Origin of the sequence: Rhizorhabdus antheiae (genome assembly GCF_049889055.1) — a bacterium.
Taxonomy (GTDB): domain Bacteria; phylum Pseudomonadota; class Alphaproteobacteria; order Sphingomonadales; family Sphingomonadaceae; genus Rhizorhabdus.
In genome coordinates this window covers 112,801-169,452 of sequence record NZ_JBLTWO010000008.1, presented here as the reverse complement: position 1 = coordinate 169,452, position 56,652 = coordinate 112,801, and the positions used below count along the sequence as shown (strand labels likewise).

The following is a 56,652-nucleotide window of genomic DNA, read 5'->3' as shown; positions in this document are numbered from 1 at the left end:
CCTGACCGTCAGGCCCGCGACACCCCTCGCCGAGATCGAGACGCTGCTCACCGATCATGGGCAGATGCTCGCTTTCGAGCCGTTCGACCCGTCACCGCTGTTCGGCGAGCCTGCCGGCTGTGGCACCATCGGCGGCGCGGTGCTTTCGGGAACGGCAGGCAGCGGCCGCCTCACCGCCGGCGCGCCGCGCGATCATCTGCTCGGCCTTACCGCCATTTCGGGGCGCAGCGAACGCTTCGTGGCGGGCGGGAAGGTGGTCAAGAATGTCACCGGCTATGACCTGCCCAAGCTGATCGCCGGCAGCTGGGGCCGGCTTGCCGCCGTCACCGAGATGACGCTGAAGGTCCTGCCCCGCCCGCGCATGGTCCGCACGCTCGCGATCGAAGGGCTTTCGCCGGCCGCCGCCCATCGGGCGATGGCCTGCGCGCTGGGCGGCCCGTGCGACGTATCGGCGGCGGCACATCTGCCCGTCGATGGCGACCGGCCCTCGCTGACGCTTCTGCGCGTGCAGGGCTTCGCTCCCTCGGTCGAAGCGCGGTGCCTCGCCTTGCCGGACCTGTTGCGCGACCACGGAAAGCCGCGCCCCCTGTCCGACGCTGAGCAGGCCGACTGCTGGAACGCCGTCCGCATCGCCGCACCGCTTAGCGATACGCCGATCCTCTGGCGGGTCAGCCTTCCCGCGCACCAGTCCCCCGCCCTCATCGAGCGGCTGGGCGCCGGCACAGGCCGCTGGCTGATGGACTGGGCCGGCGGCCTGCTCTGGCTGGCCAGCGACGCCCCCGCCGAGCATATCCGGTCCATGACGGCGGAGCTCGGCGGTCAGGCGACGCTGATCCGGGCGCCTGCCGAGCTGCGCACGCGCACTCCCTTCGAACATCCCCGCCCGTCCGGCGTCATGGCGCTCGAACGCCGCGTGCGCCGCGCCTTCGACCCCGCCGACATCTTCGAAAGCGGGCGCTTTCTGGATCACGACGATGAGGACTGACTTCACCCCCGAACAGCTCGCCGATCCCGCGACGGCGGTCGCCGAAGCCGTGATCCGCAAATGCGTCCATTGCGGCTTCTGCACCGCGACCTGCCCGACCTATGTGCTGCTCGGCGACGAACTCGATAGCCCGCGCGGCCGCATCTACCTGATCCAGAACATGCTGGAAACGGAGGCCGAGCCGACGCCGCAGGTGGTCAAGCATATCGACCGCTGCCTGTCCTGCCTGTCCTGCATGACGACCTGCCCCTCGGGCGTGAACTACATGCACCTGGTCGACCATGCGCGCGTCTATATCGAACGCCGCTATCGCCGCCCGCTGGCGGAGCGGGCGATCCGGGCGCTGCTCGCTGCGGTGCTGCCCTATCCGCGCCGATTCCGCCTCGCTCTGGGACTGGCACGCCTCGTCCGACCGCTGGCCCCCTTGTTCAGGCGAACGTCGCAAACCCGGCCGCTGGCCGCCATGCTCGAACTGGCGCCCCGCAACAGGCCGACACCGATGCAATCGGAAGCGGCTCCTGAAAATCCCATCGGCCGCGTCGCCCTGCTGCAAGGCTGCGCCGAGCCCGTTCTCCGTCCGCAAATCCGTGCCGCGACACTACGCCTGCTCGCGCGCCTCGGCTATCGGGTAGCGCCTGCGCCGGGCGAAGTCTGCTGCGGCGCGCTCGTCCACCATATGGGCAAGGAAGAGGCAGCACTGGAGGCCGCGCGGCGCAATGTCGACGCCTGGTCGCGCCTGATCGAGGCGGACGGGCTCGATGCCATCCTGATCACGGCGTCGGGCTGCGGCACGACGATCAAGGACTATGGCTTCATGCTGCGGGAGGATCCCGCCTACGCCGATCGGGCCGCGCGGGTTTCCGCCCTTGCCCGCGATATCAGTGAGTTTCTGGCTCCCCTCGACCTGCCCGCGCCTCAGCGGTCGGGCGTTACCGTCGCCTATCATGGCGCCTGCTCGCTCCAGCATGGCCAGAAGCTGCCCGACGTCCCCCGCAAGCTGCTCGCGGCTGCGGGCTATCGGGTGGTGATGCCGGCCGAGGCCCATCTCTGCTGCGGATCTGCGGGAACCTACAACATCCTCCAGCCCGACCTGGCCGGCCGCCTCGGCGACCGCAAGGTCGCCAATCTCGACCGGCTTGAGGCCGATCTGGTCGCGACCGGCAATATCGGCTGCGCGGTCCAGATCGGGATGCGCAGCGCCCGCCCGGTCGTCCATGCGGTTCAGCTGATCGACTGGGCGACGGGAGGACCGAAGCCGGACGAACTGGCCGATCTACCGGTCGGCGAGGGCTGAGACTTCGTTCAACGCGTCTCGACCGGCATGATCCGGTCGAGGAAGGCGATCAGCCCCGCGCTGAAACTGTCGTTGCGATCGCCCGCGATCATGTGGCCGGCCCCGGCCACGTCGTAGACCTCGGTCTGCGGCACCAGCCGCTGCATCTCGGCCACGCCCTCCTCATCGACGATGTCGCTCTTGCCGCCGCGCACGAGAAGAACCGGCAGGGTGACCTTTCCGGCCACAGAGCGCAGCGCCTCGGCGAAGCGCGGCGGTTCGGGGCGTGCGGTCGGCCTCAGCATCTTGGGATCCCAATGCCAGTAGAGGCGGCCATCCGGGCCCTCGCGCAGATTCTTGCGCAGTCCGCTGATATCCTTGGGGCGCGGCCGTTCGGGATAATAGGCCGACACCGCATCGGCGGCTTCCTCGACCGAGCCGAAACCATCGAGGTGCGCGTTCATGAAAGCCGCGATGCGCTGCGCGCCTTCCGCCGCAGGACGCAACGTGATGTCGACCATGACGAGCGCGTCGGCGATCGGCTCCGGGCTGCTGCCGACCGCGTAGAAGGCGGTCATCCCACCCATCGACGCGCCCACCAGGGCCACGGGCCGTCCCACCCCGCGCAGCACCGCCCGCAGATCGTTCGCCAGGTCGGTGACATGATAGGCGGCTTTCGGGGACCAACCACTGTCGCCATGGCCGCGCGCGTCATAGTTCACGACATGATAGCCACGCGCGATCAGCTGCTCCATCGTACCCGACCAGCTGTGCCGGGTCTGGCCCCCGCCGTGCAGCATGACGACCGTCGGCGCCCCCTCGGGTCCGCCGACCTCCCCCGCAAGGATGAGTCCGTCATCGCTTTTCACGCGCAGGGGCTTTGTCGTCTCGGTCATGATGCCGACCTTTCACGCAAGGCCCGCCAAATCAATGTGATAATCGAAGCCGCATCCCTCTTTGGCGATCGAGCTCGATAGTCAGGTCGGCGCGCCCGGGCATATCGGCCAGCATATGCTCGGTAATGCGCTGATAATATTGGACGAAGCGGTCGATCCCGGCATCGTCCATCGTCCCATCGGTAGAGTCGCCGGCCTCGGAAAGTCGGCGTCGCAGCGCCTCTTCCTGCTCCCGTCGCCACCCGGCCACCACGTCGAAGGACGGCGCAGCCAGAAATATCTGCCAGTCGATGCGCGCGAACAGGCCTGCATAGTCCTTGGCAAGCCGCTGGTTTACCCAGCGACGCCAGCGCCCGTCCGCATCCTGCTTGCGCTCGAATATGTTGACGGGCCGGTCGAGGGCAGCATCGTCCTGCGGCACGGCGCCCACGCACCAGCCTTCGAACAGCAGGATGTCGAGCTGCCCCTCGACCTGATTCCACTGCTCGGCCGGCAGCCGATCGTCCCTCTCCTTGGCGAAGCGCGGCAGGCTGACGCTTCCCGGCCGACCGCACGCATCGATCACCGCGTGGCCGAGCGCCACGTCATGCGTGCCGGGGACGCCGCGCACCGCGAGCAGCGGATGAACGTCTAGCGCCAGCCGCTCGCGCTCGACGCGCTGCAGGTAAAGATCGTCTATCGACAGCTTCGCGACGCGCAGCCCGCGCGACAGAAGTGCCGCCTCGATCTCGTGCGCCAGGGTGGATTTGCCGCTGCCCTGCGATCCGGCGATCCCGACCACGAAGGGCAGCCGCTTTCGCTCGTCCTTCGCCGCGCAGAGCGCATCGACGATATATCCGGTCCCGATCTCCGTCATCCGGTCGCCATAGCGCGCCAGGCTGTAGCCCGCCACGCGCTTGGCAAACCGGGCTCAGATATAAGGCAACGGGCCATAGGGGCCGTAATATTCGAAGATGCGCTGGTCATATTGGGTGACGCTGGCGCCCCCCAGATCGACCAGTTCCTCACGGCTGTAATTGGGCGCGCCTTCCAGCACCGACCGGTCGAGCGACACGACATAGCCGTCCTGCGCCGGATCATAGTCGAGCAGCGACCAGGGAATGGGATGGAATTTCTCGCCGATCCCCAGGAAACCGCCAAAGGACATGATCGCATAAGCGATGCGCCCGGTCTTTCGTTCGATCGACAGATCGTCGACATGGCCGATCCGCTCGCCGTCGCGATCGAACACCGGGGTGCCGTTGACGCGGCTGCCCAGGATCAGGCTGTGCCCGGCTTCGCCGTGAGGCTCGTCAAAGGTCTCGTTCATCGTCTCTCTCCCACCTGGGCAAAAGGGCCCGGACCCTTTTGGTCAACGGCATCCGGCTTGGATCGTTCCGCCCGCAGGAGAAGCTACTCCACCCGATAGCTGCGATAGGAAGAGTAGAAATCATTGTCCCAGCGGAACGCGGTGAACGACATGCCGATATGCGGGTCGAGACCCTCCACATGGTGCCACCAGCCGATCGGCAGGAACAGGGCATCGCCGGGCGCGAGTTCGCATTCGAGCACCGCCGGCTTGTCGCCTTCCGCCGGCCCAGGAGGCAGGTCCTCGGTACTCCACCGGCTGAAGCAGTGGACGTCGTTGCGCATCTTCGGTGTGTCATGGGGAGCGACGAGACGCACCCGCTTGCGACCCACCAGCGTGAGCAGCAGATTGTTGGTCAGGTCATGATGCCATGGGGTCACCGTCCCGCGCGGGCCGATCCAGACGAAGCCGGCACGCGCTCCGCCGGGCGCGAGCAGGTCAGGCATCTCGCCGACCTCGTCGAACAGCGGCGCGAAGGCGCTCCGGTTCTCATCGGCATTGTTGGCCGTCACATAGAAGTCGTTGCTCGGCTCGGGATCGCGCAGGCGCCTGTCGATCTCTTCATAGGGTCGGGTGGTCGCGTGCCGTTCGACATTGCGCTCATAATCCTGCGCTGACGAGCGATTCCACTGCACCCGCACCTGCCGCCCTGCCAGCCGCTTCGCGAGATGGTCGAGCGACCAGAGACGACGCGCCGGCCAGTGGTCGGTCAGACCGCGCAAAACCGCCGGGCGGTTCGCGACATAATGATCGCGATGGAATGCCTTGAGCGCATCGGCCGACAGAACCGGCAGCGTCAGCTGGTCGGGGTCGCCCGACCCCAACCGCGCCTGATTCTCCATGACCCAGCGCCACTTTCCGAGGCGCCAGCGCAACTGCCTGGCACCCCGAAAATAGGGGCTCTTCACGGCGCGCGAGACCTCGGCCTCGGCGATCGCGAGCGGATGGCCCAGAGACGAGATGCGGCGCGCCACCGCATCGGGCGCCATGCCGTCGAGCAGCAGGGCTGCGATCTCCTCGCGAAGCTCGTCGTTCATCGCCGGCCGCGCAGGCCCGCCCTTCTTCCCTGACGCCATAGTCCGCCGCGACCTTCCTTCCGAAGAACCCGGCCTTCGTCCGCTATTGTTACAGCAGCATTTCAGTTGCGCGCCATTTGCCCCGCAAGAGAATCGGACATATGGTTAAGACTGTTGTTCAGGGGGCGTAGTGTGATTGCGATGCTTATGTGCGGCGGGAGCATGCTCCTCGCCCTTGCTATAATGATATCTTCCTTTCATTTCGGACGACCGGGCCGGCCGATCGCGGCGATGTCGGCGCTGATCGCGCTGATCATCCTCGCGCTGGCATTCCGGATCATCGAATTCGTCGAAGCCAGCAACGCCGTTCGCGACGACAGCCGCCAACTTGCGGCAACCGCGCGCTCGGTCGAGACAGACCTTCGCCGTCTCGCGCTGGCAGAAGGCGTACCGGCGGCAGGCAATTCGCAGCAACTGCTCATCCAGCTTATCGCGCGCCGCGCGGAACGCGAACTGGCAGCCCAGAATGCCGTAGCGGGGTCCGAGGCGTCTCCCTCCGGCGATGTCCTTCGGCCGTCTCAGCTATCGAGGGCGGACGTGCTGGAGCGCCTCGGCCGCATCTATCTCGCCAAGTCGACCGGCACCGATATCGACGGTGCGGCAGCGCCCGCAGCCTGGGTGAACGAGCAGCTCGAAAGCTATGGCTTCGACTGGCGGGTCAAGGAGGGCGGCAGCGGCAAATATCAGGTGATCGCCGCGCCGGCGCCCGCCGAGACGCTGATCGCACCCAGCGGCCTTCAGTCCCGCGCCGGCCTCTGAAGGGGCTTGCGCTGGCCGTTCAGCAATGGCTAATTTCTGTCTGTCATCATGACGTTACCGGATGAGGAGACGGAACGAGGGTGAACGGCACGGCTGAATGGCCATTCCTATCGCGCCTGGGCGGGGCCTGTCTCGCCGCCCTGCCCCTCATGCTCGCATCCTGCAGCTCTGCAGCAGACGAGGACAAAGGCCGCAACGCCTCCCAGCTTCCCCGTCCGATATTGGCCGAACGCAGTGCCGCTACTCGCGCGGCAGGGCCCGTTTTCGTCAGCCTGACTCCCATTCCGCCGAGCGCGGCGAGCAGGCTCGACCGGACCATCGCCCGCCTCGGCCGAAGCTTCGCCGGTGATGTCGGCATAGCGGTCCGTGACGTCCAGACGGGCTGGACCTCGGATCATCGCGGGCTCGACCCGTTCCCGCAGCAGAGCGTGTCCAAGCTGTGGGTCGCGCTGACCGCCTTCGACCAGGTGGACCGCGGCACGCTGTCGCTCGATCGGGAGGTGAGCCTGACGAGAGCCGACCTCACCCTGTTCCACCAGCCCGTCCGCGCGCTCGCGCTCCGCCCTGGCGGCTATCGCACCTATGCGCGCGATCTGGTCGTCCGTGCGCTGACGCAGAGCGACAATAGCGCTAACGACCGGATGCTTCGCGAGGTGGGCGGGCCGGGAAGCATTAGGGCGACGCTCGCCGCCAAGGCAATCGCCGGTATCCGCTTCGGGCCTGGCGAGCGCGCGCTCCAGGCGAAGGTCGCGGGTCTCGACTGGAAAGCCGATTATGCGGTCGGCAACCGCTTCTACGAGGCCCGGGACGCGCTGCCCCGGCCGGCGCGCCGCGCGGCCTTCGACGCCTATACCGCCGATCCGATGGACGGCGCATCGCCGCTTGGCATCGTCGACGCGCTGGCGAGGCTGAAACAGGGGCGGCTGCTCTCACAGCGCTCGACCGACGAGATGCTCGATATCATGAGCCACACGCGCACCGGCGCCAACCGGCTCAAGGGCGGGCTGAAACCGGGCTGGACGCTGGCGCACAAGACCGGCACCGGGCAGATCCTGGAGGGCGAGCAGGCCGGCTATAACGATGTCGGCATCCTCACCTCGCCAGAGGGTCGCTCCTATGCCGTGGCGGTGATGATCGGTCGCACGGATCGGCCTCTCGTCCAGAGAATGGCGCTGATGCAGAAGGTAGTCACCGCGACGATCGACTATGACCGGGACCTCGCCCGCCAGCGGGAAGAGGCTCCGCCAACGCCCGCCACACCGCTGCCGACAGATGGTCCGGACTAGGGCGCGACGATCGGCGCCCAGCCGCCGGACCGATCCGGCGCCTTCGCGATGGCTAACCGGAAATTAACCTCTCGCTGCGACCTGTCCCCGTTCGAACCGCAACGACGGGAAGCAGGGGCCATGTGGAAAAAGTCGAAAGAAGATATCCAGCCTTCACTTGAGAACCGCACTGCCGAGGCGATGTTCCGCCATTCGCCCGATGCCATGCTGCTGCTCTCGCAAGGCCGCTTCATCGAATGCAATGCTGCAGCGGAGCGGGTCTATGACCGGCCGCGTTCGGCGATCATCGGTCGCGACCCCGGCGCCTTCTCCGCGCCGACGCAGGCCGATGGCCGCCCTGCCGCCGAACAGGTGAAGCTGCGCGTCGCGCAGGCGCTGCGCGAAGGTCATGCGCGGTTCGAATGGTGGAATCTCGACCGCAACGACAAGGTGATCCGGGTGATGGTCACTCTGATCCCGGCAGCGGTCGAGGCGTCGGACGATCTGCTCGTCATCGTCCAGAACCAGAATCACACCATGACCGTCGTCGACACGCTGCGCGACCGGCTGGCGACGCTCGCCAAGGGCGACCTGACCTGCCGGATCGACGGTGCCTTCGCGCCCGATTATGAGCCGCTGCGCCACAGCTTCAACGCGGCAATCGAAACGCTCGGCTCCTCCTTCGCCTCGGTCGCGACCGCCGCCGACCGGATGAGCATCGGCGTCGAAGAAATCAGCAAGGCCGCCGACGATCTCTCGCGCCGGACCGAACAGCAGGCCGCCTCGCTCGAGGAGACCGCCGCCGCGCTGCAGGAAATCACCAGTACGGTCCGCGAGACCGCCGCCGGGAGCGCCAAGGCCGCCGAAGTCGCCAGCGAGGCACGCGCCGACGCCGCCGACAGCAGCGACGTCGTCCGCCGCGCGATCGACGCGATGGGCGGAATCGAGCGCACCTCGAACGAGATTTCGGACATCATCGCCGTGATCGACGGCATCTCCTTCCAGACCAACCTTCTCGCGCTGAACGCCGGTGTGGAAGCCGCGCGCGCTGGCGATGCGGGCAAGGGCTTCGCGGTCGTCGCCAGCGAAGTCCGCGCGCTCGCGCAGCGCTCGGCGGATGCCGCCAAGGACATCAAGAACCGTATCGGTGCGTCGGCCGAGCAGGTCCGCTCGGGCGTCGAACATGTCAACGCGGCCGGCAGCGCGCTCGACCGGATCGCCCGTCAGGTCACCGAAATGGGCGAACTGATCGCCGACATCGCCGATGCCTCGCGCCAGCAGGCGTCGGGGCTGGGGCAGGTCAACTCCGCCATGTCGGAACTCGACATCGTCACCCAGCAGAACGCAGCCATGGTCGAAGAAGCGACCGCCGCCGCGCGCAGCCTGGCCGGCGAGGCCGCCGACATGACCGAGCAGGTCGGCCGCTTCCGCCATCAGGAGGGATCGGCTACGCCGCGCGCAGGCGCATCGCGCATGACGGGCTGGCGCGCTGCCTGATCGTCAGACCGCACGGCAACTCCGCCTCGCCGGTGATCCGACATCGTCCTGCGGATCACCCAGGATCAGCGTTCCCCTGCAGCCTGCAAGCTGCGGGGGTGCCAGCGCTCCCTGGCTTACTCAGCGGGATCGAGGCAGCGAAAGCGTGACGGAACATGCGATGCCGGTTGGCCTCGTGGCAAAAGGCCGACGCCAATTGCTCCTCACGCACGCCGGCTCTTACATGCCACCCGCGCCGGTAAAGCGAAAACCTTTCGATATCGCCCAGACGAGTAGCACTATCACCACCAGGCCGATTGCCGCGCGCACCGGTGACCAGCGCACGTCATCGACATCTTCGCCCGACTGACGATCGCGTCGTCCTGTGATCATCGGGAGGAGAAGGTCGCGCCCGACGAGCCCCTGGTAGAACATGATAGCGCTGATATGGAGGCCGATCAGCGCCAGAGCCGCCTTAAACGCGGTTTCGTGAATCTCGGCAGCTGCGCGCCCGCCGTCGAAGCTCAGATAATCGGCAAGCGGCCCGGACTCCAGCCCGTCCACGTCGACGGAAAAGAGCCCCGCCGTTACCAGCGTCAGCAGCACGAGCAGCAGCGCCGCCACGCTCCATCCGCCCAGTGGACTGTGCCCATCGGTCGGCTGCTCATCAGCCGCCTTGCGGGCATAGGCCAGCACCGTGCCGGGCCCCTTTATGAACTGAGCGAAACGCGCCGTTCGGGATCCGGCAAGCCCCCAGAAAAGTCGGAACAGCAGCAGTACGAGCACGGCAAGGCCCGACGTGCGGTGCCACTCCATCTCGTGATTCTCACCGCTCCACCACGAAAAGGCGAACAGCCCGATCAGTGTCCAGTGAAACAGCCGTACAGGCGGATCCCAGACGCGGACTTTCTCCGTCACCATGACGCTCCCGGCCCGCTCAGTCGTCGGCGCGGAACTGCTTGTGGCAGGCGCCACATGTGCTGCCGACGGCCTTGAACTGTGCAGCGATTGCTGCGGCATTGCCGGCACCGGTTACTGCCACCAGCTTGTCCGCCTCGACGATCAGCTTCTTTGCATGGCCATCGAACGTGGCACGGTCGGTCCAGATCGCAGGCAGGGCGTCGGTCTTCACGCCCGCGCCGGGGCCGGTCCCCTTGGGGAACATCGGCACTTGCGCGCGGGCCACCGCAGCGATCGTCTTTGCTGCGCCTGCCATCTTTGCCGTATCCGCGCCGCCTGCCAGCTCGTCCTTGATCACCTTCATCGCGCCGCCCATCTTCTTGAAGTTGGCCTGACGCGCGGCAATGGTATCGGCGGGAGATGCCGCAACAGCGACGGTTCCGACACCTGCGGCAACAAGTGCAAGGGCAATAGCGATCGTCCTTGAACGGGGATAGATCATGGCAGGCTCCTGTGAGACATGGGATCAGAGCGGCGAACGCACCAGCGCAGGGGGCGGCTTTCGGTGGCACATCTCCAGATAAGTCCAGCCCCCTGGTAGTGAGGCTATTTTCAACATGCCTGCCGCAGTTTGTCCATGCTTGTCGACGATATCGCTGCACAAGCCACTACGGCCAACAGGCCGATCCCCATCAGCGCCAATGGCACAGGATCGAGCACAGCCATTACGGCGGATTCGGGCCTCTCGCTGACAAATGCGCTGTCCGCCGGCGCGCGAACTGTCCGGCGGGCAGCTCCAGCACTCATTCAACGAGCGCCGGAAAGCGGATCGATGCCGTTCGGATCCCGTGATCCGTCCAGCCCAAAGGCAGCCGATCCCCCCTGCCCGCCAGACGACCTACCGGGACAAGGGAAGAAAAGCGGCGCCGCCCAGTGCGAGAACGAACGCAAGCCCGGCGATCAGGCGCCCGGGCGCTCCTGCGACGCTGGGCTCGGGCTCGGTCGGGTCGCCGGTTTCCAGTAATCTGCTTGCGACTCTGTCCTCAGAAAAGCTGTTCGCGCATGCGGCCGCTGACATCGACGAACCGTCGCAGCAGATCGGCACCGGAACGCTCACCGCAGTCGGCGCCTATCGCAAGGCCAGCGTCGACTTCCGCATCAAGCCCGAACCGACGGCATCGGCCGGTGCCCGCTACAGCAAGGACGACAAGCGCATGCATGTGCAGCCATTGATCAACAGCCCCGGCCAGAATTACGACTCCTGCGTACTCGACTTCATCAGCGGCAAGAAGTCGTGGGACGATGTGTCGCCGCGCTTTGCATTCCACTACAAGGTCCAGCCCAACATCATGCTCAGTGCGAGCTACCTGCGGGGCTATGGCGCGGCCAAGGCGACCATCCAGGGGCATGCCCAGCTATCATGGCGTGGAGTTCGGCGCCCGCTTCTGATCCCACACCCCTGCCCGCGCGCCGGGCAGGGATCTCCCCGGCGAACGCAGACCATGGGGCGCTCCATCCGGGGCGCCTTTTTTTGAATGGCGTAATCCGCATCGCTCTGCGGGCCTCTCGATGTCTCGAGCATGATGATGCCAAAACGGATGTAGATCTCACTTTTCCCAGAGCTGCGACGGGCTATCGTGGTCATGTCTCGGGGCAGCCTCGCGCCCATCCCGCGACCGATTCACAGGGGTATCATGCATAAGACGAAGGGGATTGCCCTGTTTCTGGCCCTGGCGCTGGAACAGGTCGGGTCAGCACAATATATGATGCCCGTGGGTGTGGGCACGGATGCGAAGCCCGTTGCCCAAAATCCCACTCCGGATCCGGACGATACGCCGGAAAGCATTGCCAAGGATGCCGAACGGGACGTCAACCCGAACCGCTATTACAATAAGCCCGGTGCGACGCGCACGGACTTCGACAAGGCGTGGCAGGATTGCCGACTGATCGCGCGGGGGTCGCGTACCCCATCGGGCACGATTTTCTACAATTATGATCCTGCCGTCACCTCGCCCATGGCGGCGGGTGTCGGCGGCGCGCTGGGCGGCCTGATCGCCGGCATGATTGTGCAGGGAGAGCAGCGGCGGATCAATCGCCGCTCCTGCCTTCTGATCCGGGGTTGGAGAATGGTCGAGCCATCGGCCGAACAGTCCGCCAAGCTGGTCGCCATGCGCGAGCCGGACCGTCGGGCGTGGTTCGACAAGATGATCGGCGCCGACACGGTAGAAGGCAAGATCACCGAACGGACGAAGTTCACGCAGATCAGTGATCCCGCGATGAACCTCGATGCGGCGGTCACAGGGGCAAGCGCTCTCTATTTCGGCAAGAAGATCCCGCCGGAAACACCGTTCGAACTGCAGCCGGACGAGGGGGCAGTGGTACTCGCCTTTCGCCGGTCGGACCCTACGTCGGTCGGTCGCCCCGGCGGGCTTTTCCTGTCCCGGTACGATATCGAGAAACGGGAGCTGATCTATCAGCCGAAGGATTGGAAGAAGAAGGGTGACAAGACCAGCTACACCAGGGACGTCTTCAGCGGCGACCGCAAAGCTGGGCTTGAGGTGCAGGTGGTCCGCCTGACGGCGGGCGACTATGTGCTGACGTCGATGGCTTTGGGCAATGTGGCGTTGACCAGCAACTGCTTCGGAGCACCAGTCTTCCATATCGGGGCCGGAGAAGTCCTCTACATCGGCGATTTCATCCCCTTTGCCGGCACCAAATTGTCGAATGGCAACAAGGCCTATCAGCTTTCCTATGCGCCCCATCCCGAAGACAGTCGCGCTGTCATCGGCCGCTATCAGCCGCAGCTCGCCAAACGCATGCAAGTGGCAAGCTGGCGCAACAATGCGACCTATGGCTGCGGAGCGGTCGGCATGGATCGCTTCGACCTGCAAGGAGCGGAGCCGCTTCCGGCCACGGACGCGGCATCGCCGGAAGCGAAGATCGATATGGCAGTCGACCTGCTGGTGAATGACGACGTGGCTGGCGCCCGCTGATCCGGCAACGCGACGCCATCGCGGCCGGGATCGGGAAAGACTGCTCTCAGGGTCCTTCCCAAACCTGGCACGACCTCATCGCGCGCCCGGGCCTCTGGGCTTCATACCGTCGTCGAGCGTTGACCGTTACAAGGCGCGCTAAATCTCGTTGGCGCGCGCGAATCTCGAAATGTAGTCGCCGGCACGGAAGGCCAGGGCTTCGATCGTCTGTGTCGGCTGGCCGCGGCCCGACGTCACCATGCTCGAACCATCGCACAGGAAGAGGTTCTTCACATCGTGGGTGCGGTGATATTTGTCGATCACCGAGGTCTTCGGGTCGTTCCCCATTCGGCATGTGCCGAGCAGGTGCACGCCGCCGCTCGCTTCGCGGACCTCTCCGGGAACGATCTGCTTGGCGCCGGCCGCATCCATGATCTCCACCGCGCGCTCGACCTGCCAGGCCGCGTGCTTCACGTCGTCCGGGTGGTCCTGATAGGTGACCCGCATCGCCGGAACGCCCCAGGCGTCCTTCAGCTCGGGATCGATGTCGATGCGGTTGCTTTCCTGCGCCAGTGAGGTGCCATGTCCCGAGCAGTTCATCCAATAAGTATAGGACTCCATATAGTCCTTGAATCCTGCACCCCAGCTCGGCGTCCCCTTGGGTACGGTCTGCCCCCAGGTCAGCGGACCGCCGGAGCGTGCATCGAAGCCGCCGCCGCCATAGAAACCGCGCTTGGGATCGCTATCGTAGAAGTCATGCAGGATGCGGGTGACATTGGCACCCTTATACTCGTTGAGCGGATGTTCGAACCGCGCCGCCGCGCCGCCGCCCTTGTTGAACATCAGATATCTGCCCACCGCACCGCTGCTGTTCGCCAGACCATGTTCGAACCCGTTGGTTGCGGAATTGAGCAGCAGCTTCGGTGTCTCCGAACCGTTGGCGCATACGACGACGGCCCGGGCCTTCTGGAACTGTTCGACCTTGTCGCGATCGAAATAATGAACGCCGGTGGCCCGGCCAGCCTTGTTCATCCCGATCCGGAATACATAGCTGTCGGAGCGCACCTCGCAATTGCCGGTCGCTTCGGCCTCGGGAATGACGGTCCACACCGATGAGGATTTGGCCATCACCTCGCAGGCGAAGCCGCCGCACAATCCGCACTGCACGCAGGGCGGGCGGTCCTTGTAGAAGGTCGAGTTGATCGCCATCGGTGCGGGAAACGGGTGCAGGCCAAGCTTTTTCGCGCCGCGCTCGAACAGCACGCCGGACGACTTCACCGGCAGGGGCGGCATCGGATAGGGCTTGCTGCGCCACGGATCGAACGGACTCGCGCCGGCGAGGCCGGAGACACCGACCTCCCATTCGACCTTGGTGTAATAGGGTTCGAGCTCGGCATAGGTGATCGGCCAGTCGACCAGGCTCGCACCCGGGATCGATCCAAACCGGCTGCCCTCGATGAAGTCGATCTCGTGCAGGCGCCAGAAATTGGCGTTGAAATGCGCGCTGCTGCCGCCGACGACGCGTGCATAGGTCAGCGGGTTGCGACCGGATACGCGTTCCGCCTTCTCGCTCGCAGTGTTGCGGAAGGTCTGCGGATTGGTGGCCGGATTGTTGGTAATGCCGGAGAGGTTGCGGTACTTCAGCTCGTCATGCTCGAACTCTTCGGGCGCCAGGCGCGGCCCCTGCTCCATGATCACGACGCTGTTGCCGGCGCGTGCCAGTTCCCGCGCCACGATGCCGCCCGCGGCCCCGGAGCCGACGACGATGAAATCGACTGTCTCGCTGGTCTTGTATATTTTGCTCGGCATGCGGGGCTCCGTCAGACGGTCATGATCTTGGTGCCGGGATAGGGTTCGAACCCCGCATAATCCCGATCGTAATAGCCAAAGGGGGGCTCCCAGGCATGCTGGTTCTCCACCCCGATCAGCTTCCAGCCCAGATAGTCGTGATTGCCGCCATATTTGGGCAGAGCGAGCAGGCCCAGCACGGTCAGCCGTCGCACGGCCGCGAAGAAGGGCGTCTTGTCGACCTCTTGCAGGAAGGCGATCTGCTGCGCATCGGGAGCCGCCGAGAACGGCTTGTCGGCACCGTAGCGCGCGGCATAGGCGCTGTTGAACTCGGTCAGGCCCTGCCGGAAGGCCGGCAGTTGCTTCGCGAAGAAACTGCCGAGCGCGTTATCGATGAAATAGATGGTGCGGGCGTCCCGCGCGCCGGGCGTGGCGCCGCCGGGAACGATCTGGTTCGCGATCGCGTCGACCTCGGCCGCTTCGGCGGCGGTCAGGGTGGTGATGCTGGTGGGCGGCTCGGTGCCGTCGTGGCTGCCATGCCCGGCATGCTCCGCTGCGGCGGCAATTTGCGGCCAGTTCATGGCGACCCAGGTCGCGCTCGCCAACTCACCGATGGCGACAAGGAATTGGCGACGCGAGGGGGTAGAGTGTTCCACGGACCGCTCCGACATTGGCTGGATAGCGCCGGATTGAGCACATGCGGCCCCCATCGAAGGAATACGACAAACTGCGCATGGACGACCGGGCAGAGCGGGCGAAGCCGGGAAGCGCCCGAAGACCCGTCAGAGGCGAAGGTCGCTTCGTCACGCCCCGGATCGAAGGCGTGGGCCCTCCAGCCCGAGCGGGCCGAGAGGGTTGCCAAACAGTCCGCTCACCAGCATCGCTTGAGACCGGTCTATCGGCCATAGCTTCGAGATTGGCCCCATGATCCAATCCCGGACGATGGGCAGCATCCGGCTGTCCGACTGATAGATCGGTGTGAACGCCCATGTGAGCCATTGGTACAGCCGGACATGCCTGCGACGCGAAGCGACGGCGACCTGAAGCGCTTCGTCCAGATCGGTGTGCCGCGCGAGGGCCGCAGACAGCGCCCAGGCGTCGAGCAGTGCCATATTGGCCCCCTGCCCCAGTTGCGGGCTCGCCGAGTGCCAGGAATCGCCGATGTGGACCAGCCGTTCGGCCCTGGGCTCGGCCACGGTGCGGTGCGCATAGCGGGCGAAGGTCAGCTGATCGGCACGGTCGATCTGCCCGAGGAACGGCTCGCATTCCGGCCAGAGCCTGCGAACCTCCTCCTTCCAGGCATCCACACCCGCCTCTCGCCAGACAGGAAGATCGCTCTGCTTGAGCGACCAGAAGAAGGCGGCCTTATTCCGACCTCCGCCACCGCTGCCCAAGGGCAGGATGCCTGCCATTTTGCTGGACCGCCGGTAACGCTGTGTCAGGCAATGGGCGTCGAGGTGGCAAACATTGGGCCAGTCCAGACTTGCCCAGAGCGCACCATAAGGCAGGTCATAACCGCTCGGAGGCGCCAGGGTGGATCGGCTTCCCAGACCATCGACGATGAGATCATATCCGTCGCTCGTCCGGCCATCCTCGAACAGGAGAACACGCTTGTCACGGTGAATCTGCGATCCCGTAATGGCGACCCCGCCATGAACGGGGATGCCCTGCGCGGCGACGGCATCATGCAGGTCGGCAAACAGACAGGCGCGATGAACCCCCACCCCGAAAAGCCCCGGCTGCGCCATCGCCGCATAGGACACGTCGAGAACCACCCGGTGCGCCGCCATACCGTAGAGACGGTCGATCCGCGCACCCTGCTCGCATATGCGATCGGCAAGCCCCAGACGCTCGAGCACCACCATGCCGGTCGGCTGGATCATCAGCCCCGATCCTACGGGCTGCGGTCGGTCGAAGCGCTCAAACAGCTCGACCTGCTCTCCCGCGCGGGAGAGCAAAAGCGCAGTGGCAAGGCCAGCGACCCCGCACCCTGCAACAGCGATCCGTCTTGCCCCCATCCGCCGCAGCTACCTAAGGGTGTCCACGGCGACATCGGAAACGAACGACCCGCGATCGGCAAGGCCGCTTGTCTGCCTGCAAGCACCGTCGATGCGGAGAAAAATGGTGCTGCCGGTGAGGATTGAACTCACGACCTCAGCCTTACCAAGGATGCGCTCTACCACTGAGCTACGGCAGCACTGCCAGCATATTGCGGGCGACCGGGGAGCTAAGTCCCTGCGGTGTGGCGGGCCTATGGACAATGCGGAGGCGTCCGTCAAGGCGGCTTGCCTGTTATTTCGATCCGGCTATCGATCCTCCCCATGAGCGACGACAAAACTCCCCCCGCCCGGTCCGCAGCCGAAGAGCGCGCCGGGCGGCTGGCGCAGGCGCTGCGCGACAATCTGCGCCGCCGCAAGGCGCAGGCACGTGCGCAGAACGAGCAGCCCCGGGCAGAGCGGGAGCCGGCTGCGGGCGAGGATCAGTAGGGCTTTTCGCCGATGACGTTGCCGCCCTCGAGGTAGCGGCACACCAGGACCTCGTCCTGTTCATTGCTGGCAATCGCGCAACCCACCTGAGTGGTGGAGCGCCAGATCAGCTGGGTGTAATGGCCGACGTCGCGCCACTGGCCGGTGGTGCTGTTGCGCGGGAACGGGCCGTTGATGAAGATCTTGCGCTCGTCGACCCACAGATTCACCATCTGCTCGGGCGTGTAATAGCCCTTGGTCCCGCGCCAGAGATTTTCGCCCTCTTCGCCATCGGTCGGGTCGGCATAGTCGGCCGTATCGCTGTGCTCGAGACCGTCGATCAGCGTCAGTTGCTGTGCCCACTCCATCGATTGGCGCGCCAGCTTGTCGCTCCACACGAGCGGCGGAATGCCCAGGCGCGTGCGCTCTGCATTATGCGCGGCCAGCAGGCGCTGGTTGACGTCCTGTGCTGTCCACAAGGGCGAAGCCGCGCCCAGCGCAAGCCAGGCGAGCGGAAGCACGGCACAGCGCAACAGTCTGATCGACCGCCGATCCATATAGCGCTTCAGCCCTACCCCCTGCAAAGCAACCGGACCCCACAATCCGGCCGTCCGCAGCATTGAGTCGCGGCTCGGCGGGCATGTGTTAAGCGTCGTTACCCATCGATACAAGCAGCGGTGCTGTAGCATCCGCCAGCCAGTCAGCGGCATCGCCTTCCAGCTGGGGCCCGACCACCGCCCGCACCTGCGCATGATAGGCATCGATCCACGCGATCTCGCCCGCGTCGAGCATATCCGTGTCGATCAGCGCGCGCTCATAGGGCGCGAAGGTCAGCGTCTCGAAGCCGAGCATCTCCTTCTCGCCGCCCGCGATCGCGCGCTCCTCGACAAGAATCAGATTCTCGATCCGGATCCCATATTCGCCGGTCTTGTAATAGCCGGGCTCGTTGGACAGGATCATGCCCGGCTGCAGTGGCTCGTCGCCCCCGCCGAAGGTGGCGATGCGCTGCGGCCCCTCATGCACAGACAGATAGGCGCCGACGCCGTGGCCGGTGCCATGGGCATAATCGAGCCCGGCCGCCCACAGATGCTGGCGCGCCAATATGTCGAGCTGCCCGCCGCGCGTCCCCCTCGGGAAGACCGCGCGAGCGATGGCGAGATGCCCTTTCAGCACGCGCGTATAGCGATCGCGCATCTCGGCGGTCGGCGTCCCGATCGCGACCGTGCGGGTCACGTCGGTGGTGCCGTCCTGATATTGCCCGCCCGAATCCACCAGATAGAGCGAATTGAGCTCAAGGATGCGCTTGGTCTCGTCACTCGCGCGATAATGGACGACCGCGCCGTTGGGCCCGGCGCCCGAGATGGTGTCGAAGGACAGGTCGCGGAGCAGGCCGGTCTCGGCGCGAAAGGCCTTTAACTTGTCCGACGCCTGGATCTCGTCGAGCCCGCCCTTGGGGGCCTCGACCGACAGCCAGTGGAGGAAACGACTGAGCGCCGCGCCATCGCGCGCCTGCGCCGCCTTGTGGCCGGCGATCTCGACCGCATTCTTGACCGCCTTGGGCAGGACGACCGGATCGCGCTCCTCGATCAGCGTCGCGCCTGCGCCGGACAGCGCCGCGAAGATCGCCGCCACCGCCCGCTCGGGATCGACCGCGACGGTCTTGCCCGCCATCGCCTTCAGCGCCGGCTCGAACGCCGCGCGGTCGTGCAGCCGCACGCCATTGCCGAGATGCGCCTTCACCGTCTCGTCGAGCTTGTCGGGCGCCACGAACAGGTCGGCGGTCGCATCGGCATGGACCAGCGCATAGGCGAGCGCGACCGGCGTCCTGTCGACATCCTGCCCGCGAATGTTGAACGCCCAGGCGATCGAATCGAGCGCCGATAGCACCGCCGAGTCCGCTTTCTTGGACGCCAGCCAGTCGGCGATGTCCGCGCGCTTGGCGGCCGAGGAGCGGCCGGTCAGCGCATCGGGCTGCACCACCAGCCGCGCCGCCGAAGGCGCGGGCCGGTCGGGCCAGATCGCATCGACCGGGTTGGTGTCGACCGCGACCAGCTCGGCGCCCTTGCCCGCGAGCGCCTTGCGCGCGGCCTCGACCCAGCCCCTGGTGTGCAGCCAGGCATCATAGCCGATGCGCCCGCCATCGGGGGCATGCTGCTCCAGCCACTGCGCGGTGCTCGTCTGCGGCACCGATTGATAGCTCCAATGCTGGCCGTCGACCTGCTCGCGCACCTGCAGCGTATAGCGCCCGTCGACGAAGATCGCCGCCTCTGCCGGCAGCACCACCGCCGAACCCGCCGAACCCTGAAAGCCGGTGAGCCAGGCGAGCCGCCGCGCATAGGCGCCGACATATTCGCTCATATGCTCGTCGGTCAGCGGCACGACGAACCCATCGAGCCTGCGCCGCGCAAGCTCCTCACGGAGCGCCTTCAACCGATCTTCATAGCTGGACATGGAACCGAAACCTCGATGCGGACAGAGAGCCTAGATAGGCCCCTGTCCGCATCGCGGCAACGGTGGCGAGAGCGGCGACAATATCTCTACCGACAGCGGAAGCCTGTCAGTTGCTTCCCCTCTGGAGCCACCGTGGTGCAGAGACGCGATCGAGCATCAGTGCAACCGAGCGCGATTATTGCGAATTCGACCGCCGTCGCTCCCGCCACCAGGAATGAAAAAAAATGGCCCAGCATAGACCGATCCAGCCAAGGATCGGGACAGGCTGATGGCCCGCCGCTCCTGGAGATTCGATGAGCTTGATACCGATGGCGAGGATCGTCACCACCAGCAACAACAAGCCCTGCTTCTTCAGCTTCGAGGTCATTTCTTCCTCTCGAGTTCGCGTAGCTCTTTCCATCCTCCCAAGCCCACTAGGGCTGCACCGCCGATGCCCTCTATAGCGCTGCTCGGTACGCCCGCGAGCGGCGCTCCAAGGGCGATCACCCCCAAATCGGTCACGACACCCTCCTTGTCGATCGCGTTGCTCGGATCGAACCTGTCCCGATCATAAGCGGGGTGCAGACGAGGCGGCAATTCAAGCGAACTGCCCTGCCGCCGGATATAGCGATTGCGCCCGGGATCTGCCGAAACGAACCCTTTGGGAATGTCGTAAACCTTGTACCGCGTGCCCATGCCTTGTCTCCCGATGTCGAGATCAGTCGGCTGTCACAGAATGCCCTACATGAAAAGAACAAATAAGGAACAATAAGTCAACCAGCACCATTCCCCGCTTCCGCCAGCGCCCGCTTATGCTTGCGCGCCTCGACGACATAGGCGGCAACGCCTTTCTGGTTGTTCGCCATCTCCTCGGGGGTCAGGTCGCGCATGTAGCGCGCAGGTCGGCCGCTCCACAGCTGGCCGCTGGGAATGCGCTTGCCGGGGGTGAGCATCGCGCCCGCCGCCAGCATCGCGTCGGACTCGATCACGCAGCCGTCCATCACCAGCGCGCCGAAGCCGACGAAGGCGCGGTCGTGCAGCGTGCAGCCATGGACGGTTGCCATATGGCCGATCAGCACGTCCTCGCCGATCACGGTCGGGTGGGTGCCGGTCGAGATGTGGATGACGCTGCCGTCCTGGACGTTGGTCCGCGCGCCGATGTGGATGATATTGCCGTCGCCGCGCACCACGACATTGTACCAGAGGCTGGCTTCAGCCCCGATCCGGACATGGCCGATCACGCGCGATCCGGGCGCCAGGAAGGCGCTCTCGTCGATCTCGGGCGTGGCGCCCTCATAGGTCAGGACGGTGTGGTCGTAGTTCATTGCGGTCTTTCGATGCTGTAGGTGACATGGGCCTTCAACCGCTCCTCGAGACCGGGCAGCGGATGATCGAAGTCGAGGTCGTGACGGCGCGTCATGCCCAGCCGCTCCATCAGGCCCCAGGAGCGGACATTGGCCGGCACGGTGATCGCCCAGATGCTGTCGATGCCATTGGCCCAGCCCCAGTCGAGCGACGCCTGTGCTGCTTCGCGGGCATAGCCCTTGCCCCAATGGGCCCGCGCCAGCCGCCAGCCGATCTCGGTTCGCCCCTCGACCGGCGTGCCCGCCGCCCCCGGCTTCAGCCCGCAGAAACCGATGAAGTCTCCGCTCCCCCGCTCCTCGACCGCCCAGAAGCAATGGCCGAGCGTTTCAGCCAAGTCCCGCTGCCGCGCGATCCCCGCCGCGACGTCCTCTGCCGTTTGCAGCGGGCCGAGATAGGCCATCACCTCCGGATCCTGCCCCATGGCGAGGAAGGGTGCGGCATCGGCATCGCGCCAGCCGCGCAGGATCAGCCTGTCGGTCTCGATCATGCGCCCATAAGGCGCGCGGCATGGAGCGCGTGATAGCTGAGCACGCCCGAGGCGCCGGCGCGCTTGAACGCCATCAGCGTCTCCAGCACCATCGCGTCGCGATCGGCCGCACCGGCGGCGACGGCATGCTCGATCATCGCATATTCGCCGGACACCTGATAGGCGAACACCGGAACCTCGAACCGCTCCTTCACCAGCCGGACGATGTCGAGATAGGGCAGCCCCGGCTTGACCATCACGCTGTCGGCACCCTCGGCGAGGTCCAGCGCCACTTCGCGCAGCGCTTCCTGCGCATTGGCAGGGTTCATCTGATAGCCCTTCTTGTCGCCCTTCAGCAGGCCGCGCGTGTCGACCGCGTCGCGGAAGGGGCCGTAAAAGGCCGAGGCATATTTGGCGGCATAGGCCATGATCTGGACGTCGACATGGCCCCCGGCTTCCAGCGCCTCGCGAACCGCGCCGATGCGGCCGTCCATCATGTCGGACGGGGCGACGATATCGCTGCCCGCTTCGGCCTGGACCAGCGCCTGCCCGACCAGGATCTCCTTGGTCGGATCGTTGAGGACATAGCCCTCGGCGTCGATCAGCCCGTCATGGCCGTGGCTGGTATAGGGATCGAGCGCGACATCGGTCAGCAGGCCGATATCGGGCACCGCATCCTTGATCGTCCGGATCGCACGGCACATCAGATTGTCGGGATTGAGCGCCTCGCGCCCGTCGTCGCTGCGCTTCTCGCGCGGGGTGTTGGGGAACAAGGCGAGGCACGGAATGCCGGCGTCCCGCGCTTCCTTCGCCTTCGCCGCGATCTGGGACAGCGGCCAGCGCGAAATGCCCGGCAGCGAGGCGATCGGCTCGACCTCGTCGCCATTGGCGATGAACACCGGCCAGATCAGGTCGGCCGGGGTCAGCACGGTCTCGGCGAACATCGCGCGGCTCCAGCCGTAGCGGCGGGTACGGCGGAGACGAAGGGCGGGGAAGGATGGGTGAGTCATGACGCAGCTTTAAACCCGGCGCGGCACAGTGCAAAGCCGATGGCGTCGGGGAGGAGAAATCATCCCCTCCCCTTGCGCCGTCAGCCGACCTGTTCGGGTTCGGGCGCCCAGGCGACGCCGTTGATGTGCGACCCGCCGTCGACGAACAGCGTGTTGCCGGTGATGTTGTTGGCGAAGACGCCGATGATGCCGGGCCCCTGCCCGCGGATGTAGAAGCCCGCCTCGTTGCGGTTGTTCCGGAAGATGTTCAGCGCCGGGGCCGTCTGGCGAAGCGCCTCGGTCGACAGGATGCCGCGATCGGCCAGCGTTTCGCCCGACAAAGCGGTGATGGCCATGAGCACGTTCTGCAGCGCCTCGTCGCGGCGGCGTGCGGTGACGACGATGTCGCCCAGCTTGACGTCCGTGTCGGCCGCCTGAGGTTCCGTTTGGGCTTGGGCTTGCTGCGCCTGCACCGGCGTTCCCGCGAAGAAGATCCATCCCGCGACGCCCAGCCGCAGGACGCTCTTGGGCGTCTTCATAATCTCTCCCTCTCCTCTCCGGCTTCTTGCCAGCTATTGGCGGAAAGCGGGACCGACGCGGGGTAACCGCGACTGTGCGCGGGCCCATCCACTGATTGGCGGATCCTGGCCTGATGGCGGTCCATAGCCGTCATCTTTTGGGCGGATCATTACGCAAAATCCCTCCGATGGATTTTCATACGCGACCAATGCGCAATGCGCATATCTCCATTCTACGCTTTGGCATCATTGCGGGACGCTGGGCGATGGAAGAGAGGATTCGGGCGGGAGCTACCATGGCGGACAGCACCGATTTCGCCTTCGATGCGCTGGACCGAAAGATCGTCGACCTGCGCAAGGCGAACGGCCGCATTTCGAACCAGGAGATCGCCGAACGGTTCAAGGTGACCCGCGCCTCGGTCGGCCTGTTCGACAGCCGGGAGGAGATCGGCGCGATCACCTCCGACCTGCTCGAAGGAGTACCGGGCGTGCTCGACGTGCAGGTGTCGATCGTGACGCGCTCGATCAAATATAATGAGCGCATCGCCAAGCTCTGACGCCTCACCCGCAAAAAAGCTTGAGACGGAATTGCGCCCGAAACGATTCTGATGCGTTGTGGCTGCGCATGACACAGCCCCACTCCCCCCGCTCCGCCATCCTGATCGTCAACGCGATGTCGCGACAGGGCAGAGACCTGTTCGCCCAGGCCTGCGCAGGGCTGAAGGCGGCGGGCATCGACCTGATCGACGCGGTCGCGGTGGAGGAGCCCGGCTCGCTCGAACGCCACGTCCGCGAAGCCATGGCGAAACGGCCGCCGATGCTGATCGTCGGCGGGGGTGACGGCACGCTGTCCGGCGTGGTCGACGCCATCGTCGGAACCGACACCGTCTTTGCGGTGCTCCCGCTCGGCACCGCCAACAGCTTCGCGCGGACCCTGTGCATCCCGCTCGACCTGGGCGGCGCGATCGGGGTCATCGCCTCGGGCGCGCCGCGCCGGATCGACCTCGGCATGATCGACGATGATTATTATTGCAACTGCGCCGCGATCGGTCTGTCGACCAAGATCGGGGGGCAGATCCCGCCGGTCCTGAAGAAGAGCCTCGGCCGCCTCGGCTATCTGATCTGGGCGACCTGGCAGTCGATGAAATTCCGATCTTTCCGGCTGATCGTCACTCAGAATGGTCAACGCCACGAGATCGATGCGCTGGAGGTGCGGATCGCCAACGGCCCCTATCATGGCGGCGTCGAACTGGTTGACGACGCCGATCCGCAGAGCGGCGAGATCGTGGTTCAGGCGGTGGTGGGTCGTTCACCTGTCCAGCTGGGATGGAGCTGGTTCACCAGCTGGCTGCGCCTGCGCGCGCGCAAGGACACCACTGTCGAATATCGCGGGCACGAGATGCGCGTCGAGACCGTTCCACCGCTCAAAGTGTCGATCGACGGCGAGGTGTTGGCCAAGACCCCTTTCACCGCCCGCGTCGCCCCGGGCGTGATCAATGTGATGGCCCCCGTAGAGTGCGTCCAGCCGGGCTGAAGGCCCCGATCAGAGCGCCAGCGCCACCCTGCCCAGCATCACCGCCCCCAGCGGTCCCGCGTCGCTACCGAGACCCGGTGCCACGATCAGCCGTGCCATCGCGGCCTCATCGAGATCGTCGAGATAGTCGTTGAGCAGATAGCCGGCATGGCGACGGATCATCGGCAGCAGGCCCGGCCGCAATTGGGGCACGCCGCCGCCGATCACGAAGCGCTGCGGCGACAGGGCGAGGATCAGCATCGCCGCCCACTCGCCCAGGTCCATCGCAACGCGCCGCCACAGCAGATCGCCGTCGTCGACCTCGGCCAGCGGCCGGCCGGCGCGCGCCATCAGGCCCGGACCGCTGACAAGGCCCTCGATACAGTCGCCATGGCTGGGGCAACCACCGGGGAAATCATCGCCCGCCTGCCGCCGGATTCGCATATGCCCCGCTTCGGGATGCATGCGGCCATGGAGCGGCCGGCCATCCACGACGACGCCCAGCCCCACCCCCGTACCGACCGTGGCGTAGATATGCGCAGCGCAGCCCTGCGCAGCGCCCCACCGCCCTTCGGCGAGCGCCGCGCCGTTGACGTCGGTGTCGATGGCGATCGGCAGGTCGAACCGCTCCCGGAAATGCCCCAATATGTCGACGCCGGCCCAGCCGGGCTTGGGCGTGCGTCCCATATGACCGAAGCGGGGATGCGCAGGATCGAGCAGCAGCGGGCCGAAGCTCGCAATCCCGATCGCGGCAATCGGCTCTTCCGCAATCCAGCGCGCCAGTTCGGTCGAGATCAGCCCCAGCGTGTCCGGCGTGCCCGTCGGCCAGCGCTCCTGCCGCAAGATGGTCCGCCCGCGCGCCAGGCTGGCGATGCACTTGGTACCGCCCAGTTCGACGCCCGCAATCAGGACCTCGTCGGTCATGCGACGAAGGCCCGGTCGCCCTCCAGGCGCAGCGTGAGTTCAGGGGACGGCATGCCACCGAAATGCGCGCGGGCCTCGGCAGCGTCAACCGGCGGCTCGGTCAGGCCGACCATGTCCGCGAAACTCTGCACGGTCAGGTCGGGCAGGACGAACCAGCTGTACGACTGGAACGGCGCCTCGGGCGGGTTGGCGAAGACGAGCCCGCTGCGGTTGATCGGGCGCCAGGGCCCCGCCAGACGGTCCGCCACCATCCCGTAAATCCCGTTCGGTCCCGCCTGAATATCGGGTGCGAAAACCTTTTTCTGGGTCGACCAGAAGAGATAATAGCGGCCAGCGTGAACGACGACGTGCGGGCGTTCCAGCTCGTTGTTGACTCCCTCGGCATCGATCACCGGGGGCAGCAGCGTCCAGCGGCCATCCGCCTCGCGGCGGGCCGCGCCGACATTGCCGTTCCAGTTCGATGCGGCCTGTGGGTTGGATCCGGCGAAGAAGACATAGTCGCGCCCGTCGGCCGGATCGCGGAAGAAAGACGGGTCGCGAAAGGCCTTGATCGTGCCGATCCCGCCGCCGCCTTCCATGTCGCGCACATAATGCTCGCCATCGGGCACCACCATTTCGCGCGGCGGCGACCAGGTCGAAAAGCCGATCGCATCGCCTTCGATCCGCAGCGTCGCCTGCGTCTCGAACAGCCGCTGACCGAAGCTCAGCGGCTCCTCACCGCGTTGCCCGGCGACGGTGTAGTAAAGGCTGACCGTCCGATGGTCGGGCGAGATCACCGCCGAGCCCGACCATTCGCGGCTGCCCGGCGAGAAGTCGTCGGGAAAGAGCAGCCCCAGATCGCGCCAGGCGCCGTCCTTGCGGTGCAGCAGGCGCAACCGGGCATGACCGTGGCGCGCATCGGGATCGGGCTGGAGCGGCGCCGACAGGAAGATGAAGAGCTGCCCGCCCGCGATGTCCGCCTGACGCCCATCCTCTTCCTGGATCGGCCAATAATCCCAGAGGTCGACATCGGGCAGGATCGGCGCCGGCCGCTCGATGACGGGGGCAACCGCCATGGCGTGCGGGTCGAGCGCGGCGAGATGGTCGGCGGTCCAGCGGCAGGCCATCGAAGTCATTCCCGGATCATAGGCTTGAAGAAAAATGCCATGGCCCCGCCGAGACAGGAGGGAACGGCGGGGCCATGGGTCCAGGCGCTGGCGCCTAGAGCTCGTAGCGGATCGAGGCAGAGATGGTCCGGCCGTTGATCGAGCGCGCACGGACGATGCCGTTCGCCGGGATCGCGCCCTCTTCCGCCTCGGTGAAGCCCTTCACGTCGAACAGGTTGTTGGCGTTGACCGACAGCATCACCCGCTCGATCGGGCGCACCGTCGCAAACAGGTTCACCTGGGTGAAGCCCGGGAGCTTCAACTGGTTGGTGTCCTGCGCATAGCTGCTCGACGTGCCGACCACATTGGCGCCGACCGAGAAGCGGCCATCGTCATATTGCGGGGTCAGCTGATAGATGAACTTCGCCTGCCGACGCGGCTTGTTGCCGACCACCGCCGGGTTGAGCACGTCCGAGGCGATCTTCGCAACGGTATAGGTGCCGCCCGCCGTCAGGCTGAACGCACCCATCCGATAGCCGCCTTCGAGCTCGAGACCGGTCGCGCGATAGGTACGGTTGAAGAAGGTCTGCGTCGTCGCCTCGAAATTCTGCTCCTCGGTGCGCGCGTGGAACAGCGTGGCGTTGACCGTCAGCCCGCCGTCGCGGAACTTCACGCCACCCTCGAGCTGGCGGACATAATCGACCGCAGCGCTCTTGTCGGTCAGCTTGCCGGTGGTCGTGTTGACCGCCGGGCCGAACAGCAGGCGATCGGCATTGGCGCGCGCACCGCGGCTGTAGCGGGCGAACAGCGCGAGGTTGCCGGTCAACCGGTAATTGGCGCCCAGCGAGTAAGAGAAGTAGTTGTAGTTATAGTCGACCGGCGCGGCGCTGCCGAGCGGGATGACGCCGACCTTGGTCTCGGGGATCGAGATCACGCCATTGCCGTTCATGTCGCGGCTGATCACCCCGACCCGGCCACCGCCGAGATCCGCACCGGCCACCGATCCGTTGGCGCTGCCGAAATCGTAGCGGATGCTGCCGTCGAGCGTCAGCTTGTCCGCCGCCAGGCTCAGCGAGGCGAAGGGGGCGTTGGTGTCATAGCGGATGTCGTAGCTGCGGCGGCAGCAATTGCCGAAGAAGGTCGCGCCATAGCCGAAGATCCCGCCCTGGGTCAGCGCCTGGCCCGCGCCGTTGGTGAGGTTCACCAGCGCCGCATTGCCGCCGCCGGTCACCTCCAGCAGCGATGCCGTCCACAGCCAGTCGGTGTCGATCGTCTGGCGCGACTTGTAGAAGCCGCCGGTGAAGGTCAGCTTGCCGAAGCCGGTCTCGAAGTCGCGGCTCAGGCGGATGTCGTTGGTGATGTTGTCGAGGCTGTTGAGCTTGACGTCGAACAACACGATCTGCGCCAGATAGGCGCTCGGCGAGAAGGCCTGGCCGGCGCGCGGGCCATTGGCATAGGTCAGCGTCGAACCGGCACCGCCCAGCGAAGCCGCGATCGCCGCACCCGTGTCGACCGACGCCGGGAAGGGCGAGGTGAAGCCGCCGGAGATGTCCGAATAACGGAAGCGTTCGGTGACGTTCCAGCCGCCGCCTAGATCGAACTGCGCCTCGAGCCCGACCGCCTTGACCAGAGGACGCTGACCGTCGCGGATGTCGCGGGTGACCGGATTGTTGTTGCCGTCCAGCGTGACATTGTCGCGATAATAGCGCGAATGCAGCGTATCGCCGTTGATGCTGAAGCCCGGCAGATTCTGATATTTCGGATCGGCGTTGGTGCCGGTCACCAGCACCGGATTGGGCAGATAGCCGATCGCGCGGTCGTTCAGATATTTGCCGTAGAGGCGGATATAGCCGCTGTCGAATTCCTTGGTGACGTTGAACTTGATCTGGCCGCCCTTGTTCGCGTCATAGCCGGCTTTGCGCGGACCTTCGCCCTGGCGATAGAAGCCGCCGACATGAAAACGGACGGTGTCGCTGAGGCGACCGCCATAGTCGAAGTCCATGCGCCAGTCGCGATAGTCGACACCCGCAGTCGCCTGGACCGCGCCGCCTTCCTGCTCGCCGGTCTTGGAGATCAGGTTGATCACGCCGCCCGGCGCGTTCGACGCGAAGGTCGAGGCCGAACCGCCGCGAACCGACTCGACCCGGCCGACGTTGAAGTCCGACCGCATGAAGATGTCGGCATTGCCGAAGGTGATGTCACCGAACTCGAGAACCGGAAGGCCATCTTCCTGCAGCTGCAGGAACTTGGAGCCGCCAGAGGCGACCGGCAGGCCGCGCACCGAGATATTCGCATTGCCTTCGCCGCCCGAGGACTCGGACCGGATGCCCGGCAGATTGCGGAAGATTTCCGCCACCGAACGCGGCGCGACTTTCGCGATTTCGGCCTCACCGAGCGAGCTGACGGTGACGCTGGTGTTGAGCCGGTTCGAACTGCGCGCGACTGCCGTGACGACGATTTCCTCGCTTGAGACGATGGCGTCGGCCGGAGCCTCCGCTTGCGTCTGCGCAGACAGAGGGGTCGCCGCGATCAGGGCGACGGAGCTGAACAGGACTGCCCGAAAATGCCTCATTATCTCTCTCCCACGCCGATCTGAGCTCGGCCTGAACACAGGATGCATAGAACCGAAAACGATTGCAAGAACAAATTGCAATCGTTTGCAGATGGGATTACAAATTGCTGACAGGCCATATAAAAGAGGCCCGAACGGGATGGAGAGGAAGGGCATGCACGCCTCCATGACGACCAAGCCGCGCCTGTCCCTCGGGCGAATCATCCAGATGAACCTCGGCTTCCTGGGGCTGCAATTCAGCTTCGGGCTCCAGCAGAGCAATATGGGTCCGATCTACAGCTATCTGGGCGCGGACGAGGCATCGATGCCGCTGCTGTGGCTCGCCGGCCCGATGACCGGACTGCTCGTCCAGCCGGTGATCGGCGCGCTGAGCGACCGCACCGTCACCCGCTTCGGCCGCCGCACGCCCTATTTCCTGATCGGCGCGGTGCTTTGCAGTCTCTGCCTTTTCGCCATGCCCTACAGCCGGGAACTCTGGATGGCCGCGAGCCTGCTGTGGATCCTTGATGCGGCCAACAACGTAACGATGGAGCCCTATCGCGCCTATGTCAGCGACCGGCTCGACGAGGCGCAACGCCCCTTCGGCTTTCTGACGCAGAGCGCCTTTACCGGGCTCGCCCAGACCCTCTCTTATCTTTCGCCCTCGCTGCTGGTCTGGTGGGGCTTCGATCTGAATGCGCTCGATCCGAACGGCATCCCCGTCGTCACGCGGATCGCCTTCATCATCGGTGCGGTGCTGTCGCTGTCCACGATCCTCTGGTCGGTGTTCCGCGTGCGCGAATTGCCGCTGTCGCCAGAGGAGATCGCGGCAATGCGCGCCGAGCCGATGTCCGTGCGGACCACGCTGCGCGACCTCAAGACGGCGATCGTCGAGATGCCCACGCCCATGCGGCAACTTGCGGTCGCGATGCTGTTCCAGTGGTATGCGATGTTCTGTTACTGGCAGTACATCACCTTCGCCCTCGCCCGCTCGCTGTTCGACACCGCCGATCCGATGAGCAGCGGCTTCCGACAGGCGGTCCTCGTCAACGGCCAGATCGGCGGCTTCTACAATTTCGTCGCCTTCCTCGCCGCCTTCGCGATGATTCCGCTCGCCCGCAGCATCGGGGCGCGGTCGGTCCATGCGGCCGCGCTGGCCGCATCGGGCATCGCTATGGTCGCCCTGCCCTATACGCCCCACGGACTGCTGCTGCTGCCGATGATCGGCATCGGCATCGGCTGGGCTAGCATGATGGGCAACACCTATGTCATCCTGTCCGACAGCATCCCGCCGAACCGGACGGGCATCTACATGGGCATCCTCAACATGTTCATCGTCATCCCGATGATGATCGAAAGCCTGACAATGCCGTTGATCTACCGCCCGCTGCTCGCCGGCGATCCGCGCCATGTCCTGATCCTCGCCGGCCTGCTGATGGCGGCCGGCGCCATCGCGACGCTGGCGATCCGGCAACGGCGCCCGGCGGGGACCCCAGCGCTCGCCTGATCCGTCAGGCTGGCACGCGCTCCGCCGCCAGCGCCTCGTCGGCGAGCGAACGGTTGCGCCAGCCGCCGCGCACATAATAAGCCCAGGACAGAAGCGCCACGATCAGCGAGCTTGCCGGGAAGGCCCACCACAGCGCATCGAAGCCCAGCCAGGGCTTGGCCAGCACCGCAAAGCCCAGGCGGCAGATCACGAGCCCGACGATCATGATCAGCAGCGGCGCCAAGACCACGCCATTGGCGCGCACGGTCGCGAAGAAGACCATCGTCATGCCCGAGAAGAGGAAGCTCCACCCTGCGATCAGCTGGATTTCGCGCGCAATCGGTATCGCGGGGCTGTCGGTGCCGAGGAACAGCCCCAGCACCGGCCGATCGAACAAAGTCAGCAGAAGGACCAGCACGCCGGTCAGCAGGAAATTGTAGAGCAGCCCGCTGCGCGTGATTGCGCCGACCCGGTCCCAGCGGCCAGCTCCGATATTCTGTGCGGCCATCGCGCTGACCGCCGAGCCGACCGCCAGCGCCGGCATCTGGACATAGTTCCACAGCTGCGCCGCCACGCCATAAGCAGCCGTGGCGATGACGCCCGCATGGTTGACGAGGCCGATCATGACGAGGCCCGTCGCGGTCAGGACGAACATCTGAAGCCCCATCATCACGCCCTTCGACAGGATCAGGCGTAGCAGGGTCCACTGCGGCAGCAGATAACGGAATTCGACACCGCGCAGCCGGACCGGCAGGTCGCGCCAGTAGACGACCGCCATCATCCCCGTGAGCGACACCGCATTGGCGATCAGCGTCGCGATCGCCGAGCCGACCATGCCCAGCGCGGGAAAGGGACCGATACCGATGATCAACAGCGGATTGAGCCCCGCGTCGATAATCGTCCCGCCGATCATGAACCAGAGCGGGGTCATCGCATCACCGACCCCGCGCAGCGACATCATCAGCAGGACGACGAGCGCGCTGAACGGCAGGCCGAGCAGCATCATCTTGAGATAGGCCGAGGCGAGCGGCGCCGCATCTGCGGGGGTACCAAGCAGGTGGAGCAGCCGATCGGTGAAGCCGACCCCGACCGCGACCATCACGAAGGAAATGCCGAGCAGCAGCCCCGCCGCCGCGCCGAACACGCGCCGCGCGGCGTCCACATCGCGACGCCCGACATGCTGGCCGATCAGAATCATCGCCGCCATCGCGAAGCCGAACAGCGCCGAGAAGATCAGGAAGATGATGTTGGTGGCGTTGGCGGTCGCCGCCAGCGCCTTCTCCCCGAGGAAACGCCCGATCCAGATCGTGTTGATCGAGGCGTTGAGCGACTGGAGGACATTGCCCGCCAGCGTGGGGATGGTGAACAGCAGCAGGGTCTTGCCGATCGGCCCCTGCGTCAGGTCCCGCTGCTGTTGCGCCATATCAGCCAAGCCGAGCCAGCGCTGCGCTCAGCTGTTCCGCCTCCAGGCTCTTTTCGGCATGATCGGCACGCGCCTTCTCGACCGCCTCGGGCTTGGCCTTTTCGACGAAGGCCGGGTTGTTGAGCCGGTTGGCGAGCCCGTCGCGCTCCTTCTCTGCGGCGGCGATCGCCTTGGCGAGGCGGGCGCGTTCGGCGTCGAGGTCGATCACGCCCTCAAGCGGCAGCACGAAGGTGGCCTCGTCGACCACCACCTGCGCGGCGCCGCCAGCCGGCGCTTCGCCTTCGGCCGGGTCGATGCGCGCAAGCCGCGCGACCGCCGTCGCATTGGCGCGCAGCCGGGCGAGCGTCTGCTCGCTCGCGCCCCGGCTATAGGCCGGCAGCCGCGTTCCCGGCGGGACGTTGAGACCGTTGCGCGCGGCGCGAACCTCGCTGACCAGCCGGATCAGCCAGTCGATCTCGGCCTGCGCATCGGCATCGATCGCGTTTTCGTCGAACAGCGGCCATTTGGCGAGGATCAGTTCATAAGGCCGCTCGCCGAGCGCGTGCCACAGCTCCTCGGTGATGAACGGCATGAACGGATGCAGCATCACCAATATCTGGTCGAGCACCCAGCCCGCGACGGCGCGCGTCTCGGCCGCCTGTGCCGGATCGGCATCTTCGCCGAGCAGCGGCTTGCTGAGTTCGATATACCAGTCGCAGAAGCTGGCCCAGACGAAATGGTAGATGCTGTTGGCTGCCTCGTCGTAGCGCAGATCCTCGATCGCGCGATCGAGCGCCTTCACCGTCTTCATCGTCTCGGCGACGATCCAGCGGTTGACCGCCAGCTGCGCGGCGGGGGCCTCGACCGACGTCGAGGCGCCGATGCCGTTGCCCTGCGCGAAGCGCGCGGCGTTCCACAACTTGGTCGCAAAGTTGCGATAACCCTCGACCCGCTTCTCATCGAGCTTGATGTCGCGGCCCTGGCTTTCCATCGCGGTCAGCGTGAAGCGCAGCGCATCGGCGCCATATCTGTCGATCAGGCCGAGCGGGTCGACCGTGTTGCCCTTCGACTTCGACATCTTCGAGCCATCGGCGGCGCGAACGAGGCCGTGCAGATAGAGCGTCTTGAACGGCACCTCGCCCATGAAATGCAGGCCCTGCATGATCATGCGCGCATCCCAGAAGAACAGGATGTCGAAGCCGGAGATCAGCACGTCATTGGGGTAGTGGCGAGCCAATAAGCCCCTCTCCTTCAGGGGAGGGGTTTGGGGTGGGGCCTCTCCTCCTTCAGACGATGGGCTTGGCGAGGCCCGCAGGCCCCACCCCTCCCCCTCCCCTGAAGGGGAGGGGTTGCCCATCACCTCGTCGGGCCAGCCCAGCGTGCCGAACGGCCACAGCGCGGACGAGAACCAAGTGTCGAGGACGTCGGGATCGCGGGTCAGCGTCCTGCCGCCGGCCAGTGCCTTGGCCTCCTCCTCGGTCTCCGCGACGAAGACATTGCCGTCCTCGTCATACCATGCCGGGATCTGGTGCCCCCACCAGAGCTGGCGCGACACGCACCAGGGCTGGATGTTCTCGAGCCAGTTGAAATAGGTCTTCGACCAGCTTTCCGGCACGATCCTGATAGCGCCAGAGCGCACCGCCTCGATCGCGGGCTTCGCCAGCGTCTCGGCATCGACATACCATTGGTCGGTCAGCCAGGGCTCGATCACCGCGCCAGATCGATCGCCCTTCGGCGTCTGGATCACACGGTCCTCGATCTTCTCGAGCAGGCCCGCCGCCTCGATCGCCGCGACGACGATCTTGCGCGCCTCGAAGCGGTCGAGGCCGAGATAGTCGGCGGGGATCAGGCCATCGCTGGTCTGCACGACGCGCGCGTCGGCATCGAGCATGTTGAGCATCTCGCCCGGCTTGAATCCGGCGCGCTTGCCCACCTCGAAATCGTTGAAGTCATGGCCTGGCGTGATCTTCACCGCGCCCGAGCCCAGCTCGGGATCCGCATGCTCGTCGGCCACGATCGGGATCAATCGACCGGTGATCGGCAGGCGCACCTGCTTGCCGATCAGCGCCTTGTAGCGTTCATCCTCCGGATTGACCGCGACCGCCATGTCGGCGAGCATCGTTTCGGGCCGCGTCGTCGCGACCGAGATCGTCCCGCTGCCGTCAGCGAGCGGATAGGAGAAGTGCCAGAAATGGCCCTGCACCTCCTTGGTCTCGACCTCGAGGTCCGAGATCGCGGTCTTCAGGCCGGGGTCCCAGTTCACCAACCGCTTGTCGCGGTAGAGCAGCTTCTGGTTGTAGAGGTCGACGAACACCTTGAGGACGGCGCGCGAGAAGCCCTCGTCCATGGTGAAGCGCTCATTGGCCCAGTCGCACGACGCGCCGAGGCGGCGGAGCTGGCGGGTGATCGTGCCGCCGCTCTCTTCCTTCCACTCCCACACCTTGGCGATGAAGGCGTCGCGGTCGAAATCGGTCCGCTTCTGCCCCTTGGCGTTGAGCTGCCGCTCGACCACCATCTGCGTGGCAATGCCGGCATGGTCGGTGCCGACCACCCACAGCGCATCCTTGCCCTTGAGCCGCGCATGGCGGACGAGGACGTCCTGCAGCGTGTCGTCGAGCGCATGGCCGATGTGAAGGCTGCCCGTCACGTTGGGCGGCGGGATCACGATCGTGAAAGGCTCGGCATCGGGACGCTCCGGGCGGAACAGTCCCTTGTCTTCCCAATGGGTGTACCAGCGGGCCTCGATGGCGGCGGGATCGAACGTCTTGTCTATCGTCATGGTGGCGCAGGCTTTAGCGGGGAGAACCGCCCCTGCGCCACCCTAATCTGCCGACTGTCCGTTGCGATCAGTTGGCCTTGGTGTGCTTGTTCATCCAACCGAGCACCTCGTCATACCATTGGATGCTGTTCTTCGGCTTGAGGATCCAGTGGTTCTCGTCCGGATAGACCACCAGCCGCGCCTCGACGTCGCGACGCCGGGCGGCGGTGAAGGCGGCGATGCCCTGGGTATAGGGAATGCGGAAATCCTTCTCGCCATGCAGGATCAGCATCGGCGTCTTCCACGCCGTCACATGGTTGACCGGGTTCCACTTCTCGTAATTTCCGGGCACCTCGAAATAGGGGCCGCCATGCTCCCACTCGTCGAACCACAGCTCCTCGGTCTCGTAAGACATGGCACGCGCATCGAAGACGCCGGCATGGGTGACGAGGCATTTGAAGCCGTCTGGCCAGTTGCCGGCGATCCAGTTGGTCATGTAGCCGCCATAGGAACCGCCCGCCGCACAGGCGCGGCTGCCGTCGAGCCAGGAGAAGCGCTGCGTGACGGCGGCAAAACCCAGCTTCAGGTCCTGCAGCGGCTTGCCGCCCCAATCCCGGTTGATCGCGTCGGTGAAGCCCTGACCGTAGCCGGTCGATCCGTGGAAATCGACCATCACCGCGCCATAGCCGGCGCCGGTGAAGACCGCCGGGTTCCAGCGATAGGACCAGCCGTCGCCGAAGGAACCCTGCGGCCCGCCATGGATCAGGAAAGCCATCGGCGCCTTCGCGCCTTCGGCGAGCCCGGCGGGCTTCAGCACATAGGCCCAGACGGTGTCGCCATTGGCGCCGGCGAAGCTGACATGCTCGACCGTCGGCATGTCGATCCCCGTCAGCCGCTCGCGGTTCACCACCGTCAGGCGGACGGGCTTGCCCTTGCCGCTGACCGCATAGAAGTCGGACGGCGCAACCAGGCTGTTTAATGTATAGACATAACCCTTGGGCGTCGCGAGGACGCCGCCCGCCGTACCGCCCTCTGTCAGGCGCGTCACCTTGCCCCTGGCGACATCGATCGCGAAGATCGCGCCGGTGCCGGTGTCTTCGGCGGTGACGTAGAGCGTCTTGCCGTCCTTCGACCATGACAGGCTGTCGGCCGAGCGGTCCCAGCCTTCGGTCAGCACGCGGGTTTCCCCGGTCGCGAGGTTGCGCAGATGCACCACCAGCCGGTCGGCTTCGTAGGTCGGGCGCTTCATCGCGACATAAGCGAGCCACTTGCCATCGGGCGAGACGCTGGGCTTGCTGTCGGTGGCCTTGTTCGCGGCGGTCAGGTTGACCGGGGCTGCCGATCCGTCGGCGGGCACCGCGAAGATGTCGAGATTGGTCGACAGCGGCTCGGTCCGCCCGGCCTCGCGCAGGGTGAAATAGACGGTCTTGCCATCCTTGCTCCAGCTGACCTCGCTGCCGTCGCCATAGGGTTTGGACGGCGCATCTCCGACGAGCGCCCCGACCAGCGGGACGCCGTTGCCGCTAGCCTTGCCCGCCGACAGCGGCAGGACGAACAGCTGCGAGCGCTGGCCATCGGCCCAGCTGTCCCAGTGGCGCACGAAATAATCATCATAGGTCCGGCCGCTGCCGCCCTTGGCCTCGGGCTTGGTGTCGGCCAGCGAACGGGCGCCGACCGGACGGTCGGCCCAGACCAGCAGCTTGTCGCCGGTCGGGGCGATCCTGAAGCCGCCGACGTCCTGATCGGCGACCAGCTCTGGCGTGCCGCCACCCACGGACACGCGCCAGATCGCATTCTTGCCGTCCTTGTCGGCGGTGAAGAACACCCACTGGCCGTCGGGTGCGAAGGCCGGGCCGCTTTCGTTCTTCGCGGGATCAGCGGCCAGCTTCTCGGGAAGTGCGCCCTTGCGGCTCAGATCGAGCCGCCAGAGATCGGTGCGCCCCTTGTTGGCCGCCAGATCGGTTTCGCGCTGGTCCCAGACGAGCCAGCGGCCGTCGGGCGACACGTCGGCGCTACCGATGCGGGACAGGGTTGCGACGTCGGTGATGGTAAGGGGGCGGGCATGGGCGGAAGCGCCGATCCCCGCCGCTAGGCCGATGGCCAGAAGCGAGATTTTCTGCATGGCGAAGGGCTAGCCCAATCGCGCGCCAGCGCCAAGACCGTGTCACCGCCGCGATATGGTGGCGCCCGCCGTCAGCCGTCCTTTTCCATCATCCGACGAATTTCCGCCTGAACGAGGCGCTCGACGATTTCGGGCAGGTTGCGCTCGACCCACTGGGTCAGGATCGGCTGCAGCGCCTCACGGACCAGCGCATCGAGCGTGATGTCGCCACCCGCAGCGCGCGGCGCAGGCGTGCGCGGCAGCAGGTCGCGGGGCACCGGGCGGGACACCGTTGCGGGCGCTTCGGCCTCGGCCTGGCGCAAGCGCTCGACGGCACGCTGCACCGGCCGTGCTTCGGCGGGACGCGGCGGAACCGGCGCCGGTTCGGGCACCGCATCGGTCAATTCGAGGATCGAGTCGGGGACCTGGGGACGCGGCGGCGGGGGGGGCGTCTCGCTGCGGATCGGCCAGGGCGGCGGCGGGTCGCGATCGGCCGGCGGCGGCACCTGCCCGAGCGGCAGGCGCGCAGGCGCGGGCGCCCGATTCGGCGCAGCCATCGGGGGAACCGGCGCAGGCGGGGTGGTTGCCGCCTGCCGTTGTGCGATCGGCCTGGAAGCTGCGGGTTCGTCGGAAATGATGCGCTTGATGGAAGCCAATATGTCTTCCATCGACGGTTCGGGACGCGGTTCGGCCATGGGCCGAATATAGGCTATTTTCCGGGCGTTTCCACAGCGCTGTGTGCGGGAACTGCGGAAACGCTCGGTTCCTTCCGGGTCGATGTCGCGACCGGCTTCGGTCTTGGGTCGCTGTCCCAGTCCCAGATCCGTCCGTGCACCCGCTTATAGTTCGACACCGGGTCGTACAGCGACCCGCCATCGAGCCCGAGAGTCTTGGCCTGCGCGCGGCCCATGGCAGCGAGCAGCGCGAAGCCCGCGACATAGGCATCGCGCTTGGCCGAGACGAGCGTCGAGCGCGAATTGAGCAGTTCCTGTTCGGCATTCAGAACGTCGAGCAGGTTGCGGTTACCCACACCCTGTTCGGCCCGAACGCCTTCGAGCGCGAGTTCGTTCGCCGAGACAGCCGCTTCCGACGAGTCGATCACGCCCAACGCCGCTTCGTAGCGGGCATAGGCGATGCGGGCATCGGCAATCACCGCACGCTCGGCGGCCGTCTCCGCCTCGATCGCCTGGCTCTTGCGCGCCTGCGCCTGTCGGACGCGCGCAGCCGGCTCGCCGCCCTGATAGAGCGGAATCTGCGCCTGGAGGCCGACCGTGGCGGTCTTGTCGATCTGCGCGACACCGGCAAGGCCACCGGCGAGCGTGCCCCGATAATCGGTGTAGTCGCCCTGACCGAAGGCCTGGAGGCGCGGCATCCGCGTCGCTTCGGCAACGCCGATGTCATATTGTGCGGCGCGCGTCGCCTGACGGGCTGCGGCAAGATCGGGGTTGTTGGCGACCGCCAGTTCGACCGCATCTTCCGAGCTGGCCGGCAGGCCCGGCAGTGCCGGCGGCGGCTCCAGCGTGTCGGGGAAGGTGCCGACCACTTCGAGATAGGTCTGCCGGCTGGCGTCCAGCTGAGCCTGTGCCGAGCGGAGATTGGCGCGCGCACCGGCCAGCCGGGCTTCGGACTGAGCCACGTCGGTGCGGGTCAGGTCGCCGACTTCGAAGCGGTCGCGGCTCGCCTGGAGATTGGTCTCCAAAACGCTGACATTGCCCTGGTTGAGGTTGACGATCGCAGTGTCTCGGATGACGTCCATATAGGCCGCAACGGCCATCGTGAACACATTGGCCTCGGTCCCCAGCAGGCTCGCCCGCCCCTGCTCGACACGCGCCTTGGCCGCGCGGATCGAATTGCGGATGCCGCCGCCCTGGTAGATCGGAACAGTTACGGTCGCGCCGGCCTGCAGCGCGCGCTTGGGGAAGGTGAAGGCGTTGGCCGAGCGCTTGACGAACTCATTATAGCCAGCGGTCGCGGCGACATCGGGCAGCCCCGGAGCGCGCGCGATCTCGACCCCTTCGTCGGTGGCGCGGAGCCCTGCCCGCGCACCCGTCAGCGTCGGGTTCGAAGCATAAGCGCGGCTTAGCGCCTCGCGCAGCGTCTCGGCCCTGGCCGGCGCGGCCGAAAGGGCGAGCGCCAGCATCGCGGCGGACATATGGAAACGGCCTGCCGCTTTACCCCCAAGCTTCGATGTCACCTGTTACATCCCTGTCAGAAGCTGAATCCGGCAGGCTTCTCGAAACCGGGAAGGATGGCGGCATCGGCGTCGGCGAACGCCGTCGTCCCGAAACCCTTGCCCGCCTTCGCACCCGAGACCAGTCGGCTGATGCCATTTTCGATCAGCGCGCCGACCAGGCGCCCACCATCCGCAAGCTGATCGACCAGCGCCTGCGGAAGCTGCTCCACGGCGCCATCGATCAGGATCAGCGAATAGGGTGCGCCCTTCTTGCTGCCGGCGGTCAGCGCCGCCTTGACCCAAGTGGCTCCCGGAACGGCCGCCTTGCCCTGCGCGAACAACGCCTCGTCCTCTTCCACCGCGACGACGCTGGCGCCGAGCGCGAGGAGCAGGGCCGCCGTATAACCGGTCGCCGCGCCGATGAGCAGCACGCTGTCTCCGGCCACGATCTGCGCCCGCGTGAGCAGACGGCCGGTCACCATCGGCGGATTGAGCGAACGCCCATGGCCCAGCGGCAGAGCGATTTCGGCATAAGCGATCGCGGCCTTGTCCGCGGGTACGAAGCGCTCACGCGCGACCTCGCCCATGGCGGTGACGACGCGTGCATCGCTGACCCCGGTGGTCCGGAGCTGGCTCACCACCATCGCGCGACGCATCTGCTCGAAATTCTGCTCGGTCACTGGGTTTCCTGCCACTTAGTGTCTTAGCCATACAATACAGTACGGACAGCTTCAAGGCTTTATCGCCTCGACGCATTTCCGCCAAGCATGATCTGGGGATTTGGGCAAAAGACGAAGATCGCTGCCAATGACGGTTGACAATCCCCCCCGCCCCCGCCATTTGCCCGCTCCACTGGCCCGATGGCGGAATGGTGACGCAGCGGACTGCAAATCCGTATATGCCGGTTCGATTCCGGCTCGGGCCTCCATACATCGTTGAAACGGCCACAGCGCTCCGACTCCGCGACAGTCGCCCGCTCATGCTCACCCGTTCGAATGCGCCCTCGGCCAGCCATGCAGCGCAAGAACCTACCGGCACAAATGGCTTGCCGGGCCGTTCCTGCGCGGGCGGCGAGTGATCTCTCAGGATTGCGCTGCGGAGCAGGCAGCCAAGTCTGCAGTATGAATCCGCCATTTGCACAAGGCAGCACGACAGAATGCTGCCGTCACAAGGCAGAGTTCGAAAGGAAAGACTGTTCAGGCGGCCTAACCTGATCATCCAGAGCCACTTTGGCCCGGGAGAGACGCGATGCGCAGACGTTCCCGATTGCTTGCGACGATCTTCAGCGGATCCCTGATCTGTGCAGCCCTTGCTGCCAGCGCTGCGCAGGCCCACGGTATCTGGTTTGCCCAGCGGGCGCGGCAATTGGCGCTGGTCTATGGCGTAGGGGCCGATGATCTGGATGCGGTGAAGCGCATGCCGCTAGTCCATGCGATTGTCGGTCTGGATGCCATGGGCCAGCCGGTGCCGACCAAGCTGCGCGCGGCGGGCGCCATTCCGGTGGTTGAAAGCGATCGGCCAGTGGCGCTGGTTGCCGCTGCGATGGACTATGGCCTGTGGAGCAAGGACAAGGCCGGGGTTTGGCACAATATGGGGCGCGACGAGGTGCCTGATGCGGTGGTTTCCGAGCATAACTTCAAATATGCGGTGCATCTGACAAGCCTTCCGAAGCAGCCGGTGCCGCTGCTGGCCGGGCATGGACTGCAGATCGTTCCCGAAGGCACGGCAATCCCGCAGGAAATGGGCAAGCCGCTGCGCATAAGGGCCTGGTTCGGCGCCAAACCTGCTCCGGGCGTTGCGATTCACGCCGATTTTGTCAACGATCCCGATCATGTGCAGGCAATCACCGATGCGCAGGGTTACGCCACGGTTGCCCTGCGCAATCAGGGCCTCAATGTGGTCATGGGCGTGCTGATAACGCCGAGCGACAACCCGGCGAAATATACGCGGATGGAGCATTCGGCGTCGCTCTCGTTCGTGCTTCCGCACGCGGAAGAGTGACTGCGCAACCGATGTATCGGCGAAGGGAGCCACGATGACTGCACATCCCGTATCTGTGGCTGTTTCTGCATCGAGCGCCTTGCCCGCATCAGCGTCGGACACCCCCGCGACGGCACGGACGCGCTTGCAGGCGATCGATGCGCTGCGCGGGCTCGTCATGCTGTTCATGCTGGTGGATCATGTGCGCGAGACCTTCTTCCTTCACCTGCCGGTCAGCGACCCCGTTGATGCGACCACCACCGATCCGGGGCTATTCTTCACGCGGTTGCTCTCAACCTTTTGCGCGCCGACCTTTGTGGCGCTGACCGGACTTTCCGCCTGGCTCTATGGCCAGTCGCACACGAAGACGGAGGTCAGCAAATTCCTGCTGAAGCGCGGGCTGTTCTTGATTTTCCTGGAACTCTCCGTGATCTGCTTGGCCTGGCCGACACAGCCCTTCGGATTCCCTCCGGCGCGGTTCTGGTTGCAGGTCATCTGGGCTATCGGCATTTCGATGCTGGCGCTTTCCGCGCTGATCCACCTGCCGCGCGGGCTGCAATTCGCGCTCGGACTTGCGATATGCACCCTGCACAACCTGCTCGATCCTATCGTGCTGACGTCGCAGGACAGCGGCCATGCGATCTGGGCGGTGCTGCATCAGCGTACCGTGATCGATCTCGGTGCAGGTCTGACTGCGAAGACGACCTATCCGGTGCTGCCGTGGATCGGGGTGATCCTGCTGGGCTACGCCGCTGGCCCGTGGTTCGGCAAGGGCAGCGATCCGGGCCTGCGACTGCGGCGGCTGGTGATGCTGGGCTTTGGCATGATCGCGGCCTTCGTGCTGATCCGCTATGCCAATGTCTATGGTGACAAGCCGTGGTTCACGGGCGACACCCCGCTGCGCACGGTGATGAGCTTCCTTGCGCTGACCAAATATCCGCCCTCGCTGCTGTTCTTGCTGCCGACGCTGGGCGCAGGCGTACTGTTGCTGGCCTTGTTCGAGAAATATCAAGACAGCGCGGCGCTGCCGCCTCTCACCCATCTCGGTGGGGCACCGATGTTCTTCTATATCCTGCATCTCTACATGCTGAAACTGGTCTACCACGTGGCGCTGGCGCTGTACGGCCCGGTCAAGGGCACCGTGTTCGGCGTGGACAATCTTTCGACGCTGTGGATCTGGACGGCCCTGCTTGTGGTGCCACTCTATCTTCCGACCCGCTGGTTCACCGGGGTCAAGCAGCGCCGCAAGGATATCTGGTGGCTCAAATATCTCTAGCGGCTCGACAGGCGATAGAGCCGTAGCACGGGACAATAACTCCGGCCCTGGTCAGCGGATATCGCTCCAATCCAGCGACAGCATAAAACGCCGGTGTCATCGGGATTTCACAATCTTTACCCGTCAGGGCCGATCGGTTCGATGCAAGATTCGTCTGCAGCCCCATAGTCTCTCCGTAATAAACATAAAACGCAGGACGGCTCGACAGCCGATTTCGCTCTCTGTTGATCTGAAATTGTCACACGGGGCGCGAAATCAGACCTTACGCATCAGGAATGGGGGTGAAGTTGCTATGAAGACACAATTTCCCGTAGCAGGAGCAGCAATGAAGGCCGCACTGCTTTTCGGCGTGGCAACAGGAGCAATGCCGACCGTAGCGCAGGCGCAGACTGCGCCTGATGTCGAGGAAGCGACCTCTTCGCCAGACGAAATGATCGTGATCGGCCTTCGTCAGCAGTACCGTGGTGACGTGCCGCTTTCCGCCGTTCCCCAGAGCGTGCAGGTGATCGAGTCCAAGACGCTGCAGGACCTCAACATTACCCGTCTGGACAATGCGCTCGACCTTTCGAGCGGCATTGCCCGCCAGAACAACTTCGGCGGCCTGTGGGATGCCTTTGCCATCCGCGGCTTTGCGGGCGACGAAAACTTCCCGTCGGGCTTCCTGGTCAATGGGTTCAATGGTGGCCGCGGTTATGGCGGACCGCGCGATGCTTCAAACATCGAGAGGATCGAAATCCTGAAAGGCCCCAATGGTGCCGTGTTTGGCCGTGGCGAGCCGGGCGGTACGGTCAACATCATCACCAAGAAGGCCCAGACCGACAAGTCGTTCGGATCCCTTGCGGTGCAGGGTGGCAGCTGGAACACCTATCGGGTCGAGGCGGACTATAATCTCGCCCTCTCCGACACGCTGGCGATCCGCCTCAACGGCGCTGCGCAGGACGGCGACAGCTTCCGCGATACGATCAAGCAGACCCGCTATGTCCTGACCCCATCAGTCCTGTTCAAGCCCGCCGATGGCACGAAACTCTCCTATGAAATGGAGTTCGTGGACAACAAGGTACCTTTCGATCGCGGCGTGCTGGCGATCAACAATGTGCTGGGCCGCATTCCCAATTCGCGCTTTCTGGGCGAGCCGGGCGATGGTCCGATTCACGTCAAGGTGCTGGGTCACCAGTTCCAGCTCGAACAGAAGCTGAGCAGCGACTGGTATCTGCTCGCCGGTCTGGGCTATCGCGACACCAGCTTTGTCGGCTTCGGCACGCAGGCTGAGCTTGCGCTCGGCCGGCAGGCGATCGACAATGATTTCACCAACCTGACCCGCCAGCGCAATCTGCGCGACTATGACACCACGAACCTCTCGGTGCGTGGCGAAGTTTCGGGCAAGCTCTACACCGCCGGCCTGACGCATCATGTGCTTCTGGGCGCGGACTTCGACAAGTTCGACATCGATCTGTTTCAGAGCCGCTACCGTCCGCCCAATTATGTAGCGGGCACTGCGCTGACCATCGCGAACAATGCTGTGAACGTGTTCAATCCGGTCTATGGCAATCGTCCGGTGCCCAATGCCGTGATCACCAACAGCGACGAAGAGCAGAAGGCCTGGGGCATCTACTTCCAGGACCAGGTCGATCTCTCGGACCGCCTCAAGCTGCGCTTCGGCGCTCGTTATGACAACTTCCGCCAGCATATCCTCAACCGGATCAACAACCGGGAGTTCAATGTTACGCAGAAGCAGTTCAACCCGACTGCGGGCATCCTCTACAAAGCTACAGATTCTGTTTCGGTCTATGGCGGTTTCGGCGAGGGTTTCCGCCCGAACAGCGGCGTGGACGCTGCCGGCAATCCTTTTGCGCCAGAATTGAGCCGGTCATATGAAGTGGGCATGCGCTTTGCCGCACCGGACGACACGATCAGCGCCACTCTGGCGGCCTTCACGATGAAGAAGAACAACATCCTGACGGCGGATCCGAATCCGAACAATGCCGGGTTTTCGATCGCCGGGGGTGAGGCCCGTTCACGTGGTATCGAGTTCGATCTCAACGCCAACCTGCCGGGCGACATCACCGTGATAGCGACATATGCCTATCTCGATGCCACCTGGACCACCGGATCGCTCGACAAGGACTTCGGCCTGACGATCAACCCGGGTGACCGCCTGATCAACATTCCCAAGCATGCCGCCAACCTCATCGTCAGCAAGGGTTTCATGATCGGCGACCAGCGTTTCACCCTCGGCGCAGGCATCAACTATGTCGGCGAGCGGCTCGGCGAAACGGCGAGCACGTTCGAACTGCCGGGTTACATGTTGACCCGCCTGATGGCGACGTACGAACCGCTCGACAACGTCCGCGTGACTGCCGACGTGACCAACCTGTTCGACAAGCAATATTATGCCGCGTCCTACTCTCGGCTGTGGATCGCGCCCGGTGCGCCGCGTGCGTTCAACGTGCGCGCGACATACTCCTTCTGAGCCGGGAGGAATATGGAGGGCGGGCAGGCACGTCCTGCCTGCCCTTCCGTCTGTTCGCTTGCCTGACCGGCCGACATTGACATGACGCGCCACCCAAGGAACGCAGAAGACATGACGTTTCTCTATCACGGGCTTGAAGCGCGCGGCGCGATCTGGGCGGACATCATGGCATCGCGCGTACCGCAATTGCCGTTCTTGCGATGGGGGCGCGATGCCGTGGATCCGGCGCAGATACGCTATCTGGCCGCGTGGAATGTCCCGCCAGATTTCATTGCGCAGTTTCCCAATCTTGAAATGCTGTTCAGCGTCGGTGCGGGGATCGATCAATTGCCGATTTCTGCACTTCCGCCGCAGGTTCGCGTGGTGCGTATGGTAGAGCCCGGCATCATCACCGGCATGGCGGAATATGTCGCCATGGCCTGCCTTGCGCTGCATCGCGATCTCCCATTCTTCCTTGCCGAGCAGCGCGCCGGGCGCTGGACCTATCGTCCTACGCGCCTTGCCGCAGAAACCCGCGTGGGTGTCATGGGGCTCGGCGAACTGGGTAAGGCCGCCCTGGCAAGGCTGAAACCGCTGGGCTTTCTGCTTTCGGGCTGGAGCCGCAGTGCCCACATGATCGAAGATGTGACCTGCTTTGCCGGCCCAGAAGCGATGAACGCCTTCCTGGCACAAAGCGACATCCTCGTCTGTCTGCTGCCGCTAACCGATAAAACGCGCGGCATTCTGTGCCGTGAAACCTTTGAAAACATGCCGCGTGGCAGTGCCGTGATCAATGTCGGGCGCGGCGGGCATCTGGTGGCAGATGACCTGATCGCCGCGCTAGACAGCGGGCAACTGCGCGCGGCGATGCTGGATGTCGCAATGCCTGAGCCCTTGCCCCCGGGCCACGCATTCTATGACCACCCCGCGGTTTTCCTTACCCCCCATGTCGCTGCGGAGACGCGCCATGCAAGTGCCGGGGAAGTGCTCGCCGACAATGTGCTGCGCCTCCTGGCTGGCGAGCCGCTGCTGGGCGAGGTGGACCGGACGCGCGGCTATTGAGGCACGGCATGTCATGCCGTGAACCTGCCGCAAAAAGTGCCCGGGATGGTTTCTCAAAGCAACGAACGGGTGCAAGTTCCGCTTAGGGGGTGGTGATCTTGTAACATCGCAGACCGCTTCCCGGGCTTGCCCGGATGGCCCACAAGAGGGATCGATCGCCTGTCATGAGCACCGCCGTCTTCACCCCCAAGTTCATCAGCTTCGACTGCTATGGCACGCTGACCCGCTTTCGCATGACCGATATGGCCATCGGCTTCTATGCTGATCGCCTTCCGCCCGAGGCCCTGCCGAAGTTCTGCAAGGACTGGGGGGCCTATCGCCTTGACGAAGTACTGGGCGCGTGGAAGCCCTATCGCGACGTGATCGCCAATTCGCTCGAGCGCTGCTCGAAGAAGTGGGGCGTGGAATTCCGCGAGGGAGACGCCAATGCGGTTTATGAGGCGGTGCCGACCTGGGGCCCTCATGACGACGTCCCGGGTGGCCTCTCCAAGATTTGCGACAAGATCCCGCTGGTGATCCTTTCCAACGCCATGAACAGCCAGATCATGTCGAACGTGGGCATGCTGGGCGCGACCTTCCACAAGGTCTGCACTGCGGAAAGCGCGCAGGCCTACAAGCCGCGTATGCAGGCTTTCGAATATATGTTCGATCAGCTGGGCATGGGTCCGGAAGTCGGCATGCATGTGTCCTCCAGCTTCCGCTATGACCAGAACACGGCGACGGACCTCGGCTTTGGCTGCCGCGTATTCGTCGGGCGCGGGCATGAGCCTTCGAACGCCAACTATCGCGATGTCGAAATCCCGCACATCGGCGCACTGCCCGCGGTTGTCGGCCTCTGAGCGATGCAGCCGCAATCGCTCTCCTACTGGCAACAAAGCACGCCCCCCTTTGCGGGTGGCGAGCAGGGCCGCGTCGAGGGCGATTGCGACGTTGCCGTCATCGGCGGCGGCTTTACGGGGCTTTCCGCCGCACTGGAGCTCGCGCGCAGCGGAGCAAATGTCATGTTGCTGGAGGGAGGTCGCATTGCTGGGGCGGCGTCGGGACGCAACGGCGGGCAGTGCAATGCCGGGACCGCGCATGATTTCGGCGCGCTGGCATCGGCACATGGCATCGATCTGGCGCGCAAGTGGTATCTTGCGCATGTGGACGCGGTTGAAACCGTGGAGCGGATTACGGCGCGCGAGGGGATCGACTGCGATTTCATCCGCTGCGGCCGGGCCAAGCTGGCCGCCAAGCCCGAGCATTTCCCCAAGCTGGAAGCCGCTCACGCGCTGCTGCGCAAAGAGGTCGACCCCAACGTCCAACTTGTCGGGCCCGGTGAAATTTCTTCCGAAATTCACGCGCAGGGGTTTCACGGTGCGCTCGTGCAGACGACGAGCGCGCAACTCCATCCCGGCAAGCTGGGCGCAGGCCTTGGCGAAGCGGCGGTGCGGGCCGGCGCGCGGGTCTGGGAGAGCGCGCCGGTCGAAGCGATCGAACGGTCTGGCGCCCGCTGGAGCCTGACGACCCCGCGCGGGCGCGCGCAGGCAAGGCAGGTGCTGATTGCGACAGGGGGTAACAGCCCTTACGCGCCATTCGGCTGGTTTCGCCGCCGCATCGTGACCGTGGGCAGTTTCGTGATCGCCACCGAGCCGCTTTCTGCCAGCCTGGCGCACCATCTGTTCCCGACGCGGCGCAATTATGTGACGAGCCGGATTGTCGGCAATTATTTCCGGCTTACCGGCGACAACCGCCTGATCTTTGGCGGGCGGGCGCGCTTTGCACTGTCGAATCCCACGTCGGATGCCAAATCGGGCCGCGTGCTCGAGGCGAAGCTGCGCGAACTGTTCCCCGACCTTGCGGGCACCGGAGTCGCCGCCTGCTGGGGCGGAGCGATTGACTTGACGGCAGACCGCCTGCCGCGCGCGGGAGAACATGACGGACTGTTCTACGCCATGGGCTACAGCGGTCACGGCGTGCAGATGGCGACCGCCATGGGCCAGCACATGGCAAGGGTCATGGGCGGCGATCCTTCGGCCAATCCCTTTACCGAGCTTTCATGGCCCGCAATTCCCGGCCATTTGGGAAAGCCCTGGTTCCTGCCGATGGTGGGGGCGTGGTACCGGCTGCAGGACTGGCTGCACTGATGGGCCTGACACGCCGCGCCTTGATCGGTTCGGGCCTTGCCGCGGCAGGTGCGCTGACGCTACCCGGCACTATCGCAAGCGCGGCACCGAGGCGCGGCGGATCGATCTGCGTGGCGGGGCAATCTGCCTCCACTTCGGATACGCTCGATCCGGCCAAGGCCAGCCATTCGACCGATTATCTGCGCCACTTCATGCTCTACAGCGGCTTGACCGCAACCGGAGCAGACCTGATCGCGCGGCCCAAACTTGCAGAACGTTTCGACAGCGCCGATCGCGTGATCTGGCACTTTACCCTGCGCAAGGGCGTGCGGTTTCATGATGGTGCCGAACTGACCAGCGCCGACGTCGTGTGGTCGTTGCGCCGCCATGCCGATCCCGCACTGGGATCGAAGATGGCGACGATTGCCCGGCAATTCGCCGAAGTGCGGCCCGATGGACGCTACGGCGTTGTGATCCGCCTGCACGGAGCAAATGCCGATCTGCCGGCGATCCTTTCGCAATCGCATTTCCTGATCGTGCGCGCGGGCGAGGCGAAACCCGGGGGCAACGGTACCGGCCCCTATCGCCTCGCCCAGTTCAAGCCCGGCGTACGTACTGAGGTTGTGCGCAACGAGGACTATTGGGTGCCAGGCAAAGCCTGGCTCGACCGGATCGAACTGATCGCCATTCCCGATGAAGTCAGCCGAGTGAACGCGCTGCTTTCAGGCGATGTGCAGTTGATCATGTCGCTCAACCCGCGATCGACGAAGCGGGTGGACACATCGCCTGCGCACCGGGTGCTGGCAACGCCATCGGGCCTTTATTCCGATCTGATATTGCGGCAGGACCGGCTGCCGACCGGCAATCCCGACTTCGTGATGGCGATCAAGCATCTGTTCGACCGTCCGCTGATCAAGCGTGCGCTGTTCCGTAACTACGCAACGATCGCCAACGATCATCCGATCCCGCCCTTCCACCCCTATTTCAACCCGCACATTGCGCAGACCAAGCTCGATCTCGACAGGGCCAGATGGCATCTGGCGCGCAGCGGGCTGAAAGGCGTGCGCCTGCCGATCTACGCTTCGCCCGCAGCCGAAGGTTCGGTCGACATGGCCTCGATCCTGCAGGAATATGGCGCGCGGGTAGGGCTGGAACTGGCGGTGAACCGCGTGCCTGCCGATGGCTACTGGTCCACCCACTGGATGAAGCACCCTCTGGGCTTCGGTAACACCAATCCGCGCCCGACAGCGGATCTGGTCTTCAGCCTGTTTTACAAGTCCGATGCGGACTGGAACGAAAGCGGCTGGAAGAACGAACGGTTCGACCGGCTGCTGGTGGAAGCGCGCGGGGCAACCGACGAGGGCCTGCGCCGCGAGATATATGGCGAGATGCAGCAGATCGTGCACGGCAAGTGCGGCGTGGCGATCCCGGTGTTCATCACGCTGATCGATGCGTTCGACAAGCGGCTGGGTGGCCTCACCTCGGTGCCGTTGGGTGGGCTGATGGGCTATCAGTTTGCCGAACATGTGTGGTGGAATGGCTGATGGCGACGGCTGAATCTCCTCGCTCCGCGCTGTCCGGCGTACTGCGGCTGGTGGGCAAGCGCATCGCTTCTTCGGCGCTGACGCTGCTTCTGGTTTCAGCAGTGGTCTTCACCATTTCCGGCCTCCTGCCCGGCGATGCTGCGCAGGAAAGCCTGGGGCAGAGCGCTACCCCCGAACAGGTAGCTGCACTGCGCCACGAGATGGGTCTCGATCGACCGGCGTTGACACGCTACCTGGAATGGCTGCGCGGCATGGTGCAGGGCGATCCCGGCCTGTCGTTGGTCGCCGGCATGCCTGTGCGCGATGTCGTTGCCGAACGGCTGCCCAACTCGCTGATGCTGGCGGGCTTCACGGCGCTGCTTTCGGTGCCTCTGGCGCTTACCATCGGCATTGCTTCCGCCATCAATCGCGGCGGACGGCTGGACCGGGGGCTGAATCTCGCGATGCTTTCTGCGGTGGCAATGCCCGAATTCCTGGTGGCGACGCTGGGCGTGCTGGTGTTCTCGGTCAAACTCCTATGGCTGCCCTCCATCGCGCTGGTCAACGAAGAGGCAAGCCTGTGGGACAGCTTGCGCTCCTGCGCCTTGCCGGTGCTGTCACTCACGGTCGTCGTGGTTGCACAAATGGCGCGGATGACGCGGTCGGCGGTGGCCGACCAGCTTGACCAGCCCTATGTGGAAATGGCGCGGCTGAAGGGCCTGCCGTTTCGCCGCATCGTCCTGGTCCACGTCATGCCCAATGCAGTCGGACCGATCGTCAATGCGGTGGCACTGTCGCTGTCCTACCTGATGGGCGGGGCGATCATCGTGGAGACGATCTTCAACTTTCCCGGGCTTGCCAGCCTGATGGTCAATGCGGTGACCAGCCGCGACATGCCGCTGCTGCAGGCCTGCGCAATGATCTTCTGTGCGGTCTATCTCGCTCTCATGCTGCTGGCCGATACAATCGCGATCCTCGCCAACCCAAGGCTGCGCGCGCAGTGAGACCGCTGATCTCCCTCGCACGCGCATTGCCGCTTTCGGGCCGGATCGGGCTCGGCCTTGTACTGATGTGGCTGGCGATAGCCCTGGCCGGACCTGCGCTCGCCCCGCATCCGGTGGGGGCCTTCGTCGACTTCGAGGTTTTTTCGGGCCTGTCTGCGCGGTTTCCGCTGGGCAGCGACTATCTCGGCCGCGATGTGCTGAGCCGCCTGTTATGGGCTGCGCGCTATACCGTGTTCCTTGGCGCTGGCGGGGCGCTGCTGGCCTGTCTTGGCGGAACCGCACTTGCGCTGACTGCTGCCGTCTGCGGAGGCTGGGTGGACGAGGTGCTTTCACGTGTGATGGACACGCTGATCTCGATCCCTTCGAAGATCTTCGCGCTGGTCATGGTTGCGGCATTCGGCTCCTCGCTCGGCCTGCTGCTGACGATCACGGCGGTTACCTATGTCCCGGGCAATTTTCGCATTGCCCGGGCGCTGGCGGTCAACGTGGTCGCACTCGATTTCGTTACCGTGGCACGAGCCCGAGGCGAAGGGGGATGGCATGTGGCATTGCGTGAGGTGCTGCCCAACATGATCCACCCGCTGCTGGCCGATCTCGGATTGCGCTTCGTGTTCATCGTGCTGCTGCTATCTGGCCTGTCGTTCCTCGGCCTTGGGGTGCAGCCGCCCTATGCGGACCTCGGCTCGCTGGTACGCGAGAACATCTCGGGGCTTACCGAAGGCGCGCCCGCGATCATTGTGCCCGCCATCGCCATCGCCACGCTGACGGTCGGCGCGAACCTGCTGATCGATGCGCTCAAGCCCTTGGAGACGGAGGGATGAACGCGCATGTATCGGTCAAGAATTTGCGCATCGTCGCAGGTGAAAAAGCGATTGTTCAGGACGTCTCGTTCGAGATTGCGCGCGAGCAGGTTCTCGCGCTGATTGGGGAATCCGGGTCCGGCAAGACGACGATCGCACTGGCGCTGATGGGCTATTCGCGCTTCGGCGCGACGATCTCCGGCGAGGTGTGGCTAGGCGATACGCGGGTCGACCAGCTAGATGAGGCAGGCCTCCGGACGCTGCGCGGCCGGCGCGTTTCCTATGTGGCGCAGAGTGCCGCTTCGGCCTTCAACCCTTCGCGTACGATCATGGCACAGGTGACCGAGCCCTTGCTGGTCCATGGACTGGCGGGCAAGGCCGAGGCTGAAGCGCGCGCTGTGGAACTGTTCCGTGTGCTGGCGCTGCCGTTCCCGCAGACCATCGGGGCGCGCTATCCGCACCAGCTTTCCGGCGGGCAGCTTCAGCGGCTGATGGCGGCAATGGCGCTGATCACGCGGCCGGAACTCGTGATCCTAGATGAGCCGACCACGGCGCTTGACGTGACCACGCAAGTCGAGGTGCTCAAAGCCTTCAAGGCGGCAATTGCCGCAGTGGGCGCGACGGCGATCTATGTCAGCCACGATCTGGCGGTGGTGGCGCAGATGGCAGACCAGATTCTTGTGCTCAACCAGGGGCGCACCCGGGAGCAGGGCGATGCGGCGCAGGTGCTCCATGCACCTGCCGACGACTATACCTGCACGCTTATGGCGGCCGCGCGCCCCAAGGTCCGCACAGCTCCGGCCGCCATTGACGGGGATGCGCTGCTCCAGGTCTCAGGCGTCAATGCCGCTTATGGCAAGGTGCCGGTGCTGCGCGACATTTCGCTAAGCCTGGCCAAAGGAGCGACGCTCGGCGTGATCGGCGAAAGCGGATCGGGCAAATCCACGCTCGCCCGCGTGATTGCCGGCCTTCTGCCACGCAGCGCCGGATCGGTCAGCTTAGGGGGCGAAGAGCTGCCAAGAAGCCTCGAAGGTCGCAGCCGCGAACAGTTCCGGAGGGTGCAACTGGTGTTCCAGAACGCCGACACCGCGCTCAATCCCATGCACAGCGTCGGTCAGACGCTGGCCCGGCCGCTGGCGTTCTACCACGGACTGAGAGGGGCAGACGCACAGCGGGAAGTGGCGAGGTTGCTCGATCTGATCCGCCTGCCCTCCGAACTGGCAACGCGCAATGTCCGTCAGCTTTCGGGCGGGCAGAAGCAGCGCGTGAACCTGGCCCGCGCCCTCGCCGCCCGTCCAGAGGTGCTGCTGTGCGACGAAGTGACATCCGCGCTCGATACCGTGGTCGGTGCGGCTATCCTCGAGCTGATCGACGAGCTTCGCCGCGAACTCGGCATCGCTACCCTGTTCATTAGCCACGATATCTCAACCGTCCGCGCGTTCTGCGACAAAGTGCTTGTGCTCTATGGCGGCACCGCGGTGGAGCAGTCGGATGCGGCCGCCTTTGCGCGGGGTGTCCATCATCCGTACACCCGAGTTCTGATGGATTCGGTACCCGAGATGCGCGCGGGCTGGCTGCAGCAGGCGGTAACACGCGCGCCGGTCATGCCGATGGAATCCGGGCCGGACCTTTGCCGATTCCTGCCGCGCTGTCCGGTGGCCTTGCGCGGCCGCTGCGACGCCGAAGCGCCCCCCTTGCGGACGGGCGAAGGTCTCGCCCTTCTGTGCCATCACGACATCCACGAACTGAGGGAGCCGACTGCATGACCGGCCGCTTCCGCCGCCTTGACGAAACTGGCCGCGCGCGCGTGCGGATGACCGTCGATGGTAGCGAAATCACAGCACTTGAAGGCGATACGCTTATGGTGGCGCTGCTCGACAGCGGGCTCGCCCTGCGCAGCGCCGAGTTCGGGCCGGAGCGCCGCGCAGGCTTCTGCCTGATGGGGGCTTGTCAGGATTGCTGGGTTCGCGATGCCCAAGGCAATTCCTTGCGCGCCTGCTCCACGATGGTCGAAAACGGCCTTGCGATCTCGACGCGGCCACTGACGGCAGACTGGTCGGTGGCTCCATGACCGACCGTGTGGTAATCGTTGGCGCAGGGCCGGCCGGCGTGAACGCGGCGGAAGCGCTGGTACGGGTAGGCCTGCACCCGATCGTGATCGACGAGGGCACCCGGTCGGGCGGGCAGATCTATCGCCGCCAGCCCGAAGGTTTCAAGCGATCATATGAGACGCTCTACGGCAAGGATGCGCACCGGGCACGAGGCGTGCACGACAGGTTCGATGCCTTGCAGTCGCAGATCGACTATCGCCCCGAAACACTGGTGTGGAACGTCGCCGAAGGGCAGGTTTGGGCAGCGCGTGCGGGCGAGACGGAAGCGATCCCCTATGACCGCCTGATCGTGTGTTCGGGTGCGATCGACCGGCTCGCCCCCGTCCCGGGCTGGCAACTGGCGGGCTGCTACTCGCTGGGCGGATCGCAGGTGGCCCTGAAGGCCCAGGCCTGCAGCATCGGCGGCGCGGTGGTGTTCATGGGTACCGGGCCACTGCTCTACTATGTCGCTTCGCAATATGTGAAGGCAGGGGCGAATGTCGTCGCGGTGCTCGATACCTCGCCCCTTTCGGGCCGGGTAAGAGCGCTGCCGAAGCTGGCCACGCAACCCGATCTGCTTTGGCAGGGCATTTCATTGACGTTCGGTCTCAAGCGTGCGGGCGTGACGGTGCTCTCGGGCGTGACTCCCGTGACGATAAGCGGCGATCCCGAGACCGGCGTTTCGGGCGTCACCATCCGCACAGCTTCGGGCACGCTGCGGCATTTCGAATGCGATGCCGTGGCGATGGGCTGGCACCTGCGGCCCGAAACCCAGATCGCCGACCTTGCCCGCGCCAGCTTTAGCTTCGATCCCCACACCCGCCAGTGGCTGCCCGAGATCGACGCCGACGGTCGGGCCAGCGCACCGGGTCTCTATCTCGCCGGAGATGGCGCGAAGGTCCTTGGCGCGCGCTCGGCCGAAGTCACCGGCGAGCTTGCCGCCCTCGCCGCTCTCGCCGACATGGGCCACGCCATCGACCAAGACCGCCGCCGCCACCTTCTGGCCGAACGCGCGCGCTATGTGCGCTTCGCCGAAGGCCTCGCCGAGGCCTTTCCCTGGCCGCACCGTTTCGTAGCGGACACGGCAGACAGCACCGTCCTCTGCCGCTGCGAAGGGGTGACCGCCGCCGACCTGCGGGCCAGCGTCAATGTCGCCCATGCGACCGAAACCAACCGCGCCAAGGCCTTCAGCCGCGTTGGCATGGGCCGCTGTCAGGGGCGCTATTGCAGCAATGCCTCGGCAGAGGTCATCTCTGCCTTGCGCGGAGAGCCGCTGGAAAAGGCAGGCCGCCTGCGCGGGCAGGCGCCGGTCAAGCCGATTCCGGTCGCCACGGCTAGGACCGACGCATGAGCGCACCTGAAGCCACGGCAGACGTCGCGATCATCGGCGGCGGCTTGATGGGCTGCTCCGCCGCGTTCTTCCTCGCACAGCGCGCCCGTTCGGTGATCCTGCTGGAAACGGACAAGGTCGGGCGTCAGGCGAGCGGAACCAATTTCGGCAATGTTCGCCGGCAGGGGCGCCCGATCTTTCAGCTGCCGTTGGCCAACCGGGCCAGTCGCATTTGGCGGCAGGCCGGCGAACTGCTCGGATCTGATGTGGAATATCTGCAGAACGGCCACATCCGCGTCTGTTTTCGCGACCGGCCCGAAAATGTGGGCAGGATGGAGGAATATGCCGCACAGGCGCGCGAGGAAGGGCTCGATCTCGAACTGCTTTCCGGCAATGCACTGCGCGCGCGGTTCCCGTGGCTCGGCCCCGAGGTGCTGGCGGGATCGCATTCCGCGCTGGACGGTCATGCCAACCCGCGCCTTGCCGCACCTGCCTTTGCCCGCGCGGCGATGAAGCTGGGCGCGCAGGTGGTCGAAGATACGAAGATCGTTCATGCAGCCAAGGTCGGCGAGGACTTCGTCCTGGAAGCCGAAGACGGCCGCCGCTTCCGCGCGCCGACCCTGCTTGTAACGGCCGGTGCATGGGCTGGAAATATCGTGAGCCAGTTTGGCGAGTCTCTGACGCTCACCCCCCGCGCACCGACGATGAGCGTGACCGAACCGGTACCCTATTCGATTCTTCCCGCAGTCGGCGTGATGACCCCGGACGAAGTCGAGACCGTCTATTTCCGGCAGGTCGCGCGCGGCAACGTAATCCTTGGTGGCTCCATCCGAGCCCCGTCCTATCCGGACGAATACCGCTCCTATGTCATGCCACGGAACAGCATGACTCAATTCCACCATCTGCGCCGCCTCGCGCCGGCGCTGGCGAAGCTGCAGGTCATCCGCGTCTGGACCGGCATCGAGGGCTATACCGACGACAGCTTGCCGGTAATGGGGCCGAGCAACACCGTGCCAGGCCTATTCTATGCCTTCGGCTTCTCCGGCTCGGGTTTCCAGATTGGCCCGGGCGTCGGCGAAACGATGGCCGAACTGATCGTCACCGGGCACACCGACATTCCGATCGGAGCCTATTCGATCGGGCGCTTTGCCTCAGCCTGATCTTCCTGACTGTCCGAAGAACAATCGCGGAAATTGAACCGGCAACGCTGGGGAAGCGAAGGAGCGACGAGCTCGTTTTTCAGATCTGGATCAGCGCGGTCTTCACCTTGCACGAGGCAAGATAGGCCTCGCGGCCCAGATCCTTGCCCACGCCCGATTGCTTGAAGCCCCCGGTCGGCAGGATGAAATCGTCCGAGCGGCCATAGCGGTTGACCCAGACGGTCCCGGCATCGAGCGCGCGGACCGCCCGCAGCGCACGCGAAAGATCGCTGGTGTGGACGCCTGCGGCGAGGCCATAGCGCGTGCCGTTGGCGAGCGCGAAGGCTTCCGACTCGTCGGCGAAGGACTGCACGGTCAACACCGGACCGAAGATCTCGCCCTGCACGGCCTCGCTATCCGCCGCCACGTTCGTCAACAGCGTAGGCTGGTAATAGCTGCCCGATTGCGGCGCCGAGGCGCGCGCTCCCCCGGTCACGGCTTCGCCCCCCCCGGCACGGGCGCGCTGAACCACGCCGTCTATCTGCGCCAGCTGGCCTTCGGAGATGATCGGGCCCATCGTCGTTCGTTCGTCCCAGGTCGGGCCGATACTGTGCGCCTGAAATGCGGCAGTCAGGCGCTCGACCACTTCGTCGCGCACCTTTTCGTGAACCAGCAACCTTGATCCGGCGACGCAGACCTGGCCGGCGTTGAGCGTGATAGCGCGGGCCACCAGTGCTGAGGCCTTGCCGAGATCGGCATCTGCGAAGATCACCTGCGGGCTCTTGCCGCCCAGTTCCAGAGTCGAGGGTTTCGGCCCGGCTTCGGCGCAGGCGGCCATGATCGCGCGGCCGGTGCGCGTGGAACCCGTGAAGCTCACCTTGCCTACGCCTTCATTCCGCACCAGCCCGTCGCCGATGTCGGCCCCGCCAC

At 65.3% G+C, this 56,652-nt stretch carries 51 protein-coding genes and 2 tRNA genes (2 of these 53 cut by a window edge); 25 read left to right on the top strand and 28 right to left on the bottom strand.

All coding sequences use genetic code 11. The features are described 5' to 3' along the window. A protein-coding gene (locus ACNI3R_RS15680; RefSeq protein WP_426185000.1) for an FAD-binding protein crosses the window boundary here: on the top strand, nt 1–985 show its 3' portion. 191 nt of this gene lie to the left of the window's left edge; 985 of the gene's 1,176 nt are visible here — the last part of the coding sequence; its start codon lies beyond the left edge, outside the window; the stop codon is at nt 983–985. Further along, nucleotides 975–2,279: a glycolate oxidase subunit GlcF gene (glcF, locus tag ACNI3R_RS15675; RefSeq protein ID WP_426184998.1), complete on the top strand. Its 1,305-nt coding sequence runs from the start codon at nt 975–977 to the stop codon at nt 2,277–2,279. Before ACNI3R_RS15680 ends, glcF begins: the two co-directional genes overlap by 11 nt. Nucleotides 2,280–2,287: 8 nt before the next feature. Here the strand turns inward: glcF and ACNI3R_RS15670 are convergent, their stop codons facing one another. The 4 genes from ACNI3R_RS15670 to ACNI3R_RS15655 form a co-directional block, all read right to left on the bottom strand. Further along, nucleotides 2,288–3,154 (bottom strand): alpha/beta fold hydrolase, encoded by an 867-nt coding sequence (locus ACNI3R_RS15670; RefSeq protein ID WP_426184996.1) that lies wholly within the window; start codon nt 3,152–3,154, stop codon nt 2,288–2,290. A 31-nt stretch (nt 3,155–3,185) separates the two neighbouring features. After that, nucleotides 3,186–4,046, bottom strand: a complete 861-nt coding sequence (locus ACNI3R_RS15665; protein WP_426184994.1) for a kinase — start codon at nt 4,044–4,046, stop codon at nt 3,186–3,188. Nucleotides 4,047–4,064: 18 nt separating this feature from the next. After that, nucleotides 4,065–4,463 carry a PRC-barrel domain-containing protein gene (locus ACNI3R_RS15660; protein ID WP_426184992.1) on the bottom strand — a complete coding sequence of 133 codons (399 nt, stop codon included), beginning with the start codon at nt 4,461–4,463 and terminating at the stop codon, nt 4,065–4,067. Between the two features lie 83 nt (nt 4,464–4,546). Further along, nucleotides 4,547–5,539, bottom strand: coding sequence for a cupin-like domain-containing protein (locus tag ACNI3R_RS15655; protein WP_426184990.1), 993 nt, complete (start codon nt 5,537–5,539; stop codon nt 4,547–4,549). Between the two features lie 270 nt (nt 5,540–5,809). On the opposite strand from ACNI3R_RS15655, the gene ACNI3R_RS15650 reads away from it, so the two are divergent. From ACNI3R_RS15650 to ACNI3R_RS15640, 3 genes are all read left to right on the top strand, one after another. Beyond that, entirely contained in the window at nt 5,810–6,337 is a 528-nt protein-coding gene (locus ACNI3R_RS15650; RefSeq protein ID WP_426184988.1) for a hypothetical protein, read from the top strand. Nucleotides 6,338–6,417: 80 nt separating this feature from the next. Next, complete coding sequence (locus tag ACNI3R_RS15645) at nt 6,418–7,623, top strand: serine hydrolase (RefSeq protein WP_426184986.1); 1,206 nt, start codon at nt 6,418–6,420, stop codon at nt 7,621–7,623. A 120-nt stretch (nt 7,624–7,743) separates the two neighbouring features. Continuing rightward, nucleotides 7,744–9,099, top strand: coding sequence for a methyl-accepting chemotaxis protein (locus ACNI3R_RS15640; protein WP_426184984.1), 1,356 nt, complete (start codon nt 7,744–7,746; stop codon nt 9,097–9,099). Nucleotides 9,100–9,318: 219 nt separating this feature from the next. Here ACNI3R_RS15640 and ACNI3R_RS15635 read toward each other — a convergent pair whose 3' ends face one another. Both ACNI3R_RS15635 and ACNI3R_RS15630 read right to left on the bottom strand, forming a co-directional pair. Then, nucleotides 9,319–9,999 carry a cytochrome b/b6 domain-containing protein gene (locus ACNI3R_RS15635; RefSeq protein ID WP_426184982.1) on the bottom strand — a complete coding sequence of 227 codons (681 nt, stop codon included), beginning with the start codon at nt 9,997–9,999 and terminating at the stop codon, nt 9,319–9,321. A 16-nt stretch (nt 10,000–10,015) separates the two neighbouring features. Beyond that, the gene (locus ACNI3R_RS15630) at nt 10,016–10,480 is read right to left on the bottom strand and encodes a c-type cytochrome (RefSeq protein WP_426184980.1); all 465 of its coding nucleotides are present in this window, start codon (nt 10,478–10,480) and stop codon (nt 10,016–10,018) included. A 346-nt stretch (nt 10,481–10,826) separates the two neighbouring features. Here ACNI3R_RS15630 and ACNI3R_RS15625 point away from each other — a divergent pair, with 346 nt between their 5' ends. Next, nucleotides 10,827–11,513 carry a hypothetical protein gene (locus ACNI3R_RS15625; protein ID WP_426184978.1) on the top strand — a complete coding sequence of 229 codons (687 nt, stop codon included), beginning with the start codon at nt 10,827–10,829 and terminating at the stop codon, nt 11,511–11,513. A 159-nt stretch (nt 11,514–11,672) separates the two neighbouring features. After that, nucleotides 11,673–12,971 (top strand): hypothetical protein, encoded by a 1,299-nt coding sequence (locus ACNI3R_RS15620; protein ID WP_426184976.1) that lies wholly within the window; start codon nt 11,673–11,675, stop codon nt 12,969–12,971. 138 nt (nt 12,972–13,109) lie between these two features. Here the strand turns inward: ACNI3R_RS15620 and ACNI3R_RS15615 are convergent, their stop codons facing one another. The 4 genes from ACNI3R_RS15615 to ACNI3R_RS15600 all read right to left on the bottom strand — a co-directional run bounded on the left by ACNI3R_RS15615 (nt 13,110) and on the right by ACNI3R_RS15600 (nt 16,935). After that, nucleotides 13,110–14,759, bottom strand: a complete 1,650-nt coding sequence (locus ACNI3R_RS15615) for a GMC family oxidoreductase (RefSeq protein ID WP_426184974.1) — start codon at nt 14,757–14,759, stop codon at nt 13,110–13,112. Between the two features lie 11 nt (nt 14,760–14,770). Beyond that, a complete protein-coding gene (locus ACNI3R_RS15610; RefSeq protein WP_426184972.1) occupies nt 14,771–15,394 on the bottom strand; it encodes a gluconate 2-dehydrogenase subunit 3 family protein in 624 nt (207 codons plus the stop codon). A gap of 147 nt (nt 15,395–15,541) precedes the next feature. Next, the gene (locus ACNI3R_RS15605) at nt 15,542–16,756 is read right to left on the bottom strand and encodes an FAD-dependent oxidoreductase (protein ID WP_426184970.1); all 1,215 of its coding nucleotides are present in this window, start codon (nt 16,754–16,756) and stop codon (nt 15,542–15,544) included. 104 nt (nt 16,757–16,860) lie between these two features. After that, a tRNA-Thr gene (locus ACNI3R_RS15600) sits at nt 16,861–16,935 on the bottom strand. 124 nt (nt 16,936–17,059) lie between these two features. Between ACNI3R_RS15600 and ACNI3R_RS15595 the strand changes: the two genes are divergently transcribed. Further along, nucleotides 17,060–17,224 (top strand): hypothetical protein, encoded by a 165-nt coding sequence (locus tag ACNI3R_RS15595; RefSeq protein ID WP_426184968.1) that lies wholly within the window; start codon nt 17,060–17,062, stop codon nt 17,222–17,224. On the opposite strand, the gene ACNI3R_RS15590 is transcribed toward ACNI3R_RS15595, so the two are convergent. The 8 genes from ACNI3R_RS15590 to ACNI3R_RS15555 form a co-directional block, all read right to left on the bottom strand. Beyond that, complete coding sequence (locus ACNI3R_RS15590; RefSeq protein WP_426184966.1) at nt 17,218–17,760, bottom strand: CAP domain-containing protein; 543 nt, start codon at nt 17,758–17,760, stop codon at nt 17,218–17,220. The genes ACNI3R_RS15595 and ACNI3R_RS15590 overlap by 7 nt on opposite strands. Nucleotides 17,761–17,848: 88 nt before the next feature. Then, entirely contained in the window at nt 17,849–19,654 is a 1,806-nt protein-coding gene (locus ACNI3R_RS15585; protein WP_426184964.1) for an aminopeptidase P family protein, read from the bottom strand. Between the two features lie 175 nt (nt 19,655–19,829). Continuing rightward, nucleotides 19,830–20,021, bottom strand: a complete 192-nt coding sequence (locus ACNI3R_RS15580) for a hypothetical protein (RefSeq protein WP_426184962.1) — start codon at nt 20,019–20,021, stop codon at nt 19,830–19,832. Further along, on the bottom strand, nt 20,018–20,329 hold the full coding sequence (locus ACNI3R_RS15575; RefSeq protein ID WP_426184960.1) for a hypothetical protein: 312 nt from the start codon (nt 20,327–20,329) through the stop codon (nt 20,018–20,020). Before ACNI3R_RS15575 ends, ACNI3R_RS15580 begins: the two co-directional genes overlap by 4 nt. Before the next feature lie 77 nt (nt 20,330–20,406). Next, entirely contained in the window at nt 20,407–20,958 is a 552-nt protein-coding gene (locus ACNI3R_RS15570; RefSeq protein WP_426184958.1) for a gamma carbonic anhydrase family protein, read from the bottom strand. Beyond that, nucleotides 20,955–21,485 carry a GNAT family N-acetyltransferase gene (locus ACNI3R_RS15565; RefSeq protein WP_426184956.1) on the bottom strand — a complete coding sequence of 177 codons (531 nt, stop codon included), beginning with the start codon at nt 21,483–21,485 and terminating at the stop codon, nt 20,955–20,957. Before ACNI3R_RS15565 ends, ACNI3R_RS15570 begins: the two co-directional genes overlap by 4 nt. Then, on the bottom strand, nt 21,482–22,474 hold the full coding sequence (gene hemB / locus ACNI3R_RS15560) for a porphobilinogen synthase (RefSeq protein WP_426184954.1): 993 nt from the start codon (nt 22,472–22,474) through the stop codon (nt 21,482–21,484). Before hemB ends, ACNI3R_RS15565 begins: the two co-directional genes overlap by 4 nt. A gap of 80 nt (nt 22,475–22,554) precedes the next feature. Beyond that, complete coding sequence (locus ACNI3R_RS15555) at nt 22,555–22,992, bottom strand: hypothetical protein (protein ID WP_426184952.1); 438 nt, start codon at nt 22,990–22,992, stop codon at nt 22,555–22,557. A 275-nt stretch (nt 22,993–23,267) separates the two neighbouring features. Here ACNI3R_RS15555 and ACNI3R_RS15550 point away from each other — a divergent pair, with 275 nt between their 5' ends. Beyond that, complete coding sequence (locus ACNI3R_RS15550; RefSeq protein WP_426184950.1) at nt 23,268–23,528, top strand: AsnC family protein; 261 nt, start codon at nt 23,268–23,270, stop codon at nt 23,526–23,528. Nucleotides 23,529–23,596: 68 nt separating this feature from the next. After that, nucleotides 23,597–24,505, top strand: a complete 909-nt coding sequence (locus ACNI3R_RS15545; RefSeq protein ID WP_426184948.1) for a diacylglycerol/lipid kinase family protein — start codon at nt 23,597–23,599, stop codon at nt 24,503–24,505. A gap of 9 nt (nt 24,506–24,514) precedes the next feature. On the opposite strand, the gene ACNI3R_RS15540 is transcribed toward ACNI3R_RS15545, so the two are convergent. From ACNI3R_RS15540 to ACNI3R_RS15530, 3 genes are all read right to left on the bottom strand, one after another. Beyond that, complete coding sequence (locus ACNI3R_RS15540) at nt 24,515–25,408, bottom strand: ROK family protein (protein ID WP_426184946.1); 894 nt, start codon at nt 25,406–25,408, stop codon at nt 24,515–24,517. Then, the gene (locus ACNI3R_RS15535) at nt 25,405–26,523 is read right to left on the bottom strand and encodes a glycoside hydrolase family 68 protein (protein ID WP_426184944.1); all 1,119 of its coding nucleotides are present in this window, start codon (nt 26,521–26,523) and stop codon (nt 25,405–25,407) included. The genes ACNI3R_RS15540 and ACNI3R_RS15535 overlap by 4 nt, the downstream gene beginning before the upstream one ends. 85 nt (nt 26,524–26,608) lie before the next feature. After that, complete coding sequence (locus ACNI3R_RS15530; RefSeq protein ID WP_426184942.1) at nt 26,609–29,065, bottom strand: TonB-dependent siderophore receptor; 2,457 nt, start codon at nt 29,063–29,065, stop codon at nt 26,609–26,611. 154 nt (nt 29,066–29,219) lie between these two features. On the opposite strand from ACNI3R_RS15530, the gene ACNI3R_RS15525 reads away from it, so the two are divergent. After that, nucleotides 29,220–30,551 carry an MFS transporter gene (locus ACNI3R_RS15525; protein WP_426184940.1) on the top strand — a complete coding sequence of 444 codons (1,332 nt, stop codon included), beginning with the start codon at nt 29,220–29,222 and terminating at the stop codon, nt 30,549–30,551. 4 nt (nt 30,552–30,555) lie between these two features. Here the strand turns inward: ACNI3R_RS15525 and ACNI3R_RS15520 are convergent, their stop codons facing one another. The 6 genes from ACNI3R_RS15520 to ACNI3R_RS15495 form a co-directional block, all read right to left on the bottom strand. Next, on the bottom strand, nt 30,556–31,953 hold the full coding sequence (locus tag ACNI3R_RS15520) for an MATE family efflux transporter (protein ID WP_426184938.1): 1,398 nt from the start codon (nt 31,951–31,953) through the stop codon (nt 30,556–30,558). Nucleotide 31,954: 1 nt separating this feature from the next. Then, nucleotides 31,955–34,711: a valine--tRNA ligase gene (locus ACNI3R_RS15515; RefSeq protein ID WP_426184936.1), complete on the bottom strand. Its 2,757-nt coding sequence runs from the start codon at nt 34,709–34,711 to the stop codon at nt 31,955–31,957. Nucleotides 34,712–34,778: 67 nt separating this feature from the next. Next, a complete protein-coding gene (locus tag ACNI3R_RS15510; RefSeq protein WP_426184934.1) occupies nt 34,779–36,812 on the bottom strand; it encodes a S9 family peptidase in 2,034 nt (677 codons plus the stop codon). A 71-nt stretch (nt 36,813–36,883) separates the two neighbouring features. After that, nucleotides 36,884–37,348 carry a DUF2497 domain-containing protein gene (locus ACNI3R_RS15505; RefSeq protein WP_426184932.1) on the bottom strand — a complete coding sequence of 155 codons (465 nt, stop codon included), beginning with the start codon at nt 37,346–37,348 and terminating at the stop codon, nt 36,884–36,886. Nucleotides 37,349–37,500: 152 nt separating this feature from the next. Beyond that, nucleotides 37,501–38,943, bottom strand: coding sequence for a TolC family outer membrane protein (locus tag ACNI3R_RS15500; RefSeq protein ID WP_426185131.1), 1,443 nt, complete (start codon nt 38,941–38,943; stop codon nt 37,501–37,503). 56 nt (nt 38,944–38,999) lie between these two features. Further along, nucleotides 39,000–39,644, bottom strand: coding sequence for a protein-L-isoaspartate O-methyltransferase family protein (locus tag ACNI3R_RS15495; protein ID WP_426184930.1), 645 nt, complete (start codon nt 39,642–39,644; stop codon nt 39,000–39,002). A gap of 174 nt (nt 39,645–39,818) precedes the next feature. Between ACNI3R_RS15495 and ACNI3R_RS15490 the strand changes: the two genes are divergently transcribed. From ACNI3R_RS15490 to ACNI3R_RS15425, 14 genes are all read left to right on the top strand, one after another. After that, nucleotides 39,819–39,892: transfer RNA gene (locus tag ACNI3R_RS15490), tRNA-Cys, on the top strand. Nucleotides 39,893–40,230: 338 nt separating this feature from the next. Beyond that, nucleotides 40,231–40,965, top strand: a complete 735-nt coding sequence (locus ACNI3R_RS15485; RefSeq protein ID WP_426184928.1) for a DUF4198 domain-containing protein — start codon at nt 40,231–40,233, stop codon at nt 40,963–40,965. 34 nt (nt 40,966–40,999) lie between these two features. Beyond that, nucleotides 41,000–42,220, top strand: coding sequence for a DUF1624 domain-containing protein (locus tag ACNI3R_RS15480; protein ID WP_426184926.1), 1,221 nt, complete (start codon nt 41,000–41,002; stop codon nt 42,218–42,220). A gap of 325 nt (nt 42,221–42,545) precedes the next feature. Continuing rightward, entirely contained in the window at nt 42,546–44,690 is a 2,145-nt protein-coding gene (locus tag ACNI3R_RS15475; RefSeq protein WP_426184924.1) for a TonB-dependent siderophore receptor, read from the top strand. Nucleotides 44,691–44,801: 111 nt separating this feature from the next. Continuing rightward, nucleotides 44,802–45,731 carry a 2-hydroxyacid dehydrogenase gene (locus ACNI3R_RS15470; protein ID WP_426184921.1) on the top strand — a complete coding sequence of 310 codons (930 nt, stop codon included), beginning with the start codon at nt 44,802–44,804 and terminating at the stop codon, nt 45,729–45,731. 164 nt (nt 45,732–45,895) lie between these two features. Further along, a complete protein-coding gene (locus ACNI3R_RS15465) occupies nt 45,896–46,570 on the top strand; it encodes a haloacid dehalogenase type II (RefSeq protein WP_426184919.1) in 675 nt (224 codons plus the stop codon). 3 nt (nt 46,571–46,573) lie between these two features. Continuing rightward, nucleotides 46,574–47,857, top strand: coding sequence for an NAD(P)/FAD-dependent oxidoreductase (locus ACNI3R_RS15460; protein WP_426184917.1), 1,284 nt, complete (start codon nt 46,574–46,576; stop codon nt 47,855–47,857). Then, nucleotides 47,857–49,380, top strand: coding sequence for an ABC transporter substrate-binding protein (locus ACNI3R_RS15455; protein ID WP_426185129.1), 1,524 nt, complete (start codon nt 47,857–47,859; stop codon nt 49,378–49,380). Before ACNI3R_RS15460 ends, ACNI3R_RS15455 begins: the two co-directional genes overlap by 1 nt. Continuing rightward, on the top strand, nt 49,380–50,363 hold the full coding sequence (locus tag ACNI3R_RS15450; RefSeq protein ID WP_426184915.1) for an ABC transporter permease: 984 nt from the start codon (nt 49,380–49,382) through the stop codon (nt 50,361–50,363). The genes ACNI3R_RS15455 and ACNI3R_RS15450 overlap by 1 nt, the downstream gene beginning before the upstream one ends. Continuing rightward, nucleotides 50,360–51,184, top strand: coding sequence for an ABC transporter permease (locus tag ACNI3R_RS15445; RefSeq protein ID WP_426184913.1), 825 nt, complete (start codon nt 50,360–50,362; stop codon nt 51,182–51,184). The genes ACNI3R_RS15450 and ACNI3R_RS15445 overlap by 4 nt, the downstream gene beginning before the upstream one ends. Further along, nucleotides 51,181–52,929 carry an ABC transporter ATP-binding protein gene (locus ACNI3R_RS15440; protein WP_426184911.1) on the top strand — a complete coding sequence of 583 codons (1,749 nt, stop codon included), beginning with the start codon at nt 51,181–51,183 and terminating at the stop codon, nt 52,927–52,929. The genes ACNI3R_RS15445 and ACNI3R_RS15440 overlap by 4 nt, the downstream gene beginning before the upstream one ends. Further along, nucleotides 52,926–53,234, top strand: coding sequence for a (2Fe-2S)-binding protein (locus ACNI3R_RS15435; RefSeq protein ID WP_426184909.1), 309 nt, complete (start codon nt 52,926–52,928; stop codon nt 53,232–53,234). Before ACNI3R_RS15440 ends, ACNI3R_RS15435 begins: the two co-directional genes overlap by 4 nt. Beyond that, nucleotides 53,231–54,604 carry an FAD/NAD(P)-dependent oxidoreductase gene (locus tag ACNI3R_RS15430; RefSeq protein WP_426184907.1) on the top strand — a complete coding sequence of 458 codons (1,374 nt, stop codon included), beginning with the start codon at nt 53,231–53,233 and terminating at the stop codon, nt 54,602–54,604. Before ACNI3R_RS15435 ends, ACNI3R_RS15430 begins: the two co-directional genes overlap by 4 nt. Continuing rightward, nucleotides 54,601–55,743 carry an NAD(P)/FAD-dependent oxidoreductase gene (locus ACNI3R_RS15425; protein WP_426184905.1) on the top strand — a complete coding sequence of 381 codons (1,143 nt, stop codon included), beginning with the start codon at nt 54,601–54,603 and terminating at the stop codon, nt 55,741–55,743. Before ACNI3R_RS15430 ends, ACNI3R_RS15425 begins: the two co-directional genes overlap by 4 nt. Before the next feature lie 79 nt (nt 55,744–55,822). Here ACNI3R_RS15425 and ACNI3R_RS15420 read toward each other — a convergent pair whose 3' ends face one another. Then, on the bottom strand, nt 55,823–56,652 hold the 3' portion of the coding sequence (locus ACNI3R_RS15420) for an aldehyde dehydrogenase family protein (protein WP_426184903.1). It continues 643 nt past the right edge of the window; only the last 830 of its 1,473 coding nucleotides appear in the window; its start codon lies beyond the right edge, outside the window; it ends in the stop codon at nt 55,823–55,825.

Bases quoted from the DNA above. Each gene is read 5' to 3' on its own strand.
- glcF (WP_426184998.1), top strand. From the start codon at position 975: ATGAGGACTGACTTCACCCCCGAACAGCTCGCCGATCCCGCGACGGCG.
- ACNI3R_RS15670 (WP_426184996.1), bottom strand. From the start codon at position 3,154: ATGACCGAGACGACAAAGCCCCTGCGCGTGAAAAGCGATGACGGACTC.
- ACNI3R_RS15660 (WP_426184992.1), bottom strand. From the start codon at position 4,463: ATGAACGAGACCTTTGACGAGCCTCACGGCGAAGCCGGGCACAGCCTG.
- ACNI3R_RS15655 (WP_426184990.1), bottom strand. From the start codon at position 5,539: ATGAACGACGAGCTTCGCGAGGAGATCGCAGCCCTGCTGCTCGACGGC.
- ACNI3R_RS15650 (WP_426184988.1), top strand. From the start codon at position 5,810: ATGTCGGCGCTGATCGCGCTGATCATCCTCGCGCTGGCATTCCGGATC.
- ACNI3R_RS15640 (WP_426184984.1), top strand. From the start codon at position 7,744: ATGTGGAAAAAGTCGAAAGAAGATATCCAGCCTTCACTTGAGAACCGC.
- ACNI3R_RS15635 (WP_426184982.1), bottom strand. From the start codon at position 9,999: ATGGTGACGGAGAAAGTCCGCGTCTGGGATCCGCCTGTACGGCTGTTT.
- ACNI3R_RS15630 (WP_426184980.1), bottom strand. From the start codon at position 10,480: ATGATCTATCCCCGTTCAAGGACGATCGCTATTGCCCTTGCACTTGTT.
- ACNI3R_RS15620 (WP_426184976.1), top strand. From the start codon at position 11,673: ATGCATAAGACGAAGGGGATTGCCCTGTTTCTGGCCCTGGCGCTGGAA.
- ACNI3R_RS15615 (WP_426184974.1), bottom strand. From the start codon at position 14,759: ATGCCGAGCAAAATATACAAGACCAGCGAGACAGTCGATTTCATCGTC.
- ACNI3R_RS15605 (WP_426184970.1), bottom strand. From the start codon at position 16,756: ATGGGGGCAAGACGGATCGCTGTTGCAGGGTGCGGGGTCGCTGGCCTT.
- ACNI3R_RS15595 (WP_426184968.1), top strand. From the start codon at position 17,060: ATGAGCGACGACAAAACTCCCCCCGCCCGGTCCGCAGCCGAAGAGCGC.
- ACNI3R_RS15590 (WP_426184966.1), bottom strand. From the start codon at position 17,760: ATGGATCGGCGGTCGATCAGACTGTTGCGCTGTGCCGTGCTTCCGCTC.
- ACNI3R_RS15585 (WP_426184964.1), bottom strand. From the start codon at position 19,654: ATGTCCAGCTATGAAGATCGGTTGAAGGCGCTCCGTGAGGAGCTTGCG.
- ACNI3R_RS15580 (WP_426184962.1), bottom strand. From the start codon at position 20,021: ATGACCTCGAAGCTGAAGAAGCAGGGCTTGTTGTTGCTGGTGGTGACG.
- ACNI3R_RS15575 (WP_426184960.1), bottom strand. From the start codon at position 20,329: ATGGGCACGCGGTACAAGGTTTACGACATTCCCAAAGGGTTCGTTTCG.
- ACNI3R_RS15570 (WP_426184958.1), bottom strand. From the start codon at position 20,958: ATGAACTACGACCACACCGTCCTGACCTATGAGGGCGCCACGCCCGAG.
- ACNI3R_RS15565 (WP_426184956.1), bottom strand. From the start codon at position 21,485: ATGATCGAGACCGACAGGCTGATCCTGCGCGGCTGGCGCGATGCCGAT.
- hemB (WP_426184954.1), bottom strand. From the start codon at position 22,474: ATGACTCACCCATCCTTCCCCGCCCTTCGTCTCCGCCGTACCCGCCGC.
- ACNI3R_RS15555 (WP_426184952.1), bottom strand. From the start codon at position 22,992: ATGAAGACGCCCAAGAGCGTCCTGCGGCTGGGCGTCGCGGGATGGATC.
- ACNI3R_RS15550 (WP_426184950.1), top strand. From the start codon at position 23,268: ATGGCGGACAGCACCGATTTCGCCTTCGATGCGCTGGACCGAAAGATC.
- ACNI3R_RS15545 (WP_426184948.1), top strand. From the start codon at position 23,597: ATGACACAGCCCCACTCCCCCCGCTCCGCCATCCTGATCGTCAACGCG.
- ACNI3R_RS15540 (WP_426184946.1), bottom strand. From the start codon at position 25,408: ATGACCGACGAGGTCCTGATTGCGGGCGTCGAACTGGGCGGTACCAAG.
- ACNI3R_RS15535 (WP_426184944.1), bottom strand. From the start codon at position 26,523: ATGACTTCGATGGCCTGCCGCTGGACCGCCGACCATCTCGCCGCGCTC.
- ACNI3R_RS15530 (WP_426184942.1), bottom strand. From the start codon at position 29,065: ATGAGGCATTTTCGGGCAGTCCTGTTCAGCTCCGTCGCCCTGATCGCG.
- ACNI3R_RS15525 (WP_426184940.1), top strand. From the start codon at position 29,220: ATGCACGCCTCCATGACGACCAAGCCGCGCCTGTCCCTCGGGCGAATC.
- ACNI3R_RS15520 (WP_426184938.1), bottom strand. From the start codon at position 31,953: ATGGCGCAACAGCAGCGGGACCTGACGCAGGGGCCGATCGGCAAGACC.
- ACNI3R_RS15515 (WP_426184936.1), bottom strand. From the start codon at position 34,711: ATGACGATAGACAAGACGTTCGATCCCGCCGCCATCGAGGCCCGCTGG.
- ACNI3R_RS15510 (WP_426184934.1), bottom strand. From the start codon at position 36,812: ATGCAGAAAATCTCGCTTCTGGCCATCGGCCTAGCGGCGGGGATCGGC.
- ACNI3R_RS15505 (WP_426184932.1), bottom strand. From the start codon at position 37,348: ATGGCTGCGCCGAATCGGGCGCCCGCGCCTGCGCGCCTGCCGCTCGGG.
- ACNI3R_RS15500 (WP_426185131.1), bottom strand. From the start codon at position 38,943: ATGTCCGCCGCGATGCTGGCGCTCGCCCTTTCGGCCGCGCCGGCCAGG.
- ACNI3R_RS15480 (WP_426184926.1), top strand. From the start codon at position 41,000: ATGACTGCACATCCCGTATCTGTGGCTGTTTCTGCATCGAGCGCCTTG.
- ACNI3R_RS15475 (WP_426184924.1), top strand. From the start codon at position 42,546: ATGAAGGCCGCACTGCTTTTCGGCGTGGCAACAGGAGCAATGCCGACC.
- ACNI3R_RS15470 (WP_426184921.1), top strand. From the start codon at position 44,802: ATGACGTTTCTCTATCACGGGCTTGAAGCGCGCGGCGCGATCTGGGCG.
- ACNI3R_RS15465 (WP_426184919.1), top strand. From the start codon at position 45,896: ATGAGCACCGCCGTCTTCACCCCCAAGTTCATCAGCTTCGACTGCTAT.
- ACNI3R_RS15460 (WP_426184917.1), top strand. From the start codon at position 46,574: ATGCAGCCGCAATCGCTCTCCTACTGGCAACAAAGCACGCCCCCCTTT.
- ACNI3R_RS15455 (WP_426185129.1), top strand. From the start codon at position 47,857: ATGGGCCTGACACGCCGCGCCTTGATCGGTTCGGGCCTTGCCGCGGCA.
- ACNI3R_RS15450 (WP_426184915.1), top strand. From the start codon at position 49,380: ATGGCGACGGCTGAATCTCCTCGCTCCGCGCTGTCCGGCGTACTGCGG.
- ACNI3R_RS15440 (WP_426184911.1), top strand. From the start codon at position 51,181: ATGAACGCGCATGTATCGGTCAAGAATTTGCGCATCGTCGCAGGTGAA.
- ACNI3R_RS15435 (WP_426184909.1), top strand. From the start codon at position 52,926: ATGACCGGCCGCTTCCGCCGCCTTGACGAAACTGGCCGCGCGCGCGTG.
- ACNI3R_RS15430 (WP_426184907.1), top strand. From the start codon at position 53,231: ATGACCGACCGTGTGGTAATCGTTGGCGCAGGGCCGGCCGGCGTGAAC.
- ACNI3R_RS15425 (WP_426184905.1), top strand. From the start codon at position 54,601: ATGAGCGCACCTGAAGCCACGGCAGACGTCGCGATCATCGGCGGCGGC.